The 57671-nt window shown below is 72.4% G+C and carries 44 protein-coding genes (1 of these 44 running past the window's edge); 25 read left to right on the forward strand and 19 right to left on the reverse strand.

Annotation, left to right across the window (positions count from 1 at the left end):
- Positions 1 to 47: 47 nt before the first annotated feature.
- Complete coding sequence (locus ACWDTS_RS21565; RefSeq protein ID WP_450108520.1) at positions 48 to 875, reverse strand: thioesterase family protein; 828 nt, start codon at positions 873 to 875, stop codon at positions 48 to 50.
- Positions 876 to 1070: 195 nt separating this feature from the next.
- Between ACWDTS_RS21565 and ACWDTS_RS21570 the strand changes: the two genes are divergently transcribed.
- A complete protein-coding gene (locus ACWDTS_RS21570) occupies positions 1071 to 1922 on the forward strand; it encodes a tRNA (adenine-N1)-methyltransferase (protein WP_450108521.1) in 852 nt (283 codons plus the stop codon).
- Positions 1923 to 1979: 57 nt separating this feature from the next.
- Here ACWDTS_RS21570 and ACWDTS_RS21575 read toward each other — a convergent pair whose 3' ends face one another.
- Complete coding sequence (locus ACWDTS_RS21575) at positions 1980 to 2468, reverse strand: nuclear transport factor 2 family protein (RefSeq protein WP_450119005.1); 489 nt, start codon at positions 2466 to 2468, stop codon at positions 1980 to 1982.
- 195 nt (positions 2469 to 2663) lie between these two features.
- On the opposite strand from ACWDTS_RS21575, the gene arc reads away from it, so the two are divergent.
- Complete coding sequence (arc, locus tag ACWDTS_RS21580; RefSeq protein WP_450119006.1) at positions 2664 to 4433, forward strand: proteasome ATPase; 1770 nt, start codon at positions 2664 to 2666, stop codon at positions 4431 to 4433.
- 50 nt (positions 4434 to 4483) lie between these two features.
- Here the strand turns inward: arc and ACWDTS_RS21585 are convergent, their stop codons facing one another.
- The gene (locus tag ACWDTS_RS21585) at positions 4484 to 5023 is read right to left on the reverse strand and encodes an NUDIX domain-containing protein (RefSeq protein WP_197256335.1); all 540 of its coding nucleotides are present in this window, start codon (positions 5021 to 5023) and stop codon (positions 4484 to 4486) included.
- Between the two features lie 87 nt (positions 5024 to 5110).
- Here ACWDTS_RS21585 and ACWDTS_RS21590 point away from each other — a divergent pair, with 87 nt between their 5' ends.
- The 5 genes from ACWDTS_RS21590 (at position 5111) to prcA (ending at position 9037) form a co-directional block, all read left to right on the forward strand.
- On the forward strand, positions 5111 to 5494 hold the full coding sequence (locus tag ACWDTS_RS21590) for a nitroreductase family deazaflavin-dependent oxidoreductase (RefSeq protein WP_450108524.1): 384 nt from the start codon (positions 5111 to 5113) through the stop codon (positions 5492 to 5494).
- 50 nt (positions 5495 to 5544) lie between these two features.
- Positions 5545 to 7038: a depupylase/deamidase Dop gene (gene dop / locus ACWDTS_RS21595; protein ID WP_248676276.1), complete on the forward strand. Its 1494-nt coding sequence runs from the start codon at positions 5545 to 5547 to the stop codon at positions 7036 to 7038.
- A gap of 153 nt (positions 7039 to 7191) precedes the next feature.
- A complete protein-coding gene (locus ACWDTS_RS21600) occupies positions 7192 to 7383 on the forward strand; it encodes a ubiquitin-like protein Pup (protein WP_059384481.1) in 192 nt (63 codons plus the stop codon).
- Positions 7380 to 8234, forward strand: coding sequence for a proteasome subunit beta (prcB, locus tag ACWDTS_RS21605; protein ID WP_450108525.1), 855 nt, complete (start codon positions 7380 to 7382; stop codon positions 8232 to 8234). The genes ACWDTS_RS21600 and prcB overlap by 4 nt, the downstream gene beginning before the upstream one ends.
- A complete protein-coding gene (gene prcA, locus ACWDTS_RS21610) occupies positions 8231 to 9037 on the forward strand; it encodes a proteasome subunit alpha (RefSeq protein ID WP_450108526.1) in 807 nt (268 codons plus the stop codon). The genes prcB and prcA overlap by 4 nt, the downstream gene beginning before the upstream one ends.
- Here prcA and ACWDTS_RS21615 read toward each other — a convergent pair.
- Complete coding sequence (locus ACWDTS_RS21615) at positions 9013 to 10512, reverse strand: bifunctional phosphatase PAP2/diacylglycerol kinase family protein (protein ID WP_450119021.1); 1500 nt, start codon at positions 10510 to 10512, stop codon at positions 9013 to 9015. The two genes, prcA and ACWDTS_RS21615, sit on opposite strands and share 25 nt — an antisense overlap.
- A gap of 64 nt (positions 10513 to 10576) precedes the next feature.
- On the opposite strand from ACWDTS_RS21615, the gene pafA reads away from it, so the two are divergent.
- From pafA to ACWDTS_RS21650, 7 genes are all read left to right on the forward strand, one after another.
- Positions 10577 to 11935, forward strand: a complete 1359-nt coding sequence (pafA, locus tag ACWDTS_RS21620; protein WP_197256343.1) for a Pup--protein ligase — start codon at positions 10577 to 10579, stop codon at positions 11933 to 11935.
- A gap of 88 nt (positions 11936 to 12023) precedes the next feature.
- A complete protein-coding gene (locus tag ACWDTS_RS21625; RefSeq protein ID WP_450119007.1) occupies positions 12024 to 13022 on the forward strand; it encodes a helix-turn-helix transcriptional regulator in 999 nt (332 codons plus the stop codon).
- Positions 13019 to 14005: a helix-turn-helix transcriptional regulator gene (locus ACWDTS_RS21630; protein ID WP_450108528.1), complete on the forward strand. Its 987-nt coding sequence runs from the start codon at positions 13019 to 13021 to the stop codon at positions 14003 to 14005. The genes ACWDTS_RS21625 and ACWDTS_RS21630 overlap by 4 nt, the downstream gene beginning before the upstream one ends.
- Positions 14006 to 14100: 95 nt before the next feature.
- Positions 14101 to 14367 (forward strand): Sec-independent protein translocase subunit TatA, encoded by a 267-nt coding sequence (gene tatA, locus ACWDTS_RS21635; RefSeq protein WP_450108529.1) that lies wholly within the window; start codon positions 14101 to 14103, stop codon positions 14365 to 14367.
- Between the two features lie 86 nt (positions 14368 to 14453).
- Positions 14454 to 15383 (forward strand): twin-arginine translocase subunit TatC, encoded by a 930-nt coding sequence (gene tatC / locus ACWDTS_RS21640; protein ID WP_450108530.1) that lies wholly within the window; start codon positions 14454 to 14456, stop codon positions 15381 to 15383.
- Positions 15380 to 18094, forward strand: coding sequence for a DEAD/DEAH box helicase (locus tag ACWDTS_RS21645; RefSeq protein WP_450119008.1), 2715 nt, complete (start codon positions 15380 to 15382; stop codon positions 18092 to 18094). The genes tatC and ACWDTS_RS21645 overlap by 4 nt, the downstream gene beginning before the upstream one ends.
- A gap of 160 nt (positions 18095 to 18254) precedes the next feature.
- Positions 18255 to 19166 carry a DUF4333 domain-containing protein gene (locus ACWDTS_RS21650; protein ID WP_450108532.1) on the forward strand — a complete coding sequence of 304 codons (912 nt, stop codon included), beginning with the start codon at positions 18255 to 18257 and terminating at the stop codon, positions 19164 to 19166.
- 33 nt (positions 19167 to 19199) lie between these two features.
- On the opposite strand, the gene ACWDTS_RS21655 is transcribed toward ACWDTS_RS21650, so the two are convergent.
- Positions 19200 to 20189, reverse strand: coding sequence for a 5'-3' exonuclease (locus ACWDTS_RS21655; protein WP_450119009.1), 990 nt, complete (start codon positions 20187 to 20189; stop codon positions 19200 to 19202).
- A gap of 34 nt (positions 20190 to 20223) precedes the next feature.
- Between ACWDTS_RS21655 and ACWDTS_RS21660 the strand changes: the two genes are divergently transcribed.
- Positions 20224 to 21354: a M24 family metallopeptidase gene (locus tag ACWDTS_RS21660; protein WP_420753715.1), complete on the forward strand. Its 1131-nt coding sequence runs from the start codon at positions 20224 to 20226 to the stop codon at positions 21352 to 21354.
- A gap of 103 nt (positions 21355 to 21457) precedes the next feature.
- Here ACWDTS_RS21660 and ACWDTS_RS21665 read toward each other — a convergent pair whose 3' ends face one another.
- Positions 21458 to 21922 carry a MarR family winged helix-turn-helix transcriptional regulator gene (locus ACWDTS_RS21665; RefSeq protein ID WP_450119010.1) on the reverse strand — a complete coding sequence of 155 codons (465 nt, stop codon included), beginning with the start codon at positions 21920 to 21922 and terminating at the stop codon, positions 21458 to 21460.
- A 62-nt stretch (positions 21923 to 21984) separates the two neighbouring features.
- On the opposite strand from ACWDTS_RS21665, the gene ACWDTS_RS21670 reads away from it, so the two are divergent.
- Complete coding sequence (locus ACWDTS_RS21670; protein ID WP_450108535.1) at positions 21985 to 22443, forward strand: SgcJ/EcaC family oxidoreductase; 459 nt, start codon at positions 21985 to 21987, stop codon at positions 22441 to 22443.
- Between the two features lie 114 nt (positions 22444 to 22557).
- On the opposite strand, the gene ACWDTS_RS21675 is transcribed toward ACWDTS_RS21670, so the two are convergent.
- Positions 22558 to 22953 (reverse strand): TIGR03618 family F420-dependent PPOX class oxidoreductase, encoded by a 396-nt coding sequence (locus ACWDTS_RS21675; RefSeq protein WP_450108536.1) that lies wholly within the window; start codon positions 22951 to 22953, stop codon positions 22558 to 22560.
- An 84-nt stretch (positions 22954 to 23037) separates the two neighbouring features.
- Between ACWDTS_RS21675 and ACWDTS_RS21680 the strand changes: the two genes are divergently transcribed.
- Positions 23038 to 23784: an SDR family NAD(P)-dependent oxidoreductase gene (locus ACWDTS_RS21680; protein ID WP_450119011.1), complete on the forward strand. Its 747-nt coding sequence runs from the start codon at positions 23038 to 23040 to the stop codon at positions 23782 to 23784.
- Positions 23785 to 23791: 7 nt separating this feature from the next.
- Here the strand turns inward: ACWDTS_RS21680 and ACWDTS_RS21685 are convergent, their stop codons facing one another.
- Genes ACWDTS_RS21685 through ACWDTS_RS21695 form a run of 3 tightly spaced genes read right to left on the reverse strand, consistent with a single transcriptional unit; the run spans position 23792 to position 26624 of the window.
- Positions 23792 to 24274, reverse strand: coding sequence for an adenosine-specific kinase (locus ACWDTS_RS21685; protein WP_197255908.1), 483 nt, complete (start codon positions 24272 to 24274; stop codon positions 23792 to 23794).
- A gap of 24 nt (positions 24275 to 24298) precedes the next feature.
- The gene (locus ACWDTS_RS21690; RefSeq protein ID WP_248676588.1) at positions 24299 to 25768 is read right to left on the reverse strand and encodes a dihydrolipoyl dehydrogenase family protein; all 1470 of its coding nucleotides are present in this window, start codon (positions 25766 to 25768) and stop codon (positions 24299 to 24301) included.
- Between the two features lie 49 nt (positions 25769 to 25817).
- Positions 25818 to 26624, reverse strand: coding sequence for a precorrin-3B synthase (locus ACWDTS_RS21695; protein ID WP_450108538.1), 807 nt, complete (start codon positions 26622 to 26624; stop codon positions 25818 to 25820).
- 68 nt (positions 26625 to 26692) lie between these two features.
- On the opposite strand from ACWDTS_RS21695, the gene ACWDTS_RS21700 reads away from it, so the two are divergent.
- Both ACWDTS_RS21700 and ACWDTS_RS21705 read left to right on the forward strand, forming a co-directional pair.
- On the forward strand, positions 26693 to 27097 hold the full coding sequence (locus ACWDTS_RS21700; RefSeq protein ID WP_450119012.1) for a PPOX class F420-dependent oxidoreductase: 405 nt from the start codon (positions 26693 to 26695) through the stop codon (positions 27095 to 27097).
- Positions 27098 to 27177: 80 nt separating this feature from the next.
- Positions 27178 to 27708, forward strand: a complete 531-nt coding sequence (locus ACWDTS_RS21705; RefSeq protein WP_197251236.1) for a glutathione peroxidase — start codon at positions 27178 to 27180, stop codon at positions 27706 to 27708.
- Between the two features lie 43 nt (positions 27709 to 27751).
- Here the strand turns inward: ACWDTS_RS21705 and ACWDTS_RS21710 are convergent, their stop codons facing one another.
- From ACWDTS_RS21710 to ACWDTS_RS21720, 3 genes are read right to left on the reverse strand one after another with little or no spacing between them, the layout of a single operon-like run.
- Complete coding sequence (locus ACWDTS_RS21710) at positions 27752 to 29119, reverse strand: metallopeptidase TldD-related protein (protein ID WP_197251235.1); 1368 nt, start codon at positions 29117 to 29119, stop codon at positions 27752 to 27754.
- Positions 29116 to 30651, reverse strand: coding sequence for a TldD/PmbA family protein (locus ACWDTS_RS21715; protein ID WP_450119013.1), 1536 nt, complete (start codon positions 30649 to 30651; stop codon positions 29116 to 29118). The genes ACWDTS_RS21710 and ACWDTS_RS21715 overlap by 4 nt, the downstream gene beginning before the upstream one ends.
- Positions 30648 to 31415, reverse strand: coding sequence for a sulfite exporter TauE/SafE family protein (locus ACWDTS_RS21720; protein ID WP_248676585.1), 768 nt, complete (start codon positions 31413 to 31415; stop codon positions 30648 to 30650). Before ACWDTS_RS21720 ends, ACWDTS_RS21715 begins: the two co-directional genes overlap by 4 nt.
- 97 nt (positions 31416 to 31512) lie before the next feature.
- Here ACWDTS_RS21720 and ACWDTS_RS21725 point away from each other — a divergent pair, with 97 nt between their 5' ends.
- The 4 genes from ACWDTS_RS21725 to ACWDTS_RS21740 are packed head-to-tail and all read left to right on the forward strand — an operon-like array spanning position 31513 to position 36059.
- Entirely contained in the window at positions 31513 to 32022 is a 510-nt protein-coding gene (locus tag ACWDTS_RS21725) for an FxsA family protein (RefSeq protein WP_197251234.1), read from the forward strand.
- 19 nt (positions 32023 to 32041) lie between these two features.
- Positions 32042 to 33649 (forward strand): amidohydrolase, encoded by a 1608-nt coding sequence (locus ACWDTS_RS21730; protein ID WP_450108543.1) that lies wholly within the window; start codon positions 32042 to 32044, stop codon positions 33647 to 33649.
- Positions 33646 to 35277: an apolipoprotein N-acyltransferase gene (gene lnt / locus ACWDTS_RS21735; protein WP_248676731.1), complete on the forward strand. Its 1632-nt coding sequence runs from the start codon at positions 33646 to 33648 to the stop codon at positions 35275 to 35277. Before ACWDTS_RS21730 ends, lnt begins: the two co-directional genes overlap by 4 nt.
- Positions 35277 to 36059: a polyprenol monophosphomannose synthase gene (locus ACWDTS_RS21740; RefSeq protein WP_197250259.1), complete on the forward strand. Its 783-nt coding sequence runs from the start codon at positions 35277 to 35279 to the stop codon at positions 36057 to 36059. The genes lnt and ACWDTS_RS21740 overlap by 1 nt, the downstream gene beginning before the upstream one ends.
- Before the next feature lie 73 nt (positions 36060 to 36132).
- Here the strand turns inward: ACWDTS_RS21740 and ACWDTS_RS21745 are convergent, their stop codons facing one another.
- The 5 genes from ACWDTS_RS21745 to ACWDTS_RS21765 all read right to left on the reverse strand — a co-directional run bounded on the left by ACWDTS_RS21745 (position 36133) and on the right by ACWDTS_RS21765 (position 41062).
- Positions 36133 to 37116 (reverse strand): diiron oxygenase, encoded by a 984-nt coding sequence (locus tag ACWDTS_RS21745; RefSeq protein ID WP_197250258.1) that lies wholly within the window; start codon positions 37114 to 37116, stop codon positions 36133 to 36135.
- Positions 37116 to 38024 (reverse strand): prephenate dehydrogenase dimerization domain-containing protein, encoded by a 909-nt coding sequence (locus ACWDTS_RS21750; RefSeq protein ID WP_450108546.1) that lies wholly within the window; start codon positions 38022 to 38024, stop codon positions 37116 to 37118. The genes ACWDTS_RS21745 and ACWDTS_RS21750 overlap by 1 nt, the downstream gene beginning before the upstream one ends.
- Positions 38021 to 40114 (reverse strand): aminodeoxychorismate synthase component I, encoded by a 2094-nt coding sequence (gene pabB / locus ACWDTS_RS21755; protein WP_450119014.1) that lies wholly within the window; start codon positions 40112 to 40114, stop codon positions 38021 to 38023. The genes ACWDTS_RS21750 and pabB overlap by 4 nt, the downstream gene beginning before the upstream one ends.
- Positions 40115 to 40121: 7 nt before the next feature.
- Positions 40122 to 40472 (reverse strand): chorismate mutase, encoded by a 351-nt coding sequence (locus ACWDTS_RS21760; protein ID WP_197251852.1) that lies wholly within the window; start codon positions 40470 to 40472, stop codon positions 40122 to 40124.
- Positions 40473 to 40723: 251 nt separating this feature from the next.
- Positions 40724 to 41062, reverse strand: coding sequence for an RNA polymerase-binding protein RbpA (locus ACWDTS_RS21765; protein ID WP_197251851.1), 339 nt, complete (start codon positions 41060 to 41062; stop codon positions 40724 to 40726).
- A 182-nt stretch (positions 41063 to 41244) separates the two neighbouring features.
- Between ACWDTS_RS21765 and ACWDTS_RS21770 the strand changes: the two genes are divergently transcribed.
- Entirely contained in the window at positions 41245 to 41577 is a 333-nt protein-coding gene (locus tag ACWDTS_RS21770; protein WP_197251850.1) for a hypothetical protein, read from the forward strand.
- Positions 41578 to 41648: 71 nt separating this feature from the next.
- On the opposite strand, the gene ACWDTS_RS21775 is transcribed toward ACWDTS_RS21770, so the two are convergent.
- Positions 41649 to 42266 carry a hypothetical protein gene (locus ACWDTS_RS21775; protein WP_450119015.1) on the reverse strand — a complete coding sequence of 206 codons (618 nt, stop codon included), beginning with the start codon at positions 42264 to 42266 and terminating at the stop codon, positions 41649 to 41651.
- A gap of 461 nt (positions 42267 to 42727) precedes the next feature.
- Here ACWDTS_RS21775 and ACWDTS_RS21780 point away from each other — a divergent pair, with 461 nt between their 5' ends.
- Positions 42728 to 57671 carry the 5' portion of a non-ribosomal peptide synthase/polyketide synthase gene (locus ACWDTS_RS21780; RefSeq protein ID WP_450119016.1) on the forward strand. Its footprint extends 7067 nt past the window's final position, so the window shows 14944 of its 22011 coding nt (coding positions 1-14944); the start codon lies at positions 42728 to 42730; the stop codon falls past the right edge of the window.

The raw sequence follows: 57671 nt of genomic DNA on the forward strand, positions 1-57671 counted from the left end.
CCCGTATCGGGGGCGGCGCCGCGGCGTTTCTCGGGGTCGGTCGCGGGTCAGCGGGCGCGGACCTGCACGTTCTGCACGATGCGGCCGAGGGGGCCGTGTTCGTCGTGGAGGGATCCGGCGGTCATGCCGACACCGTCGGGGCCGTAGGAGGTTTCGGCGCGGATGCCGGTCCAGTCGCCGGTGGGGGCGCGGAACAGGTGCACGGTCAGTTCGGTGTTGAGGAACAGCCACTTGCCGGGATGCAGCTTCGAGCCGACCCCGTTGGCGACGTCGGCAACGCTGAACAGTTTCTCGAGCCCGGTGGGTTCCTCGCCTTCGACCAGGGCGGTGTCGGTGCGCAGCCACGCCGAGGCGGGGCCGGGGCGGCCGAGCGGGGTGAGCAGCCGCCAGTCGAGGGTCTCGACGTAGCCGTGGTGCCAGAAGTCGCCGTCCGGTTCGGCGGGGGTGGCCTCGGACACCGGCGGCAGCGGTTCGTCGGCGGCGTTCGCGACCTCGGGCAGTTCGACGGTTTCCAGGCGCCACGCGGAGCCGCGCGCCACCGCCCGGTGGGTGCCGTCGGGGCCGGCGGCCCACAGTTCGGCGACGACGAGTTCGATCTTGCGGCCGGGCCGTTCGATCCAGGAGCGGACCTCGAGGTCGGTGAGCGGGACCGGTCCGAGCAGGTCGACGGTGATGCGGGTCAGGCGGGTGCCGGGGCGGGCGCCGCACCGGTCGAGGGCGCGGGCGAGCAGCGCCGACGGGGGCGCCCCGTGCTGCAGGGTGGTGCCCCAGGTGCTGACGGTGCGGTCGGTGGGGCGGAACCACTCGATGTGGACTGCGCTGTCGGTGGTGCCGGCCGGGCCGGTCGTCGGCACGTAGTAGGCCGCGTCGCTCACTTCGGTTCTCTCCTCGGGACTTCGCGGCGGCCGGGGGTGAACCGCCGTCCGACGATGATGACACCGGGTGCCGGAACGAGGCGGCGGTGGGTGGGGTGTGTGCAGCGACGCTCGGGTGACCTGGCAGGCTGTGGGACGGTCCGGCGCAGTGCCCGGGCCGATTCGACAGGCGAGCAGACGAGGGTGGACACGGCGATGGCAGCAGGCGGACTCGGGCGTAGCGGACCGTTCCAGGTCGGTGATCGCGTGCAGTTGACCGACGCCAAGGGCCGCAAGTACACCGTGGTGCTCGAGCCGGGCAAGGAGTTCCACACCCACCGCGGCGGGATCCTGCACGACGATCTGATCGGCACCGACGAGGGCGTGGTGGTGACCTCCACCAACGGCACCCCGTACCTGGCGTTGCGGCCGCTGCTGGTGGACTACGTGATGTCGATGCCGCGCGGGGCGCAGGTGATCTACCCGAAGGACGCCGCGCAGATCGTGCAGGAGGGCGACATCTTCCCGGGGGCGAGGGTGCTCGAGGCGGGCGCCGGGTCCGGGGCGTTGACGTGTTCGCTGCTGCGGGCGGTCGGGTCCACCGGCCGGGTGATCTCGTACGAGGTGCGCGAGGACCATCTCGAGCACGCCGAGCGGAACGTGGCCACGTTCTTCGGGGAGCGCCCGGAGAACTGGACGACGCAGCTGGCGGATCTGGCGGACTACGACGTGGAGACCCACGGGCGGGTCGATCGGGTGGTGCTGGACATGCTGGCGCCGTGGGATGTGCTCGAGACGGTGAAGAAGGCGCTGGTGCCCGGTGGGGTGCTCATCGTCTACGTGGCGACGACGACGCAGCTGTCGCGGGTGGTGGAGGCGCTGCGGGAGCAGACCTGCTGGACCGAGCCGCGGTCGTGGGAGTCGATGGTGCGCGGCTGGCACGTGGTGGGGTTGGCGGTGCGTCCGGAGCATCGGATGCAGGGGCACACCGCGTTCCTGGTCAGTGCCCGCCGGTTGCAGGACGGGGTGGAGACCCCGAAGCCGCAGCGCCGCCCCAGCAAGGGCTGAGCGTCCCCACCGGGGTGGTGCCGTGGCCCGGTGCGTCCGGGCCCCGGCGTGCCGGTGTCAGCTGCAGGGCAGGTGGCCCATCTCGAAGATCGAGCAGACGCTCTCGTCGGCGATGACCCATTGGCCGTCGACCTGTTCGAAGGTCAGCGGCATGGGGGCGCCCCCGTGCGGGCCGGCGACCTCGGTGGTGGCGGTGACGGTGTCCTCGTCCACGGCGGCGACCTCGCCGACGGTGCCGGTGAGCGGGTAGCCCGCGAGCACCCCGTTGAACTGCTCGAGCACGGCGGTGCGGTCCGCACCGTTCTCGACGACGGCGGCCTTGGCGTCGACCGGGGCGGCCGGGTCGAAGAAGGTGTTCACCTGCTGCTGCAGGACCTCGGCGGTGACCGCGGCGGCCGCGGCCGCGGCGCTCGTGGTGGCACCGGTGGCGGCGCCCGACGTGGTGGCCGAGGCGGTCTCGGTGGAGTCGTCGTCGCTGCTGCACGCGGTGAGGGCGGCGAGGGCGGCGGCGGTGGCCGCGGCGGCGGCGAGCTTGCGGATGGTCACGGAGGACACCTTTCGTGTGAACCGTCGGAACAGAAACCAAAAGATAGGTAAGGCTAACATCGTGGGCGCGGGTGGTTCCGGCCCCGGCGGTGTGAGTGCGGCGACACATGTTCGGAACACGGCTGTTTCGTGTCCCCCCGCACATCGGCCCGACTGCCGGTAGCGTGGAAACACCCACAGTGGAGGGAGTCGCACATGTCAGAGAACCCGGATTCGGTTGCCGCCCGTGAGATCGACGAACTGCGAACCGAGGTCGCCGCGTTGCGACGCCGGCTCGCCGAGCCGTCCGACCAGGTACGCGACCTCGAGGCACGCCTCGACTCCCTGACGGTCCGCAACGGCAAGTTGATGGAAACGCTCAAGGAGGCCCGCCAGCAGCTGATCACCCTCCGGGAGGAGGTGGACCGGCTCGGGCAGCCACCGAGCGGCTACGGGGTGCTGCTGAGCACCTTCGAGGACCAGACCGTGGACGTGTTCACGTCGGGCCGCAAGATGCGGGTGGCGGTGTCGCCGAATCTCGACACCACGGATTTCGAACCCGGACAGTCGGTGCGGCTGAACGAGGCGCTCACCGTCGTCGAGGTCGGCGGTTTCGAACGCGTGGGGGAGATCACCGCGCTGCGGGAACTGCTCGACGACGGCACCCGCGCTCTGGTCGTCGGGCACGCCGACGAGGAACGCGTGGTGTGGCTGGCCGCGCCGCTCGCCGCGGCCGCCGCGCGCACCCTGGACCCGGGGAACGCGGACCTCGCCGACACCGACGACAACTTCAAGCTGCGCCCCGGCGATTCGCTGCTGGTCGACAGCAAGGCCGGGTACGCGTTCGAACGCATCCCGAAGGCGGAGGTCGAGGACCTCGTCCTCGAGGAGGTCCCGGACGTCGACTACGGCGACATCGGTGGCCTGGGCCGGCAGATCGAGCAGATCCGCGACGCGGTGGAGCTGCCGTTCCTGCACAAGGACCTGTTCCGCGAGTACGCGCTGCGTCCCCCCAAGGGCGTGCTGCTGTACGGGCCGCCCGGCTGCGGCAAGACGCTGATCGCCAAGGCGGTCGCCAATTCGCTGGCGAAGAAGATCGCCGAGGCCCGCGGGCAGGATTCGAAGGAAGCCAAGTCGTACTTCCTCAACATCAAGGGCCCGGAGCTGCTGAACAAGTTCGTCGGCGAGACCGAACGGCACATCCGGATGATCTTCCAGCGGGCCCGGGAGAAGGCGTCCGAGGGCACCCCGGTGATCGTGTTCTTCGACGAGATGGACTCGATCTTCCGGACCCGCGGCTCGGGCGTGTCCTCCGACGTGGAAACCACCGTGGTGCCGCAGCTGCTGTCGGAGATCGACGGTGTCGAGGGTCTCGAGAACGTCATCGTCATCGGCGCCTCCAACCGTGAGGACATGATCGATCCGGCGATCCTGCGGCCCGGCCGCCTGGACGTGAAGATCAAGATCGAACGTCCGGATGCGGAAGCGGCGCTGGACATCTTCTCGAAGTACCTGACCGATGCGCTGCCGGTGCACGCCGACGATCTCGCCGAGTTCGGCGGCGACCGCGGCGCGTGTGTGCGGGCGATGATCGAGCGGGTCGTCGACCGGATGTACGCCGAGTCGGAGGAGAACCGGTTCCTGGAGGTGACCTACGCCAACGGCGACAAGGAGGTCCTGTACTTCAAGGACTTCAACTCCGGCGCGATGATCCAGAACATCGTCGACCGCGGCAAGAAGTACGCGATCAAGTCGGTGCTCGAGACCGGCGCCCCGGGTCTGCGGGTGCAGCATCTGCTCGATTCGATCGTCGACGAGTTCGCCGAGAACGAGGACCTGCCCAACACCACCAACCCGGACGACTGGGCCCGGATCTCCGGGAAGAAGGGGGAGCGGATCGTCTACATCCGCACCCTGGTCACCGGCAAGAACGCCAGCACCAGCCGGGCCATCGACACCGAGTCGAACACCGGCCAGTACCTGTAGCGGCGTGAACCGACGGGGTGGGCCGGGAGGGTGTCTTCCGGCCCACCCCGTCACGGCTGCAGCAGGTCCGCCAGCAGCACCCGGCTGTCCGGCACGAACGGCCACGCCGGGTCCCGCACATGCGCGCGCAGCTCGTCGAGGGTCCACCACCAGCCCGCCGCGATCTCGCTGTCCTGGTGCCGCACCTCCCCGCCCCAGCAGGTTTCGAACGCCCACAGGTGACACCGCAGGGGATGGCCGCGCCAGCTGCCGTCCCACGAGGCCTCGGCCAGCGGCGTCAGATCCACTCCGGTCACGCCGAGTTCCTCGGCCAACTCCCGGCGGGCCGCCTCGATCGGGGTTTCCCCGGCGTCGATGACCCCCCCGGCGAGACAGTCGTGGTGCGCCGCGAACACCGTCTTGGTGGTGGAACGGCGGTGCACGTAGACGCGGGTGCGGTCCGGGGAACGCAGCAGCACCCCGGCGCTGCCGTGCCACAGCCCCTGCGCATACACCTGCGAACGCGGGGCCTGCCCGGTGCAGCGGCCGGCGTCGTCGTACACGGCGACGAGTTCGTCGGAGCCGCGCTCGAACCAGGGTGTCGCATCCATTGGGATCATGCTGCCACCCGGGCCCGGACGGCGGCCGGGCGGCGTAGCGTCGAGGCGGTGCGCCCGGCCCACCCGGAGGGAGCCCCGATGCCGCTGCCCGCCACCCTGGCCCGGTTCAACCGGGTCGTCACCAACCGTCTGCTGCGGCCACTGGCGGCGCACCTGCCGTACATGGCGGTCGTCGAGCACCGCGGCCGCCGTTCCGGGCGGCTCTACCGCACCCCGGTCAACGTCTTCGTCGACGGCGACCGGTACCGGTTCGCGCTGACCTACGGCACCGACGTGGACTGGCTGCGCAACGTGCGGGCCGCCGGCGGCTGCACCGTGATCACGCGCGGCCGCGCCGTGCCGGTGGCCGACCCGCGGCTGGGCCACGACCCGCACGCGGCGTGGGCGCCGCCGCCGGTGCGCTGGGTGCTCACCACGATCGGGGCCCACCACTACCTGGACTGCACCGCCGTGGCCGGGTGATCGGGGCCGCCGCACTCCCGCCGCGGCGGTGATCACCTAGTCTCGATGCCATGCAGCGGATCATCGGTATCGAGGTCGAGTACGGGATCTCTTCACCCAACGAACCCACGGCGAACCCGATCCTGACCTCCACCCAGGCGGTGCTGGCCTACGCGGCGGCCGAGGGGGTGCCGCGCGCCAAGCGCACCCGGTGGGACTACGAGGTGGAATCGCCGCTGCGGGACGCCCGCGGCTTCGACCTGGGCCGCTTCAACGGGCCGGCCCCGATCATCGACGCCGACGAGGTCGGCGCCGCCAACATGATCCTCACCAACGGGGCGCGGCTGTACGTCGACCACGCGCATCCGGAGTATTCGGCGCCGGAGGTCGCGGACCCGCTGGACGCGGTGATCTGGGACAAGGCCGGCGAACGCGTGATGGAGGCCGCGGCGCGGCACGCGTCCAGCGTGCCGGGGGCACCGCGGCTGCAGTTGTACAAGAACAACGTCGACGGCAAGGGCGCCTCCTACGGCACCCACGAGAACTACCTGATGTCGCGGGACACCCCGTTCTCGGCGGTGGTGGCGGGCCTGACCCCGTTCTTCGCGTCCCGGCAGGTGATCTGCGGGTCCGGCCGGGTCGGGATCGGGCAGTCCGGGGACGAGGCCGGGTTCCAGCTCTCGCAGCGCGCCGACTACATCGAGGTCGAGGTGGGGCTCGAGACCACCCTCAAGCGCGGCATCATCAACACCCGCGACGAACCGCACGCCGACGCCGACAAGTACCGGCGGCTGCACGTGATCATCGGCGACGCGAACCTGGCGGAGATGGCCACCTACCTGAAGGTGGGCAGCACCGCGCTGGTGCTGGACCTGATCGAGGCCGGTGTCGACCTGTCCGATCTGCAGCTGGCGCGGCCGGTGACCGCGGTGCACCACATCAGCCACGACCCGACGCTGCGCAAGACGGTGGCGCTGGTCGACGGGCGGGAGCTGACCGGGCTGGCGTTGCAGCGGATCTACCACGAGCGGGCCGCCGAGTTCCACGACGGCACCGAGGACAAGCGGGTCCTCGACATCCTCGACAAGTGGGCGATGGTGCTCGACCTGCTCGAACGCGACCCGATGGAATGCGCGGACCTGCTGGACTGGCCGGCGAAGCTGCGGCTGCTGGAGGGTTTCCGCAACCGGGAAGGGCTGGCGTGGTCCGCGCCGCGGCTGCACATGGTGGATCTGCAGTACTCCGACGTGCGCCTGGACAAGGGCCTGTACAACCGGCTGGTGGCCCGCGGGTCGATGCAGCGGCTGGTCACCGAGCAGCAGGTGCTCGACGCGGTGCACACCCCGCCGGCGGACACCCGGGCGTTCTTCCGCGGGGAGTGCCTGCGCCGGTTCGGCGCGGACATCGCCGCGGCCAGCTGGGATTCGGTGATCTTCGATCTCGGCGGGGAGTCGCTGGTGCGGATCCCGACGCTCGAACCGCTGCGCGGCAGCCGCGCGCACGTCGGGGCGTTGCTCGAGTCGGTGGAGTCGGCGGCCGAGCTGGTGGACCAGTTGACGCACTGACCGGGGTGCGTGCGCGCCGACACACGGGCGCGCCGCACCACAAGTCGCACTCGGTACCGGGTCGGCTCGGTAGGGTGGAGTTCTGAGCAGGATGGTGGCCCGTCCGGTCGTCGACCGGAGCCGGACACCCCAGTGATCGAGGAGGTCGCGGCTATGGCGCAGGAGCAGACCACACGCGGCGGTGGTGGCGACGACGACGAGGTCGTCGGCGACGGTGGTGCCGGTCAGGAACGGCGCGAGAAGCTGGCGTCGGAAACCGACGATCTTCTCGACGAGATCGACGACGTGCTCGAGGAGAACGCCGAGGACTTCGTGCGGGCCTATGTGCAGAAGGGCGGCCAGTGACAACGGATCGTTCGTCCCTTCCCTATCGCGAGGTGCAGCCCCGGCTGCACCTCGCGTCTGAGATGTCGTCGTTCACCGAGCATCTGCGGATGCACGCCCCGGAGTTGCTGCCGGAGAACCGGTTCGCCGGTCGGCTCGGGACGCTCGGCGAGATCGCCCCGCACGGCACGACGATCGTGGCGGTGACCTTCGACGGTGGGGTGCTGCTCGCCGGTGACCGGCGCGCCACGATGGGCAGCCTCATCGCGAGCCGCGACGTGGACAAGGTGCACATCACCGACGACTACTCCGCGGCCGGCATCGCCGGGACCGCGGGCCTGGCCGTGGAGATGGTGCGGCTGTTCGCGGTCGAGCTCGAGCACTACGAGAAGATCGAGGGTGTGCCGTTGACGTTCGACGGCAAGGCCAACCGGCTGTCCTCGATGGTGCGCGGCAACCTCGGCGCGGCCATGCAGGGTCTGGCCGTGGTGCCGCTGCTGGTCGGGTTCGATCTCGACGCCATCGATTCGCACCGCGCCGGCCGCATCGTCTCGTACGACGTGGTCGGCGGCCGGTACGAGGAACGCGCCGGCTATCACGCCGTCGGGTCCGGGTCGTTGTTCGCCAAGTCGTCGCTGAAGAAGCTGTTCCGGGCGGACGCGGACGAGCAGTACGCGCTGCGCACCGCGGTGGAGGCGCTGTACGACGCGGCCGACGACGACAGCGGCACCGGCGGCCCCGACACCACCCGCGGCATCTATCCGACCGCCGCGGTGATCACCGCGTCCGGGGCGACGATGGTGCCCGAGGCGACATTGTCCGAACTGGCCCGCGCGATCGTGGCCGACCGCACCGCAGGAGGTGGGCAGTGACGCTGCCGTACTATGCGTCCGCCGAGCAGATCATGCGCGATCGCTCGGAGCTGGCCCGCAAGGGCATCGGCCGCGGCCGCAGCGTGATCGCCCTGATCTACGCGGACGGGGTGCTGTTCGTCGCGGAGAACCCGTCGAAGGCGCTGCACAAGATCAGCGAACTGTACGACCGGGTGGGTTTCGCGGCGGTCGGCAAGTACAACGAGTTCGAGAGCCTGCGCCGCTCCGGGATCATGCACGCGGACATGCGCGGCTACGCGTACGACCGGCGGGACGTGACCGGCCGGTCGCTGGCGAACGCGTTCGCCTCCACCCTCGGGTCGATCTTCACCGACCAGCCCAAGCCGTACGAGGTGGAGATCTGCGTGGCCGAGGTGGGCCGGTCCGACACCGAGGACGCGCCGCAGCTGTACCGGATCACCTACGACGGGTCGATCGTCGACGAACCGCAGTTCGTGGTGATGGGCGGCACCACCGAGCCGATCGCGACCGCGCTGCGCGAGGCCTATCGGCCCGGTCTCGAGCTCGATGCCGCGGTCGCGGTGGCGGTGACGGCGCTGCAGCGCGGCACCGGCTCGGAGGCGACGCCGCGGACCCTGGGCATCGGGGAACTCGAGGTCGCGGTGCTCGAGAAGCCCCGGCCGCGCCGCGCGTTCCGGCGGATCACCGGCGCCGCGTTGGAGGCGATGCTGCCGACCACCGGCGACGGCGCCGCCGCGGCGGACACCCCGGAGACGGCGGAGACGCCGGGCACCGACACCGACACCGGCACCGCCGGTCAGGACGGGTCGGGCAGCCGGTAGAGCGTCAATGCCGCGGGGGCACTGCGGAATTCGAAGACGGTGCCGTCGGTGACGACCTCGCCGTCGGTGGCCAGCGCCACCGGCGGCCCGTCGATCCGCACCGACACCGCGGCCACGTTCTGCTGCGTGTAGGTGGGGGACCGGTCCAGGCTGCCGGTGACCACCGCGGTGAGCAGCCGCAGCCGGGACCAGCGCCGGTCCGCCCGCAGGTACCGCAGATCGAGGGTGCCGCCGGTCAGCGCCGGCCGGGACATCGGGACCCGATCGGTCGGGGTGTACCGACCGTTGCCGACGAACAGCAGCCACAGCGCCATCTCGGTGCCGTCGATCCGCACCGTCAACGGTGACGCGGTCGCCAGCACCCGCGTCATCGCCGCCGCCGCGGCCGGCCACTTGCCGATGCGCGGTTCCCAGCGCTCCCGCAGCCGCACCGAATCGGGGTAACCGCCGAGACTGGCGGTGTTGACGAAGGTGTACTCGGTGCCGCCGTCGCCGGTGGCGGTGCCGGTGCCGGGGGCGTCGGGGACGGTGACCCGCCCGAGGTCGATGCGGACGGCGTGCCCGCCGGCGACGGCGCGGATGGTGTCGCCCGGTTCGGCGGCGCCGGCGTCGCGCGCGAAGTGGTTGAGGGTGCCGCCGGGGAACACCGCCAGCGGCAGACCCGCGGCGACCGCGGCCGCCGCGACCGCGACGACGGTACCGTCGCCGCCGTCGACGCCGAGCGCCACCGGGTGGTGCTCGGTGATCAACCGGTCCAGTTCCGCGGCGAGGTCCTCGCCGGTCGGCAGCGTGACGATGCGCGCCTCCGGCAGCGCCGCCCGCAGGTCCTCGTGGTCGCTCTCGTCGGTCCCGGAGCCGGGATTGACGACGACCAGCAGCCCGCGGCCGGTGGGCAACGCCGGTGCCTCCACCGCGGTCCCGGCGACCGCGGGTTCGTCGACGCGCACCGCCCACCAGCGGCGGGTGCCGAGCGCGACCGCGGCCCCGGCGGCGGCGCCGACGAGCACGTCGGTGGGCCAGTGCACCCCGGTGTGCACCCGCGAATAGGCGACCGCGGCGGCCAGCGGCGCCACCACCGCGGCGGTGGCGGGGGATTCGAGCGCCACCCCGGTGGCGAACGCGGCGGCGGAGGCGGAGTGCCCGGACGGGAACGACGACGAGGTGGGCATGGGCACGGTGCGGCGCCGGAAGTGCGGTTCGACGCGGGCCGGGGGGCGGCGGCGCGGCAGCAGCGGCTTGAGGACCCCGTTGGCGAGGGCGCTGGCGCCGGCCACCGACAGCAGCCCGCGGACCACGGCGCGGCGGGGGGTGCCGCCGACCGCGATGCCCACCGCGGCGCACCCCATCCACAGCACGCTGTGGTCGGCGAGGCGGCTGAGAATCCGCAGCGCCGGGTCCGCGGGGGACGGGCGCAGCGCGCCGCTGCGTTCGAACAGGACACGGTCTGCGCGGCTGTACCGGGCGGCATCGAACATCACAGGTTGACCGTAGATGCCGTTGCAGCCGATGGTCGGTTGTTCGGAGCGGTACTGTCGAAGTGTGCAGCGACGAATCATGGGTATCGAGACGGAGTTCGGCGTCACGTGTACCTTCCACGGGCATCGCCGACTGAGCCCCGACGAGGTGGCGCGCTACCTGTTCCGCCGGGTGGTGTCGTGGGGCCGCAGCTCCAATGTGTTCCTGCGCAACGGGGCGCGGTTGTATCTGGACGTGGGGTCGCACCCGGAGTACGCGACCGCCGAGTGCGACGACCTGTTGCAGCTCGTCGAGCACGACCACGCCGGGGAACGGGTCCTCGAGGATCTGCTCGTCGACGCCGAGCAGCGGCTCGCCGAGGAGGGCATCGGCGGCGACATCTACCTGTTCAAGAACAACACCGACTCGGCCGGCAACTCGTACGGCTGCCACGAGAACTATCTGGTGGCGCGGGTGGGGGAGTTCTCCCGCATCTCCGACGTGCTGCTGCCGTTCCTGGTGACCCGGCAGCTGATCTGCGGCGCCGGGAAGGTGCTGCAGACCCCGAAGGCGGCGACGTTCTGCCTGTCGCAGCGCGCCGAGCACATCTGGGAGGGCGTCTCCTCGGCGACCACCCGGTCCCGGCCCATCATCAACACCCGCGACGAACCGCACGCCGACGCCGAGAAGTACCGGCGGTTGCACGTGATCGTCGGTGACTCGAACATGTCCGAGACCACCACCATGCTCAAGGTGGGGTCGGCGTCGCTGGTGCTCGAGATGATCGAGGCCGGGGTCGCGTTCCGGGACTTCGCGCTGGACAACCCGATCCGCGCGATCCGGGAGGTCAGCCACGACCTGACCGGGCGGCGCCCGGTGCGGCTGGCCGGGGGTCGGCAGGCCAGCGCCCTGGACATCCAGCGCGAATACCACGCGCGGGCGGTGGACTATCTGCGCAGCCGGGAACCGGACCCGCACGTGGCGCAGGTCGTCGACCTGTGGGGCCGGGTGCTCGATGCGGTCGAGTCGCAGGACTTCGCGAAGGTCGACACCGAGGTCGACTGGGTGATCAAGCGCAAGCTGTTCCAGCGCTACCAGGACCGCTACGGCATGGAACTGTCGGACCCGAAGATCGCGCAGCTCGACCTGGCGTACCACGACATCAAACGCGGCCGCGGCGTGTTCGATCTGCTGCAGCGCAAGGGGCTCGCCGCACGCGCCACCGACGACGAGGCCGTCGACGCGGCCGTGAACACCCCGCCGCAGACCACCCGCGCGAAGCTGCGCGGCGACTTCATCGCGGCGGCGCAGGCCGCGGGCCGGGACTTCACCGTCGACTGGGTGCACCTCAAGCTCAACGACCAGGCGCAGCGCACCGTGCTGTGCAAGGACCCGTTCCGGTCCGTCGACGAACGCGTGGAGCGGCTGATCGCCTCGATGTAGAACATCGCGTCACGGAGATCATCGCCGGCAGGCGTGTCGCGCGACCACGCCTGCGGACCGCCGCGGGCGGGACACTAGGCTTGCGGGCGTGGCGATCTCGAAAGTCGAACGGCTGGTCAACCTGGTCATCGCGTTGCTGTCCACACGCCAGTTCCTGACGGCGGAGAAGATCCGGGCGTCCGTCGCCGGCTACGCGGACTCGGCGAGCGACGAAGCGTTCAGCCGCATGTTCGAGCGCGACAAGAACGAACTGCGCGACCTGGGCATCCCGCTGGAGACGGGCATGCCGTCGCGGTACTCCACCGTCGAGGGCTATCGCATCAACCGGGACGCCTACGAGCTGCCCGACATCGAGCTGACCAGCGCGGAAACCGCGGCGGTCGCGGTCGCGGCGGCGCTGTGGTCGTCGCCGGAGCTGACGTCGGCGGCGCAGAGCGCGTTGCTGAAGCTGCGGGCGGCCGGGGTGCAGGTCGACGCCGATCCGACCGGCACCGTGACCTCGCTGCCGGCCCGGGCCCGCGGCTCCGAACCGGCGCTGCACGCGCTGCTCGCCGCGATCGACGCACGCCGCGCCGTGCAGTTCGACCACCGCGCGTCCCCCACGGACCCGTGGACGCGGCGCACCGTCGAACCGTGGGGCATCGTCACCGTGCACGGCCGCTGGTATCTGGTCGGGCACGACCGCGACCGCGACGCCACCCGCACCTTCCGGCTCTCCCGCATCGGCGACGAGGTCACCGCGGTCGGTCCCGCCGGTGCCGTCACCATCCCGGAGGGGGTGGATCTGCGGGCGCGGGTGCTCGAGGCCACCAGCACCGGCGATGTCACCGGCGCCGCCCGGGTGTGGGTGCCGGACGGGCGGGCCGCCGAGCTGCGCCGGCTCGGCACCGAAACCGCACGCCGCCGGATCGGGGACCGCGACGGCACGGTGCTCGAGGTGCCGGTGCGGTCGTGGAGCTGGATCGCGCGGGTGATCGCCGGGCAGGGCGCCGATGCCCTGGTCCTGGCGCCGAGCGAGCTGCGTGAGCAGGTGCGGGCCATCCTGACCCGGGTGGTCGCCGGCACGGCCGTGGAGGGGGAACGGTGAGCACACGACTGTCGGAGCGGCTGACGCGGCTGCTCAATCTGGTGCCGTATTTCACGGCGAACCCGGGGATCAGCGCGGCCGAGGCGGCCCGCGACCTGGGGGTCACGCCGAAACAGATCATGGACGATCTGAACCAGCTGTGGGTGTGCGGTCTGCCCGGGTACGGGCCCGGGGATCTGATCGACCTGTCGCTGTCGGAGGACAGCATCGTGGTCACCTTCACCGCCGGCATCGACCGGCCGCTGCGGCTGACCTCCACGGAGGCGACGGCGCTGCTGGTGGCGTTGCGGTCGCTGCTGGAGATGCCCGGGGTGGTCGATCCGTCGGCGGCGCAGGGCGCCATCGCGAAGATCGAGGCGGCCGCCGGCAGCGCCGCCGCCGACCGCGACACCCCGGTGCCGGTGTCCGACGATCCGGTCGCGGCGACCGTGCGGGCCGCGGTGCACCGCGGCCGGGCCCTGCACCTGACCTACTATTCGGCGTCCCGGGACACCGTCTCGGAGCGGGACGTGGACCCGATCCGGGTGGTGCTCATCGACGAGCACACCTATCTGCAGGCGTGGTGCCGCACCGCGGAGGGGGTGCGGTTGTTCCGGTTCGACCGGATCGATGCGGCCGAGGAACTGCCGGAACCGGCCCGGCCGCCGGTCGCGGTCGACGAGGAGGACAGCTTCGAGTTGTTCGCCGGGGATCCGACGCTGCCGGCCGCGCGGTTGCGGATCGATCCCGGCTACAGCTGGCTGATCGACTACTACCCGCTCACCGAGGTGCAGCTGCAGCCGGACGGGTCGTGCACCGCGGTGCTGCGGTTCGCGTCTCCGGAGTGGATGACGCGGCTGGCGGTCGGGCTCGGCGGCGGGGTGACGGTGCTGGGGCCGCCGGAGCTGGTGGCGGCGGTGCGGGCCCGCGCCGCGGCCGCGTTGGAGGCGTACGACACACTGCCGCTCGACGAACCCGCAGCCGGGCGTGTAACGGAGCTGTGAACCCTGCGCGAACTCCCGGTCAAACGGCTGTGGGCCGGGATCGGGCGTGTTCGGGTCCGGTAGCATCGGCAGCACACCATCTGTGGAGGTAGATAATGGGTGCAATGAGCCCGTGGCACTGGGCCATCGTCGCGATCGTCGTCGTCATCCTGTTCGGCTCGAAGAAGCTTCCGGACGCCGCGCGCGGTCTCGGCCGGTCGCTGCGCATCTTCAAGAGCGAGGTCAAGGAGATGCAGAACGACGACGCCCGTCCGGCGCCGCCGCAGCAGGCTCCGAACTCGCTGCCCGCCGGTCAGCCCCCCGCCCAGTCCGTGGACGCGACCGTCACCGACCCGACGCAGACCCACCCGCGGTCGGCCTGACCATCGACCACCCCACCGGGGCATCCGTGACGGGTGCCCCGGTCCTCCGCTGATCCGGGGGCTTCGACAGGAGCTGAGAACCGCACGTGCGCATCCCGTTCGATCCGCGCCGCAGCCGGCGCAAGACCAATCCCGACGGCACCATGTCGCTGGTCGAACATCTGTACGAACTGCGCACCCGTCTGCTGATCGCGCTCGCCGCGGTGCTGGTCACCACCGTCCTCGGGTTCGTCTGGTACAGCCGCAACCTGTTCGGCCTGCCCAGCCTCGGCTCGATCCTGCTCGACCCCTACTGCTCGCTGCCGGCGTCCTCGCGCGCCGACATCAGCGCCGACGGCGGCTGTCACCTGCTCGCCACCGGCCCGTTCGAACAGTTCATGCTGCGACTGAAGGTCGCCGCGACCGCCGGCGTCGTGATGGCCTGCCCGATCTGGCTGTACCAGCTGTGGGCGTTCATCACCCCCGGCCTGTACGCGAAGGAACGCCGCTACGCCATCGGGTTCGTCGTCTCCGGTGCCGCGCTGTTCGTCACCGGCGCGGTGCTGGCGTACCTGGTCGTCACCCACGCCCTGTCGTTCCTGCTCACCGTCGGCAACGACGTGCAGGTCACCGCCCTGTCCGGATCCGAATACTTCGGATTCATGATCAACCTGCTGGTCATCTTCGGGGTGTCCTTCGAGATCCCGCTGGTGATCGTCGCGCTCAACGCCGTCGGGGTGCTGTCCTACGCCAAGCTCAAGTCCTGGCGGCGGGGCCTGATCATGGCGATGTTCGTGTTCGCGGCCGTCGCGACCCCCGGCCAGGATCCGTTCTCGATGATCGCGCTGGCCGCGGCGCTGACCCTGCTGCTCGAGATCGCCATCCAGATCGCCCGGATCAACGACAAGCGCCGCGCCCGCCGCGACCGCGAGGACGGTTGGGCCGATCTCGACGACGACGAGAGCTCCCCGATCGCCGCGCCCACCCCGGTCGAGCGCCCCACCCCGACGCACCCCGACTACTCCGACACGCTGTGACCGATCAGCCGGCCCCGGCCGCCACGCCCGATCGGCTCACCGCCTTCGCCGCGGCGCTGCCGTTCCCCCTCGACCCGTTCCAGGTGCAGGCCTGCCGCGCCCTCGACGGCGGCCACTCGGTGCTGGTGTGCGCGCCCACCGGCGCCGGGAAGACCGTGGTCGGGGAGTTCGCGGTGTACCTGGCGTTGCACGGCGGCGGCAAGTGCTTCTACACCACCCCGATCAAGGCGCTGAGCAACCAGAAGTACGCGGACCTGTGCGCCCGCCACGGCAAGGACGCGGTCGGGTTGCTCACCGGCGACCAGTCGATCAACCCGAACGCGCCGGTGGTGGTGATGACCACCGAAGTGCTGCGCAACATGATCTACGCGTCCTCGACCAGCCTCATCGGGCTGACCTACGTGGTGATGGACGAGGTGCACTTCCTCGCCGACCGGTTCCGCGGCGCCGTGTGGGAAGAGGTCATCCTGCACCTGCCCGAGGACGTCCGGCTGGTCAGCCTGTCCGCGACCGTGTCCAACGCCGAGGAGTTCGGGGACTGGATCACCACCGTGCGCGGCGACACCACCGTCGTCGTCGACGAGGTGCGGCCGATCCCGCTGCACCAGCACATGATGGTCGGCCCCCGCATCTACGACCTGTTCGACCGGCGCGCCCACCCCGACGACGGCGGCCGCCGCAGCGTCGTGGTCAACCCCGAACTGCTCTCGCAGGTGCGCCGCCGGCTGACGCTCGACCGCGCCGACGCCTGGGACCGGGGCCGCGGCCCCGGCGCCTTCCGGCCGCTTCCACGACCCGAGGTCATCTCCCGCCTGGACCGCGAGGGGCTGCTCCCGGCGATCACCTTCGTCTTCAGCCGCGCCGGCTGCGACGCCGCGGTCGCCCAGTGCCTGCGCGGCGGCATCCGGCTCACCTCCGACGAGGAAGCCGCCCGGATCCGGGCGATCGTCGACGAACACACCCGCGACCTGCCGCGCGCCGACCTCGAGGTGCTCGGCTTCTCGCAGTGGCGCCTCGCCCTCGAACGCGGCATCGCCGCGCACCACGCGGGCATGCTGCCCGCGTTCCGGCACACCGTCGAGGACCTGTTCGTGCGCGGGCTGGTGCGGGCGGTGTTCGCCACCGAAACCCTCGCGCTCGGCATCAACATGCCGGCCCGCACCGTCGTCCTCGAACGCCTGGTCAAGTACAACGGGGAAACCCACGCCGAACTGACCCCCGGCGAGTACACGCAGCTCACCGGCCGGGCCGGGCGGCGCGGCATCGACGTCGAGGGGCATGCGGTGGTGCTGTGGCAGCCCGGGGTGGAACCGGCCGCCGTCGCCGGGCTCGCCTCCACCCGCACCTTCCCGCTGCGCAGCTCGTTCCGCCCGTCCTACAACATGGCCGTCAACCTCATCGACGCGGTCGGGATCACCCGGTCGCGGGCCCTGCTGGAGATGTCGTTCGCCCAGTTCCAGGCCGACAAATCGGTGGTGGGCCTGACCCGCGGCATCGAACGCAACGAGGCGGCCCTGGCGGAGCTGCGGGACCGGCTCGGCGGCGACGACAGCGACATCCTCGACTACCTGCGGCTGCGGGCGCAGCTGACCGACCTGGAGCGGGCCCGGGAACGGCAGGGCCGGCAGGACCGGCGGCGGGCGGCCGTCGAATCGCTGCTGGCGTTGCGGCGCGGCGACATCGTCGCGGTGCCCGGCGGGCGCCGCGCGGGACTGGCCGTGGTGATCGAACCCGACCAGAGCGTGGACGAGCCGCGCCCGCTGGTGGTCACCGCCGACGCCTGGTCCGGCCGGTTGTCGGCCGCGGACTTCCCGGCGCCCGCGCAGGTGGTGGGCCGGTTGCGGTTGCCGCGGCACGTCAACCACCGCACCGGGCGGGGACGGCGCGATCTCGCGTCGTCGCTGCGGTCGACGGGCATCCCGGTGCCGCGCCGCCCGAAGCGCACCAAGACCGGCGGCGACACCCGGGAGATCGACGCGTTGCGGCGCCGGCTGCGGCAGCACCCGGCCCGCAAGGACCCCGAACTGGAGAAGCTCGCCCGGGTCGGGGACCGCTACAACCGGCTGGCGCGGGAACTGGCCCAGCAGCGGCAGAAGGTCGCGGCGACGACGAACTCGCTGGCCCGCACGTTCGAGCGGATCGTCGCGCTGCTCACCGAACGCGGCTACCTGACCGCCGGACCGGACCCGGAGACCACCGAGGCGGGGGAGCGGCTGGCCCGCATCTACGGCGAGGCCGATCTGCTCGTGGCCGAATGCCTGCGCAAGCGGGTGTGGGCGGGGTTGTCCCCGGCGGAGCTCGCCGCGGTGGTGTCGGCGGTGGTGTACGAGTCGCGGATCGAAGGCGGCGGCGAGGTGATGCGCGGCCCGACCGAACCGGTGCGCCGCGCGCTCGCCGAGACCGTGCGGTTGTGCGACGGGCTGCGCGCCGACGAGGTGCGGCACAAGCTGCCGCCGACGCGCGAACCGGATCTCGGGTTCGTCGCGGCGCTGTACACGTGGGTGGACACCCAGTCGCTGGCCGAGGCGCTGCTCGCCGCCGGGGGCGGCAGCCGGGACCTGTCGGCCGGCGATTTCGTGCGCTGGTGCCGGCAGGTGATCGATCTGCTCGATCAGATCCGCACGTGCGCGCAGGACCCGGAGATCGTGAAGACGGCGGGTCGGGCCGTCGCCGCGATCCGGCGCGGGGTCGTCGACGTGGACGCGGTGTGATCGCCCCGGCGGGGTGATTGCCTGGGCGGCAGGGCGTTGCGGTTCGGCTCGGCGGACACCGTCACGGCCGGATGTGGTTTGATTCGCGCTGCGGCACGGCTTCCACGCGGTGGATGGGCGCGAAGTGGATCAACGAAGTGAAGGTGAGTGGGAGGCGACGATGAGCGGGCCGAACGAACCCCAGGACCAGTCCGGAAACGCGGCCGGTCAGGAACCGACCCAGCAGTGGGCGCGCCCCGGCAGCGCCGCCCCGGGTGCGGAGCCGACGCAGGCGTTCGACGCCTCGTCCGCCGGTCACTCGCCCGCCGGGCAGGCCCCGCAGTGGGGCCCGCAGCCCGGTCCGGGTGGGGCCGCCGGTGCGCAGGGCGGTCAGGCTCAGCCGCAGTGGGGCCAGACCGGCCAGGCGTGGGGCCAGCAGCCGGCGCCCGGACAGCAGCCGTGGGGTCAGCCGGCCGCCGCCGCACCCCAGTGGGGTCAGCAGCCCGCCCAGCCCCAGCAGCAGTGGGGGCAACCGCACCCGCAACCGGGTCAGCAGTGGGGGCAGGGCGCTCCCGCCGCCGGCCAGCAGTGGGGACAACCGCAGCAGCAGTGGGGAACGGCGCAGCCGCAGTGGGGACAGCCCCCGCAGCCCGGTCAGCAGCCGCAGTGGGGACAGCCCGCGGCCGGTCAGCAGCCCTGGGGCCAGCCGCAACCGGGCCAACCCCAGCCGGGTCAGCAGCCGCAGTGGGCGCCGGCCCAGGCCGGTCAGCAGCCACCGAAGTCGAAGAAGCCGCTGATCCTCGGTCTCGGGGCGCTGGCCCTGGTGCTGATCCTCGCGATCGTCGGGGTCCTCGTCGCCACCTCCCTCGGGTCGAAGACCCTCGATTCCGCGGCCGCCGAGGCCGGGGTCGCGAAGGTGCTGACCCAGTCCTACGGCGCCACCGCCGTCGACGACGTGTCCTGCCCCGACGGCCAGAAGGTCGAGGCGGGCAACAGCTTCGAATGCACCGTCACCGTCGACGGGCAGCATCGTTCGGTCACCCTGACCTTCACCGACGACGAGGGCACCTACGAGGTCAGCCGCCCCAACTGACCGGCCCCAAACCGATCGGAGCGGACGGTCCGGTCAGCCCGCGGCCGCGGCCAGTGCCGTGGTCAGCGTCGTGACGGACCGTCCGATCCCGAGCGTGTCGGCCAGCGCCGCCAGCGCCGGCGCGTCGACGGGCGCCGCGGGCAGGGTGTCGGCACCGGACAGCTGCACCGGGGCGTCGCGCGCGACCCGCACCACGGGCAGTGCCGCATCCAGATAGTCTGCGGCCGCGGCGAGTTTGGCGCGCATGCCCTTGGCCATGCCCGATTCCGGATCGGCCGCGGACGCCCGCATCCCGTCGAGCGATCCGTACAGCAGCAGCAGGCCCGACGCGGTCTTCTCGCCGATGCCCTTGACGCCGGGCAGCCCGTCGGACGGGTCGCCGCGCAGCAACGCCAGTTCGGCGTAGGCGGCGCCGGCCCGCTCGGCGGGCACCCCGTACCGGTCGGCGACCTCGGTGGGCCCGAACAGTTCGGCCTTCGCCAGTCCGCGCCCGGCGTAGAGCACCCGCACCGGGACCGGGTCGTCGGCGACGACCTGCAGCAGGTCGCGGTCGCCGCTGACCACGACCACCGGGTCGGTGGTTTCCCGGGCGGCGAGGGTGCCGAGCACGTCGTCGGCCTCGAACCCGGCGGCGCCGCCGGTGGCGATTCCGGCGGCGGCCAGCACGTCCAGGATCATCGGTACCTGCGGGGTCAGGGTGTCGGGAACCTCCTCGACGGTGCCGTCCGAGCCGACCGCGACCCGGTGCGCCTTGTAGCTGGGTACCGCCGCGACCCGGAACGCCGGACGCCAGTCCAGATCCAGGCACACCACGAGCCGGTGCGGCCGGTGCCGGGTGATCAGCGAGGCCACCATGTCGGTGAAGCCGCGCACCGCGTTGACGGGACGCCCGTCGGGGGCGGTGATCGAGTCGGGCAGCGCATAGTAGGCGCGGAACCACAGGCTCGCCCCGTCGAGCAGCAGCAGCGGGCGCCGCCCGGCGTCACCGTCCGGGGTCGTCACAGGAGTCGTCACGGTCCACATCCTGCCATCCCCGACTCGCACTACGCTGATGCCCATGAGTGCTGCCGCATCCCGATTTCCCGCCGCCCGTTACGCCGAACGTCTCACCCGCGCAGCCGAGCTCGGTGCCGCCGCCGGTCTCGATGCGCTGCTCGTGACGCCCGGACCGGACCTGCGGTACCTGCTCGGGTCCCGCGCCGAATCCTTCGAACGGCTCACCTGTTTGGTGATCCCCACCGACGGCAGCGCCGCGACGGTGGTGGTGCCGCGTCTGGAGCTGGCGTCGCTGAACGATTCGGCGGTCGAGGAACTGTCGGTGCCGGTGCGGGACTGGGTGGATGGGCAGAACCCGTACGAGCTGGTGGCGGCGCTGCTGCCGGGTGCCGCGCGCACCGCGGTGACCGATGCGATGCCGGCGCTGCACCTGGTGCCGCTGGCCGGGTTGTTCGGGTCGGTGCCGGTGCTGGCCACCGATGTGCTGCGGGAGCTGCGGATGATCAAGGACGACGACGAGATCGAGGCGCTGCGCCGGGCCGGTGCCGCGATCGACCGGGTGCATGCCCGGATGGGTGAGTGGCTGCGGCCCGGCCGCACCGAGGCGGAGGTGGCCGCGGACATCTCCGCGGCGATCCTCGAGGAGGGCCACACCGCGGCGGCGTTCGTCATCGTCGGGTCGGGTCCGCACGGCGCCGACCCGCACCACGAGGTGTCCGACCGGGTGCTCGAGTCCGGGGACATCGTGGTCATCGACATCGGCGGACCGGTCGAACCCGGCTACAACTCCGATTCGACCCGCACCTACAGCCTCGGCGAGCCGGATCCCGATGTGGCGGCGAAGATCGCGTTGCTCGAGGAGGCGCAGCAGGCCGCGGTCGACGCGGTCAAGCCCGGGGTGACCGCCGAGTCGGTGGATGCCGCGGCGCGGGATCTGCTGGCGGCGCAGGGGCTGGGGGAGGTGTTCGTGCACCGCACCGGGCACGGCATCGGCCTGTCGGTGCACGAGGAGCCGTACATCGTGGGCGGGAACACCGACGAACTGCGGCCGGGGATGGCGTTCAGCATCGAGCCGGGCATCTACTTCCGCGGCGAGTGGGGTGCCCGCATCGAGGACATCGTGGTGGTCACCGCCGACGGCTGCGAGCCGGTGAACCGCCGGCCGCACGGGTTGACGGTGCTGCCGGGCTGAGCGGCCACCCGTTTCCGAGCGAATGTACCCTTCGTCTCCTCAGATCGACCGAATGTACCGTTCGCTCGGACTCGGGGTGGGTCGACACCGGTTCCGGGCGCGGTTATCGGCCGTCCGGAGCGGTGACCCGCTCGGTGTGGGCGCGCAGGGTCCGGGTGACATCGGTGAGGAACGCGGTGATCGCCGCCTGCTGGTCGTCGCTGTGGGCGGCGAACAGTTCCGCGACCTCGCGCGCGAACGGCTCGTAGAGGGGCTGCAGTCGCGCCGCCACCCGGTCGGCGGCGACGACCAGGAGGATGCGGCGCCGGTCGGTGGTGTCGGGGACGCGGGTGACGTAGCCGGCGGCGGCCAGTCGGTCCGCGATGCCGGTCACCGCCCCCGGGGTCAGGTGCAGGGCCCGGGCCAGATCCCCGGCGGTGGTCGGCCCGGACCGGGACAGCACGTCCAGGGCCCGATTGTCGGTGGCGGTCAGGCCGAGTCGGTGCGCGACGGCCTCGTGGAACATCACCACGGCCGTCGCGAAATCCCGGCCGAGGAGGTCGCCGGGTGTGATCGGTTCGTTCGTCATGCCTACCCCAAATTATTTCAGTGTTCTAAACTATATACCGCACTGAATCGAAGGAGGGTGAGATGACTGCATCGACCCACGACACCGTCGGTGTGGACCGGGCACTGGCACGCGTCGCGGCTGCCTGGGAAGAAGGAAATCCCGAGTCCTACGCGCAGGCCTTCACCGCCGACGCCGACTACACGGCCTTCGACGGCACCCGCATGAGCGGACGCAGAGCCATCGCCGACGGTCACCGCGCACTGTTCGCGGGCATCATGCGCAATTCCCGCATGGTGACCGAACGTCGCGACGTGCGTTTCCCCGCTCCCGACGTCGCGGTCGCGTGCGAACGCGGCGGAATCGTCATGTCCTGGCAGAAGCGGCGCACCGTCCCGACCGCGAAGCGCCGCTCCTCGGTGACCTTCGTCCTGGTCCGGCGGGACGGCACCTGGCTGGTGGACACCTTCCACAACACCCGCTATCGGCCGTGGTCGAACACCCTGCTCGGGCGCCTCACGCGGCGAGGCAACCCCACCTGACCCGAGCGAATGTACCGTTCGTCTCCTCAGATCGACCGAATGTACCGCTCGCTCGGAACAACCGGGGGCAGGTAGGGGACGGAAACGCCGATGTGGGTCGGTCCAGCACCGGGATCAGTCCAGCACCGACCCCATCACCCGGTCCACGGCGATCTCGACGACCACGCGAGTCGGGTTCTCCCGCGGCGGCCGGTACCGCCGGGTGTAGCGGTCGACCCCCTCGGCGACCGCGGCGACGTCGCTGCACACCCGCGCCGAGCCCTCCAGGGTGAGCCAACGCCCGCCGTCGACCTGCGACACCGCGGCGTAGCCGCCCCGGTCGGCGTTCAGGGCCTTCTGCGAGCCGGCGTTGGTGATCACCCGCACCACCCGGGCCTGCGGATCCCAGGTGAACCCGACCGCCACGACGTGCGGGGTGCCGTCCTTGCGCAGCGTCGTGAGGGTGCCGAGGTGGTATTCGGACAGGAACTGCAGTGCGCGCTCGCCGAGCGCGTCCGGGGTGCGGGCCATACCCGCGAGCCTAGAGCGCCCGCCCTGTCCCGGGCACCGGCCCCGACCACACCCGCGCACGGCGGTCACGGAACACTGGCAGCCATGACCATCGCGCAGGGAAGCATCGTGATCTTCGGGGGCCGCAGCGAGATCGGACTCGAGGTGGCCCGCCGGCTGGCCCCCGGCCGCACCGTGATCCTCGCCGCGCGCCGCGCCGACGACCTGCACGAACCCCGGGACGCGGTGCGGGCGGCGGGCGCGAGCGCGGTGCACACCGTCGAGTTCGACGCCGACGATCTCGACAGCCACGAGCGGGTGCTCGCGCAGATCACCGCGGCGCACGGGCCGATCGACGTGGCGGTGCTCGCCTTCGGGATCCTCGGTGACCAGTCCCGCGCCGAAACCGACGCCGCGCATGCGGTCGCGGTCGTGCACACCGACTATGTCGCGCAGGTCGCGCTGCTGACCCGGCTCGCGACGCGGCTGCGCGCGCAGGGTGCGGGCCGGATCGTGGTGTTCTCGTCGGTAGCCGGGGTGCGGGTGCGCCGCGCCAACTATGTGTACGGGTCGGCGAAGGCCGGGTTGGACGGGTTCGCGTCCGGGCTGGCGGACGCCCTGCACGGCAGCGGGGTGTCGTTGCTGCTGGTGCGGCCCGGTTTCGTGATCGGCCGGATGACCGAGGGGATGAGCCCGGCGCCGTTGTCGAGCACCGCGGATCAGGTGGCCGACGCGACCGTGCGGGCGTTGGGCCGCGGTCGCGGCGAGGTGTGGGTGCCGGGCCTGCTGAGGCCGGTGTTCTTCGGGATGCGGCTGCTGCCGCGGGCGATCTGGCGGCGGCTGCCGCGCTGACCGGCCGTCACAGTTTGTAGCCGATGGTGCGCAACAGCGCCTTGCGGTCCGCGACGTCGGCGTCGGATTCCACCCCGAGCGGCGGGCTGCCGTCGATGACACCGATGATGCCGCGGCCGAGATCGGTTTCGGCGATGACGATCTCGACCGGGTTGGCGGTGGCGCAGTAGATGCCGCACACCTCCGGGACCAGCTTGATCGCGTTGAGGATGTTCACCGGGTAGCCGTTGTCGACGAACACGACGAAGCAGTGTCCGGCGGCGAGCGCGAGGGCGTTGCGGGTGGCCAGGTCCGTGAGCGTGTCGTCGTTGCCGGAGTGCCGCACCAGGCGCACCCCGGACGCTTCGCAGAACGCGATCCCGAACCGCAGGTGCGGGCTGGATCCGGCGAGCGTTTCGTGCAGGTCCTCGACGGTCTTGATGAAGTGGGACTGGCCGACGATCACGTTGGTGTCCTCGGGTTTGTCGATGGCGACGACGCTCAGCTCCACGGGGTTCTCCCTTCGGGTCGCGGGTCAGGGCCGGCGGGTTTCGAGCAGGCGCAACCACACCTCGCTGACCGTCGGATACGACGGGACCGCATGCCAGAGCGTGTCCAACGGCACCTTCCCGACGAGCGCCACCGTCGCCGCGTGCACGAGTTCGGCGACCTCGGTGCCGGCGAAGGTGGCGCCGACGAGGGTGTCGGTGGCGCGGTCGACGACGAGCGCGGCGTGCCCGGCGAAGTCGTCGCGGGCCAGCGCCGAGCCGGCCACCGCCAGCTCCACCTCGAGGGTCTCGACGTCGAGGCCGGCGTCGCGGGCAGAGGCGGCGGTGTGCCCGACGGACGCGATCTCCGGTTCGGTGAAGATCACCTGCGGCACCTGCCCGTGGTCGGCGGTCGCCCGGTAGCGGGGGTGATCGAGGTCGCGGCCCTCGGCGCGGGCGGCGATCACGTCGCCGCACACCCGCGCCTGGTATTTGCCCATGTGCGTCAGCGCGGCCCGGCCGGCGACGTCCCCGACCGCGTACAGCCAGGTGCCGTCCACCCCGGTGACGTTCAGGTGATCGTCGACGGGGGTGGCCGCCCCCGGGTCCAGGCCCAGCACGTCGAGCCCGAGGTCCGTGGTGGCGGGGCGGCGGCCGGCGGCGACCACGATTTCGTCGACCTCGACGGTGGTGCCGTCGTCGAGCTGCACGGTCGCCGGGCCGCCGTGGATGCGCCCGATCCCGGTGTCGCGGGCGTCTTCTCGGGTGACGCGGCTGATCTCGGTGCCGAACCGCACGTCGACGGCGTGGCGGCCGAAGGTGTCGGCGACGGCGGCGGCCGCGAACGGTTCGACGCGCGGCAGCAGCCGTGATCCGCGCACCGCGACGGTGAGTTCCTCGACGCCGAGCTGGCGCAGCCACGTCGCGGCCTCGCACGCGACCACCCCGCCGCCGACGAGCAGCACCCGCCGCGGAATCTCGACGAGGTTGGTGGCGTCGCGCGAGGTCCACGGCAGCGCCGCGCGCAGTCCGGGGATGTCGGGGACGGCCGCGACGGAGCCGGTGGCGAGCACCACCGCGTGCCGGGCGCGGAGGGTGCGGGGGCGGTCCCCGTCGACGGCGACGGTGCATTCCCCGGTGATGCGGGCGTGTCCGCGCAGCACGTCGATGCCGACGGAGTCGGCCCACAACACCTGGGAGCTGTCGTCGCGGCGGTGGGTGAACTCGTCGCGGCGGGCCAGCACCGCGGCGGCGTCGACCCCGTGCGCGTTGATCTTCTGCTCGACGCCGTGCATGTGGCGGGCGGCGGCAAGGATCTGACCGGGACGCAGCAGCGCCTTGCTCGGCATGCACGCCCAATACGAGCATTCGCCGCCGACGAGTTCGTGCTCGATCAGCGCGGCGGTGCGGTCGCTGCCGTTGATCGCGTAGTGTGCGGCGTTCTCTCCGGCCGGGCCGCCGCCGATCACGATCACATCGAAGACGTCGTGGTCGGAGCCGGCGGTATCGGGACTCACCCGTTCTACGGTAGGCGGATCCGGCGCCGTCCGGACCGGTTCGGCCGGTTCACTCCACGTGCGGGGAGTCCGCGTCGAAGATCAACCCCATCGGGGCGAGGACCCGCACGACCTGTTCGGCGGCCCATTCGTCGAGGTCACACAGCAGCAGCGAACGCCACGGGGTGATCACCACCGGGCGTTCGACGGCGGCGAGGAATTCGGCGGTGCGGGCCGGGAGCACCCCGCCGGCGAGGGCGGCGGCGAGCACGACGGTGCCGTCGGCGCGGTCGAGCCAGCCGATGGGGTGCGGGGGTGGGGTCGGCAGCGGCGCCGTGTCGGTGTCCGGTGCCGTAGCGTCGGCGGGTTCGAGCAGCACGTCGACGACGTCGCCGGTCTCGACCCGCACCCCGGTGTCGCGGCCGCCGCGGGTCAGCATCCACGACCCGTCGGGCAGCGCGCACACCGCCACGTCGGGGGACAGGGCCACGATGTCGCCGCTGCCGTCGTCGACGCCGAGGACGGTGTCTGTGCTCGCGGTGACCCCGTGCACGGGGTCGGCGGTCGCGGCGGTGCCGTGCAGCCGCCGGTGCAGTTCGGCGGCGATCGCGCGCACGTCGGCGAGCCCGCCGATCCGCCCGGACAGCGGGGAGGCGACGACACTGCGGCGGTAGGCGCCGTGCACGGTGAGCCCGGCCGCGTGGAGGGACCCGGTCAGGGTGTCGCGGTCGCCGTGCATCCGCAGCCCGGCGTGATCGGTGAGCAGCAGTTCCGCGTCGCCGTGGGCGTGGGCGAGTTCGGCGAGGGCCTGCAGTTGCGCGGCAGTCAGGGCACCGCCCGGCAGGTGCACGTCGACGGCGGATCGGGACTCGGACATGAGGTCCAGGCTAGAACGGTCGCCCGTCGGATGCCGCGGGGGCCCGCGCGCCTGCGTAGGGTGTGGTCATGTCCGATGGGGATCTCACGCGGCCGTCGTTCGCCGACCTCGCCGCCGCCAAGTTCGTGCTGCTCAGCACCTTCCGCAAGAACGGCACCGCGGTGCCCACACCCGTGTGGGCCGCGGCCGACGGGGACCGGTTGCTGGTGTGGACCGAGACCGACTCGTACAAGGTCCGCCGGTTGCGCCGGGACCCGCGCATCACCCTGGCGGTGTGCGACGCGCGGGGCAAGCCGCACAGCGCCGCGGTCGCGGGCACCGCCGTCGTGCTCGACGACGCCGGCACCGACCGTGCCCGCGCCGCGATCACCCGCAAGTACGGGATCCTCGGCCGGCTCTTGGTCAAGGCCAGCCTGCTGCGCCGCGGCCGGTCCGGCACGATCGGTCTCGCCTGCAGCGTCGACGAACCGTAATCTCGCCGGAGGCCGGCGATCTCGAGTCGATCGCCGCGCAAACCCCGTTCCATCCACCCGACCACGAGGAAACGACTTTCATGAGCGTGCACAGCTTCACCGTCGCCACCGCCGACGGCACCACCGAGGACCTGAGCGGCTACGCCGGCAAGTACCTGCTGATCGTCAACGTCGCCAGCAAGTGCGGGCTGACGCCGCAGTACGAGGGACTCGAGGCGCTGCACCGGCAGGCCGGGGACAAGCTGCAGATCATCGGGTTCCCGTGCAACCAGTTCGCCGGTCAGGAACCCGGCACCGACGCCGAGATCCAGGAGTTCTGCCGCCTCAGCTACGACGTGACGTTCCCGGTGTACGGGAAGATCGACGTCAACGGTGACGACGCGCATCCGCTGTACCGGCACCTGCGCGCCGAGGCCCCCGGCGACTTCGGTCCGGACCACGGGTTCCTGTACGAGCACGTCAGCAAGACGATGCCGGAGACGATCGGCACCGACGCGGTGAAGTGGAACTTCACCAAGTTCCTCGTCGATCCGGCCGGCGCGGTGGTGCGCCGCTTCGAGCCGACGGTCACCCCGGAGGAGATCGGCCGGCAGATCGCCGAACTGGCCTGAGACCCGGGGCCCGGGAACCCGCGCGGTTCCCGGGCCCTGCCGGTCAGCGGGCCGCGCTGACCGACGACATGTGGAAGTCGGGGATCCGCATCGGCGGCATCGCGGTGCGCGTGAACCAGTCCTTCCACTCCCGCGGCAGGGTGCGTTCGGTGGCGCCGACCTCGGTGGCGCGCCGCAGCAGGTCCAGCGGGGATTCGTTGAACCGGAAGTTGTTCACCGCCGCGACCACCTCGCCGTCCTCCACCAGGTACACCCCGTCGCGGGTCAGCCCGGTCAGCAGCAGCGTCGCCGGGTCGACCTCCCGCATGTACCAGAGGGTGGTCAGCAGCAGACCCCGCTCGGTGCAGGCCACCAGGTCGTCGATGCTCGCCGCCGATCCGCCGGTGAGCAGCAGGTTGTCGCCGGGCGCGGTGACGGTCGCCCCGAACTCGGCGGCCGCGGCCCGCGGATAGGTCAGCGCGTGCACGGTCCCGTCCCGGATCCAGTCGACCCGGCCGGTGTCGAGTCCGTTGTCGAACACCGACACCGCGTCGGTGGAGGCGGTCGCCGTGACGAACGGCGCGCATTCGAGACCCGGCGCGGCCGGATCCGAGTACAACGTCAGCGGCAGCGGGGTCAGGATCTCGCCGATCCGGGTGCCGCCCGGCCGGGACAGCGCGGTGTGCCCCTCCTCGGCGCCGCGGCCCTCCATCGACCACATCAGGTAGATCATCAGGTCGGCCACCGCGGACGGCGGCAGCAGCGTCTCGTAGCGTCCCGCCGGCAGTTCCACGGACTTGCGGGCCCAGTCCAGGCGCCGGTCCAGCTCCACGAGCAGGGCGGTGCTGTCGACGTCCCGGAAGTCACGGGTCCCGGCGCCCGCCCAGGCGCCGGGACCGGTCGGTCCGCCCCGCTTGCCGTGCACCTCGATCGAGCCCTCCGGCTGGGTGTACCGGCGCCGCAGCCCGGTGGAGGTGCCGAGCCAGGTGGTGCACACCTGGTGGTGCGCGAACCCGTAGAGCAGATCGGAGCCGCCGAATCCCTCGGTCAGCGCGTCGATGACCTCGTCGAACACCGCGATGCCGGTGCCGGTGAACGCGTCCCCCCAGTCCCCGGGGCTGCCGGTGCCGTCGAGCAGCGGCATCGCGTCGGTCGCCGGGGCCGCGTCCTCGGCGGCGGCCTGCGCCGCGGCGACCACCGCGGCGACGTCCCCGGGATCGACGCTGCTCGAGGTGACGATCCCGACGCGGGTCACCGGTTCGCGCCGGATCGCCAGCACCGTCCAGGACCGCGACCGCGACACCCCGTTGGTGGTCATCGAGTTGCCCGCCCACCGCAGCGCCGCCTCCGACACCTCGGTCACCAGCACGATCGTCTCGTCCGCGGTGGACGCGCGCAGCGCCCGCTCCACCAGCTCCTGCGGCTCGATCATCGTCCGCCCTCCGTCCGGGTGTTGAGCACGTTGATGCCGCGCAACAGCACCGACGGGCAGCCGTGGCTCACCGCCGCGACCTGCCCGGGTTGCGCCTTGCCGCAGTTCAGGGCGCCGCCGAGCCGCCAGGTGGACGGCCCCCCGACCGCCTCGAGCGCACCCCAGAAGTCGGTGGTGGTGCCCTGGTAGGCGACGTCGCGCACCTGACCGGCCAGTTCCCCGCCGCGGATGCGGTAGAAGCGCTGGCCGGTGAACTGGAAGTTGTAGCGCTGCATGTCGATCGACCAGGACTTGTCGCCGACGATGTACAGCCCGTCCTCGACGCCGGCGATCAGGTCCGCGGTGGAGCGATCCACGTGCAGATCCGGTTGCAGCGACACGTTCGGCATCCGCTGGATCGGCACGTGGTGCGCCGAGTCGGCGTAGGCGCAGCCGTTCGAGCGCGGCAACCCGAGCCGCGGCGCGAACGCCCGATCCACCTGGAACCCGACGAGCACCCCGTCGCGGACCAGGTCCCAGGACTGCGCGGCGACCCCGTCGTCGTCGAAGCCGACGGTCGCGAGGCCGTGCGGGTCGGTGCGGTCCGCGGTCACGTGCATCACGTCGCTGCCGTAACGCAGCGACCCGAGCAGATCCGGGGTCGCGAACGACGTGCCCGCATACGCCGCCTCGTAGCCGACGGCCCGGTCGTATTCGGTGGCGTGCCCGACCGACTCGTGGATGGTCAGCCACAGGTTCGTCGGATCGATCACCAGATCCGTCGGCCCGGCGACCACCGACGGCGCCGCGGCCTTCTCCGCCAGCCACTGCGGCAGCGCCGCCAGCTCCCCGGTCCAATCCCAGTGATCGTCGGTCGCGAGATACTCCCAGCCCCGCCCGGTCGGGGGAGCGAGGGTGCGCATGGTCTCGAACACCCCCGCCGCCTGATCGACGGTGGTCGCCTCGAACTGCGGCTGGATCCGCACCCGCTGCTGGGTGATCGTCGATCCGGCCAGGTCCGCGTAGAAGGTCTGCTCCTTGACCTGCACACAGTGCGCCGTCACATGGTCGACGCCGTCGGCGGCGAGCAGCCGCTGCGACAGGTCGGTGAGGATCGCGACCTTGTCGGCGGTCGGCACCGCGAACGGATCGAGGTCGTACCGCGAGACCCACACCGCGTCCGGATAGACCGGTTCGTCGGCCCACAACACCGGATCCCGGTTCAGCGGCCGCAACGTCCGCGCCACCTCCAGCGCCTGCCGGGCCGTCGCCGCGGCCGTGTCCGCGGTCAGTTCGGCGTGCGAGGCGAAGCCCCAGGTGCCGTCGACCAGCACCCGCACCGCGAGCCCGGCATCGACGCCGTCCACCGCGGCCTGCACCCCGCCGTCCCGCAGCGCCAGCGACTGGCTGCGCACCCGGTGCACCCGCAGGTCCGCGTGGGTGGCCCCGCCGCTGCGGGCCACCGACAGCGCCGCCTCGGCGAGCGCACGTAACGGCAGATCGAGGAAATCGGAGTCGACGGTGTTCACCCGCTCACCGTAGAACTCGATCATCCGAATTGCTGCCAACCGAGCCGCACCACCATCACCAGCACGACGATCAGCAGCACCGCCCGCACGAACCCGGCGCCGCGCGCCAGCGCGGTCCGCGACCCCAGCACCGCCCCGGCGACGTTGCACACCGCCATCGTCAGCCCCAGCGCCCACCACACGTGCCCGGTCGCGGCGAAGAACACCAGCGCGCCGAGGTTCGAGCCGAGATTGATCACCTTGGCCATCGCCGCCGACCGCACGAACTCGGTACCCAGCAGGGTGGCGAACGAGATGATCAGGAAGGTGCCGGTGCCGGGACCGAGGATGCCGTCGTAGAACCCGATCACCGCGGCCGAACCGAGCACGACGATCAGCGTGCGCCGCAGGCTCGGCCGTTCCCGGGCCAGGGTGGTGCCGACCTGCGGCCGCAGCGTCACCATCATCGCGACGGCGACGAGGGCGACCATCACGATCGGGATGAACAGCGCCTTGTCGATCAGCGCCACCGCGGCCGCCCCGCACGCCGCGGACACCACCGCGACCGCCGCACCCGGGGCCAGCACCTTCCACGGCAGCCGGATGCGCCGCGCGAACGTCACCACCGCGGCGCTGGTGCCGCAGATCGCGGTGAGCTTGTTGGTCGCCAGCGCGGCCTGCGGGGTCAGGTGCGGCGCCACCAGCAGCAGCGCGGGCAGCAGGATCAGCCCGCCGCCCCCGACCACCGCGTCGACCCATCCGGCGGCGGTCGCCGCGGTCAGCAGTAGCGCCCAGTCACCGGCATCCATGCCCGTGATTCGATCATGGAGCCGCGGTGCCGGCCGATCGGGAGCAAATTCACCGGCCCGTTCGTTGCACCGGTGTGGCCGCCCGGAAGGAGCCCTGATGTTGCCCCTGTTGTTCCTCGTCTACGTCGTCGCCGAGATCGCGGTGCTGGCGGTGCTCGGTTCCGCCATCGGGGCCGGGTACACCGTGCTGCTGTTCCTCGGTGTCAGCGTCCTCGGCTATCTGATCCTCGGGGCGCAGGGCCGCCGGGCGCTGCAGAACCTCGGGAAGGTGCGGGCCGGCGGCTCGCCGGATCGGGCGCTGACCGACGGGGCGCTCGTCGGGGTCGGAGCCGGCCTGGTGCTGGTGCCCGGTCTGCTGACCAGCGTGCTGGGCATCCTGCTGCTGCTGCCGCCGACCCGGGCGTTGCTCCGCCCGGCCGTCAAGGTTCTCGCCGCCCGCAAGATGGCGAACCTCGCGGCCCGCGGGAGCTGGCACGGTGAGCGCATCACCGTCGTCGATGGGCAGGTCGTCGAGCACACCGTCGTCGACACCACGCCGCGGCTGACGTCCGCGCCGATCCTCGACGGCGAGATCGTCGAGACCCCGCAGCGCCCGCAGCGGCCCTGACGGGGCACACTGGACGCTCGTGAGTCCAGCACCGCACACCCAGCTTCTCGTCGGCGGCCGTATCTACAGCGCCGGCGCCCCCGATGCCACCGCGATGGCCGTCACCGACGGGCAGGTCGTGTGGGTGGGGGCCGACCGGCCCGGCCGCGCGCTGCACCCGGACGCCGAGATCGTCGACCTGGACGGCGCTTTCGTCGCCCCCGCGTTCGTCGACACCCACGTGCACGTCACCGCCCACGGCCTGGCCCTGACCGGGCTGGACCTGACCGGCGCCACCAGCCGGGAGGACGCGCTGCGGCGGCTGCGTGAGCACGCCGCCGGCTGCGACGACCCGGTGCTGTGGGGGCACGGCTGGGACGAGAGCCGCTGGCCGGACGCGACCGCCCCGACCACCGCCGACCTCGACGCCGCCGCCCCCGGCCGCGCCGTGTACCTGACCCGCATCGACGCGCATTCGGCGGCCGCGTCCACCGCGCTGCGCGCTGCCGCCGACCCGGCCGCACTTGCCGGCTGCCACCCCGAGCAGCCGCTCACCGCCGCCGCGCATCACGCGGTGCGCGCCGCCGCGCGCGCCCGGCTCACCGCGGCGCAGCGGGCCCGGGCGCGGGCCGCCGCCCTCGACGACTACGCCGCGGCGGGCATCGTCGCCGTCCACGAATGCGGCGGCCCCGACATCTCCGGCCGCGACGACTTCACCGAACTGCTCGGCACCGACCACCCGGTGCAGGTGCGCGGCTACTGGGGGGAAGCGGTCGGCACCGCCGAGCAGGCCGCCGAGCTGCTCGCCGCCACCGGCGCGCACGCCCTCGGCGGTGACCTGTTCGTCGACGGCGCGTTCGGCTCCCACACCGCGTGGACGACCGGCCCCTATGCCGATCGCCCCGACTGCTGCGGCACCGCCTACCTGACCGGCGAGGAGATCACCGCGCACGTGCGGGCGTGCACCACCGCCGGTATCCAGGCCGGGTTCCATGTCATCGGGGACGCGGCGGTCGCCGCCGCGGCCGCCGCGTTCGCCGCCGTCGCCGACGAGCTGGGCGGGCCCGCCGTCGCTGCCCGCGGGCACCGGCTCGAACACGCCGAAGCCCTCACCGTCGAGCAGGCCACCCGGTTGGGCCGGTGGGGGGTGATCGCGAGCATGCAGCCGATGTTCGACGCGCTGTGGGGTGGCCCGGGCGGGATGTACGCCACACGGCTCGGCGCCGACCGGGCGGCCGGACTGAACAACTTCGCCGGGATCGCCTCGACCGGGATGTCGCTCGCGTTCGGCTCCGACGCGCCGGTGACCGCGGCGCGGCCGTGGCCGATGCTGCGCGCCGCCGTGCACCATCACACACCGGGCAGCGGCATCTCACCGCGCGCCGCGTTCGCCGCCGCGACCCGCGGCGCGTGGCGGGCCGGTGGGGTCCGCGACGGGCTGGCCGGCACCCTCGATCCGGGGGCGCCGGCCTCGTATGCGGTGTGGGAGGCGGGGGAGTTGGTGATCAGCGCCCCGAAGGACAGCGTGCAGCGGTGGTCGACGGATCCGCGGTCGCGGGTGGCGCCGCTGCCGGATCTCGCACCGGGCACGGACGATCCGGTGCTGGTGCGCAGCGTGCACCGCGGCCGGATCGTGTACGAGCGGTGACCGGGCCGGCCGCGCGGGCGGTGCGGGCGGTGGCGGTGCGGGCCGTGCTGTCGGTGCTCGCCGGGTTGTTGCTGTTCGCGAGTTTCCCGCCGCGCCCGTTGTGGTTCCTCGCCCCGCTCGGCATCGGTTTGCTGATCACTGTATTGATTGCACAACCGCTGCATCGACGTGCCGGGTTCTGCTATGGATACCTCGCCGGCCTGGGCTTTCTGGTACCGCTACTGCCGTGGATCGGGGTGTACGTCGGGCCGTTGCCGTGGCTGGCGCTGGCCGCGGTCGAGGCCCTGTTCGTGGGGTTGTTCGGCGCGCTGGTCGTGCACGTGCGGTCGCTGCCCGCGGCGCCGCTGTGGATCGCGGCGTGCTGGTCGCTGACCGAGTTCCTGCGCGCGAGCGTGCCGTTCGGCGGATTCCCGTGGGGGCGGCTGGCGTTCGGGCAACCCGACGGGCTGCTGGTCGCCCTGGCCGCGGCCGGCGGCGCCCCGCTGGTGTCCTTCGCGGTCGCCCTCACCGGTGCCGGGGTGGCCGCCCTCGTCGTCCGGTCCCGCGCGCCGCGGCGCGGACCGCTGCTGCGGGCCGCCGCGGTGACCGTGGCGGCCCCGCTGTGCGCGGCGGCGGTGTGGCCGTTGCTGCCCGCCCCCGACGCCGGGGACCGCACGATCACGGTCGCCGCGATCCAGGGCAGCGTGCCGCGGCTGGGCCTGGACTTCAACGCGCAACGCAAGGCGGTCCTCGACAACCACGTCGCCCGCACCCTGGAACTGGCCGCCGAGGTGCGCGCCGGGACCACACCGCGCCCGGACGTGGTGATCTGGCCGGAGAACGCCTCGGACATCGATCCGCTGCGCAACCCGGACGCCGCCGCCGACATCACCGCCGCGGCCGCCGCGATCGGTGCGCCCATCTCCGTCGGTGCGGTCCTCGTCAACGGCGACGGCACCACCACCAACTCGGTGATCGTGTGGGACGCGGCGACCGGGCCGGGGGAGCGGCACGACAAGAAGATCATCCAGCCGTTCGGCGAGTACCTGCCGTACCGGTCCTTCTTCCGGTTGTTCTCCGAATACGCGGACCGCGCCGGGCATTTCGTGCCCGGCCACGGCGACGGGGTCGTGCACGCGGCCGGCATCCCCATCGGGGTCGCGACCTGCTACGAGGTGGCGTTCGACCGGGCGCTGCGGGAGGCCGTCGACGCCGGCGCGCAACTGCTGGCGGTACCCACCAACAACGCCACCTTCGGCGACACCGAGATGACCTATCAGCAGCTGGCGATGTCCCGGCTGCGGGCCGTCGAACACGGCCGCACCGTCGTGGTGGCCGCCACCAGCGGGGTCAGCGCGATCGTTGCCGCCGACGGATCGGTCCTGGAACAGACCCCGTTGTTCGAGCCCGCGGTGTTGGTGGCGCAAGTGCCGCTGCGCACGACGACTACGCTGGCTAGTCGGCTCGGCCCGATCCCGGAACTCGTTCTGTGCGTCGGCGCCGTCGCCGCCGCCGGTGCCGCCCTCGTGCGGGCCCGGCGACACAACACCGCGGGGTCGCGTCCACAGCCCGGACACGGCACCGAGCCGGCCGACGCCGGCACCGCAGGATCACCGGCCCAGGCCGGTTTCGACAGGGAGGACCATTGATGGCAGCGGCGACGCCGGCCGGGGATCACAGCGCGCCGAGCGCACGGACCCTGGTCATCATTCCGACGTACAACGAGCGGGAGAACATCCGCCTGATCGTCGGCCGGCTGCATGCGGCGCTGCCGGACGTGCACGTGCTCATCGCCGACGACGGCAGCCCGGACGGCACCGGCGCGGTCGCCGACGAGCTGGCCGCCGCGAGCGAGGGCCGCATCCACGTGCTGCACCGCACCGAGAAGAACGGTCTCGGCGCCGCCTACATCGCCGGCTTCCGGTGGGGTCTCGAACGGGACTACACGGTGCTGGTGGAGATGGACGCCGACGGCAGCCACGCCCCGGAACAGCTGCACCTGCTGCTCGAAAAGGTCGACGCCGGCGCCGATCTGGTCCTCGGCTCCCGGTACGTGCCCGGCGGCACCGTCGTGAACTGGCCGTGGCACCGCGAGGTGCTCTCCCGCGGCGGCAACCTCTACTCGCGGCTCGCCCTCGGAGTGAAGATCGCCGACATCACCGGCGGCTACCGCGCCTACCGGCGCGAGGTGCTCGAGACCCTCGATCTGGACGCGATCGAATCGCACGGCTACTGCTTCCAGGTCGACCTCGCCTGGCGCACCCTGCAGGCCGGGTTCACCGTCGCCGAGGTGCCGATCACCTTCACCGAACGCGTCATCGGCGACTCGAAGATGAGCGGCAACATCGTGCAGGAGGCGCTGCTCAAGGTCACCGTGTGGGGTCTGCGCAACCGGTGGGGCAAGCTGCGCGGCCTCGTCGGCCGCGCCTGACGGTCACCCGCCGGCGCCGGTCGAGCGACTGTCCGTACGCCCGGCCGGCGCCGGCGGACACCCGTCCGGAAGATCACCAGTCGATGTGCAGCTCCTCCGCGACACCGAGTTCCGTGCACAGCGACCGGATCGCGCTGCAGTCCTGGACCACCCGCCCCGACTCGGCGGCGGCGACGGCTTCGGCGATCAGTTCCTTGCCGCCGGGGATGCGTTCGTGCTCGACGATCGCCGCCCAGGTCGCGGCGTCACCGCCGGTGAACGCGACGATGCCGTCGGCCAGCGCGTCGAGCAGCACGCGCCGATCGGTCCGCCCCAGTTCGGCGAAGACGATCTTGAGCAGTTCCGCAGCCAGCGACGAGTGACACAGTTCGTCCCGTCGGTGCAGGGCCACCGTGGCCCGGTTGACCGGTTGCAGCGCGTCGTCCTCGGTGAGCAGCCCGAGGTAGGCGCTGATCGAGGTTTCCGCGACGGTGGTGAACGCGAGACGCACCAGCGCCTCGGCGCGGGGGGAACCGGCGCGGGCGACCGCGTCCCGGTGCGCGCGCACGGTCCGGGACGGGGGCAGCACCGACTCCGGCAGCATCCATCCCCGCCGCCGCCGGGTCAGCGCGCTCGCGTTGTGGTGCATCAGCGTGTGGTACTGCTCGTCGACCATCGCCTGCATCACCCCGAGCACGAGGGTGTCGTGCGGTCCGATGCCCAGGGCGTCGCCGGTGACGGAGGCGAATCCGGGATTCACGACGTACTGCTCGATGTCGACGACGTTCTTGTTGTAGGCGATCCAGGCCCAGGCGCGCAGCCGGGCACGACGCCGCTCGTCGAGCTCGCGGTACCGCCGATGGGTGTGGAACGGGATCAGCACCTCGGGGAAATCGAGGCGGTCCGGATCGAACAGGTCGTCGAGGTCGGGTTCGCGTTTCTTGACGGTGGCCCGGATGCCCCAGGACCGGGTCAGGGCCCGGATCACGCTGCTCTCGACGGGCTCGGTGGGGTCGTGCCGGGGCAACGACGGTGGGCGCAGTTGAGCGCGTAGCGAGGTGATGTCGGGTTCAGCCATCACGGCACCCCTGTCTCCCCGGGCGGCGGACGGTCCGTCGTCTGTGGTAGGTCGGCGAAGATCTGCGCGCAGGTTTCACGGTACCGCTCGAGTCGGTCGCCGAGGGGCCGCCGCGCGTGTTCCATGAGGTCCGCGAACCCGGCCGGGTCGGTGTCGACGGCCGCGTCGAGTTCGTCGAGCCCGGCCCGCAGCGCCCGCCGGGCCGCGTCGGCGTAGGGGTTGCCGGTCTGCACGTCCCGGTACACCTCCGGCACGCCGGTGGACACGCGGGCGAGCAACGAGCGCATCAGCACGTGCGGCGGCGGCGCGGTCGCGGCGGCGATGTCGGGGACCCGCAGCCGATCCAGGGCCAGGCCGAACGCGAGGATCGCGGCGTGGGTGAGGGCCTGGGTGGCGGCGGTGACCCGGTCGTGTTCGTCGGCGGACAGTTCCACCACGTGCGCGCCCCAGCGGGTGAGATCGGCGAGGAACCCGGTCACCGCCGGTCCGCGCTGGTGCGCGACGGCCACGACCGGCCGGCCCGCCGGTTCGAGCGACGGCGCGAACATCGGGTTGATGCCGACCGCCTGCACCTGCGGGGCGTGGGTGTGCAGCACGGCGGGCACCGTGGATTTCACCGACAGGGTTTCGACGAGCAACGTGCCCGGGGCGAGCAACCCGCCCAGGACCGGGATCGCCGCGAGCGCCACCGGTTCGGGGACGGCCAGCACCACGGTGGAGGCCGCGCGCAGCGCGGTGGCGGCGCGGGCGATGGGGGCGGTGATGTCCGTGGCCAGCGCGGTGTCGTCGTCCGGGGGCGGGGTCGGATCGAGGATGAGCACCTCGGCGCCGTCCGCGCGCAGCGCCGTCACCAGCAGTGCCCCGACCGCGCCCGCGCCGCCGGCCACGATCACCGGGCCGCCGGTCATCGCCCGGGATCTTCCGGGAGGGGCGGGGTTTCGGACAGGGTGCGGCGCATCGCGACCGCCTTGACGAGGGTTTCGTCGAGTTCGTCGGCCGCGTCGGACAGAGCGACGATGGCGCCGCCGATGCCGAAGCTCACCTCGTGGTCGGTGGCGACCATGGTGCGGATGACGATCGACAGGTCGGCGGCGCCGGTCGGGGACAGATAGCCCAGGGCGCCGGAGTACACGCCGCGGGGGCCGTCCTCGAGTTTGTCGATGATCTCCATGGTGCGCAGTTTCGGGGCGCCGGTCATCGACCCGCCGGGGAACGCCGCGCGCACGCAGTCCACGGCGGACACGTCCGGTCGCAGGGTGCCGCGCACGGTGGACACCAGCTGGTGCACCGCCGCGTAGGTTTCGACGTCGAACAGCTTGGGCACGTGCACCGAACCCGGGACGCACACCCGGGACAGGTCGTTGCGCACCAGGTCGACGATCATCAGGTTCTCGGAGCGGTCCTTCTCGCTCGAGTGCAGGTCCTGCCACAGCATCTCGTCCTCGGCCTCGGTGGCGCCGCGGGGCCGGGTGCCCTTGATCGGTTTGGATTCGACGACACCGTCCGCGTCGATCCGCAGGAACCGTTCCGGGGACGCGCTGAGCACCGAGATGCCGGGGAACTGCAGCAACGCGCTGTAGGGGGTGGGGCTGATCTCGCGCAGGCATTCGTAGGTGCGCAGCGGATCGATGCTGCGTTCGACGGTGGCCATGTTGGTCAGGCACACCTCGTAGGTTTCGCCGCTGCGGATCTCGGCGACGCACTGGCCGATCAGATCGAGATAGCGCTGCCCGTCGTGCCGCAGCCGCATCGGGTGGTCGCGGTCCAGGCGCAGCAGCGGCGCCGCGTCGGGTGCGGGCACGGTCACGTCGTCGAGTTCGGCCAGGGCGGCGGCGGCGCGGTCGAACCAGTCGGTGGTCGCGCGCTCGCCGGGCTGCGCGCTCAGCGCGAGCAGGTAGCAGTGGCCGGCTTCGTGGTCGAGGACGACGGCCCGGTCGGCGAACACCATCGCCGCGTCCGCGGTGGGCGAGGTGTGCACGAGCTGGGCGCCGGCGTCGGCCTTCAGTTCGTAGCCGAGATAGCCGACGTAGCCGAGGCCGAAGGCGAACGGCAGGTCGTCGCGGCGCGCGACCGGACGTTCGGCGAGGCGCCGGTCGATGTGGTCGAAGAACGTGCTGTGGTGTTCGGTGACGGTGCCGTCGACGGCGTGTTCGCGCACCAGGGTTTCGGCGACGCTGTAGGTGACGAACTCGGAGCGGGGCCCGGAGCCGTCGCCCATCACCGTGAACCGGGATCCGGGTTCGGCCGCGGCGCTGCCGTCGAGCCAGAAACTGTGCGGGCCGTCCGCGAAGAGCCGCTCGAACACCGCCTGCGGGTCGAGATTGCGGTCGAGACGGCGACTTTCGATGAGATAGCGGGGTTTCGGCGGGGGCGGGGGCGGTGGGGCGGCGACGACGACGGGGCCGCGGGTGGGGGTGGCGTCGCGGAAGTTCACGAGCAGGTCGCGGCCGTGTTCGGTGCAGATCGACTCGGGATGGAACTGCACCCCCCACAAGGGTCGGGTGCGGTGGGCCACCCCCATGAGCAGACCGTCCTCGGTCCAGGCGACCGCTTCGAGTGCGTCGGGGACCTGCTCGACGATCAGCGAGTGGTAGCGCACCGCGGCGAAGCGTGGGGGCAGACCGGCGAACAGCCCGGTGCCGGTGTGCACGATCCGGGCCAGGCGTCCGTGCACCGGTTCGGGGGCCCGCACGACCGGCGCGCCGAACAGGTGGCACAAGCCCTGGTGACCGAGGCAGACACCGAGCACGGGCAGTCCGCCGTCGAGCAGTGCCCGCGCGCTGATCCCGAAGTCGCGGGGGCGGTCGGGACGGCCGGGTCCGGGCGAGACGACGATGTTGTCGAACCGGGCCGGATCGATGTGGTCCCACGGGGTGTCGTTGGTGACCACGGTCGGCGGCACGCCGTTGACCTCGGCGAGCAGGCTGTAGAGGTTGTAGGTGAACGAATCGTAGTTGTCGACGAGCAGGGTGCGGGTGGGCCGTGCGTCGATGGGCATGGCGGCCTCAGCTCCGGTTCTCGCCGACATCGGCGAGGCGCTGGCGGGCAGGGGGGTCGCCGTCGACGAGCAGGTCCTCGACCCGGCAGGCCTCGTCGATCAGCAACGCGTAGAGGTCGTGCAGAAATTCGATGGACAGACCGTGGCGGTGGGCGTAGTTCGCGGCGCGCTCGTGGACCTGCTGCATCCGTGCCGGTTGCAGCACGGGGATGGCGTGGCGCTGTTTGAGATCGGCGATCCGCGCGATGATGTTCAGCCGGTCGCGGACGTCGTCGAGCAATCTGCCGTCCACGTGGTCCAATTCGGCGCGCAGCCTGGCGAGTTCCACTTCCGGATCCGGTGCGTGGTTGTCGTTCATGGCCGTCACTCCCTGGTGCAGCAAACACGGAATTCCCTGCGGAATTTCCGATTCGCACGTACGAGTCGTCGCTTTCGAATATCGATCGGAGTGCGCTCATGATTACACGCGAAACGATCATGATGCCTTCGATTGACCGTTTTGTGGCGTGCCCGCGTCGCGGCCTTCACACACCGTCGGGAAAGACGACGAATGCCGCCGCGTGGACGGTGCCACGGGGCGGCATTCGGCGGAGTTTCGGTCGTCCGGGATCAGGCTCCGCGACGCTTGGTCTTGAGCAGTTCGAGGCGCTCCTTGAGCAGCTCGTCGAGTTCCTCGATCGAGCGGCGCTCGAGCAGCATGTCCCAGTGGGTCCGCGGCGGCTTGACCTTCTTCGGCTCCGGTGCGGCGCCTTCGACGAGCGTGCCTTCGAGGCCGTTCTTGCAGATCCAGGTGCCGGGAATCTCGGCGTCGTCGGCGAACGGTACGTCGAATTCCTCGCCGTTGTCGCAGCGGTATCGCGCGATGCGGCGTGGCGCCAGATCGTGGTCCCGATCGGTTTCGTAGCTCACCGCTCCGAGCCGGCTGCCTCGCAGTACACGATCTGCCATGGTGGTGTCCTCTCTTGTGTGCTCCGCCCGGGGGCCGCCGTCGGACGGCGAGCAACGACCGGGCGTCGATGCGTCCTGTATGCACAACGTCGACGCGGGCGAATCCGTTCCCGCAGCCCGCGGCGCAGCGGGGATGCATCATTTTACCGGCCGCGTGCCCGGCCCCGGTAAGGTGTCGGCCCATGACCGGACGTGAGCGCAAACCGGAGACTTGCCTCTGGTGCGGGCGACCGGTCCCCGATGCCGGGGTGGGCCGCCGGCGCCGGTACTGCCGCCGCTCGTGCCGGCAACGCGCCTACGAGCAGCGGTCCCTGACCCGCGAGGCCGGTCTGCCCGACGGCGCGGTGGTGCTCTCGGCGGAGGAAGCGGTCGCGCTCGCCGACCGGGCGTTCGAGGTGCGGTGCGCCGCCGAGGACGTCGCGACCGCGGTCGCCGAAGGCGCGGACACTACAGAGCTGACCGAACTGTGTGCCGAGCTGCTGCGGGTGGCCCGCGCCGCCGAGCGGATCCGCTGACCCGCCCCGTCCTTCTCGGACGCGGAAGCCACCCGCTGTCGCCGTCGGGCGGAGAAGCCGCCCCCTCGCCGTCAGGCGAAGAAGCCGCCCATCGTGTACACGACCTGGCAGAAGGTGCCGTTGACGTATTCCACGGACCCGAACAAGGCGGACAGGACCGGTCCGGTTCCGGTGTTCACGGTTTTCGACAGCTGGGGTACGCCGTTGACTGTGTCGTCGAGCGTTTCGATGCCGCCGCGGAAGTTGTCCATGTTCAGCCACACGAACTTCAGGTCGGCGCGGGCGGGCTGCACCGGGATGGTGGGGGCGACGAAGATCTTCAGCTGCCCGATCGCGACGTCCGGGTTGACGTTCGGGCCGGGTTGCGCCCACCCGGTGGTCATGGCGTAGGGGATGAACCCGCCGCCGCAGCCGATGCCGAAGGTCGGCGCCGGTTCCATGAACGGCTGGGGTGTGTTGCGCGGCGGGTAGAGGAGGTCCTCGATCAGGCCGGCGGGGTTCTTCGCGGCGTCGAGCAGGGCGTCGACGGCCGCGGCGGCGTCGGGGGAGTCGGCGGTGGCGGCGACGCGCAGGTCGTCGGGGGTGAGTCCGGGTGGCGCCGGCTGCGCGCTCGCGTGCGCGGGCAGGGCGACGGCCGCGGTCGCGGCGAACAGGGTGCAGAGCGATCGAACGGTCCAGCGACGCGGCATCTCGTGCTCCTTCGGGTCGCGCGGGCGTGCGTGGGGATTGTCCGGTGCGCCCGAGAATAACGGGGTGGGGACCGGCCACTCGGTGAATTCGCGTTACATCCAGTAACAGAACCGACAATTCGTATCCGGAGATCGTGCAGTGATCGAATCGCTATCGAATGGTGACATCAAACCGCTGACATGACGGTAAATGCACTCGGTATGTCGGATTCGGATATCGGTTTTGTTTCGGGCTCCGTGAGGGTCCGGAATTCCCGTGCCGGTTTTGCGTCGTGTGGTTCGGCAATGGTCTAGCTTGAGGAGCGTCCACGCCGGATTTCCGCCTTGACACGATCACCGGCGAGCGGACGATCGAAACGAGAGAGAGCAACACCACCGTCGATTCGACGAGGTCGGACCTGCCATTGGTCGGGGGACGAGCAGGCCCGTACCGGAATCGCTTTCTTGAGGGGAGATTTCTGTTGCGAGACGCTCAGCAGACGCCGTCGGAAGCCTTCCCCCTATCTTCCGCGCAACGCTCGATCTGGTTCGCTCAGCAACTGGAACCCGACGTCCCGATCTGCATCGCCCAATACGTCGATCTGCACGGCGACCTCGACATCGATCTGCTGCGGCGTGCCGGCCGCACCGCCGGCGCCGAATTCCAGTCCGCCTTCCTGCGGGTGATCGACGTCGACGGCGAACCCCACCAGTTCGTCGACCCCGCCCTGGAAAACCAGGACATCCCGGTGCTCGACTTCCGCGACGAACCCGATCCGCTCGCCGCGGCCCGGACCTGGATGGACGCCGACTACGCCACCCCGGTGGATCTGGCCCGCGACACGCTCGTGAACATGACCATCCTGCAGGTCGCCGACCGGCACTACCTGTGGTACAGCAGGATTCACCACGTCGCCCTCGACGGCTACGCGGCCATGACGGTGGTCAACCGCATCGCCGAGTTGTACACCGCGGCGTTCGAAGGCCGAGATCCCGAACCCGCCCGCGCCGCGGACCTGCGCACCCTCTACGACTGGGACCGCGACTACCGCGAGTCCAGCCGCTTCGTCGCCGACCGCGACTACTGGGTGGGCCGGGTCGCCGGCATGGACGCCGGTACCACCCTGGCCCGGCGCACCGGACCGGTCGCGGCGCACAGCGCCCTGACCGGCACCGCGCTGCCCGAGGAGCTGGTGCGGGATCTGACCGCCACCGAAACCAGCACCGTGTCCTCCTCCAGCGCGGTGCTGGTCGCCGCGTTCGCCACCTACCTGACCCGTCTGACGGGCCACGACGACGTGGTCGTCAACCTGCCGGTGTCGGCGCGCACCACCGCGCTGGTGCGGCGGTCCGGCGGCATGCTCGTCAATACGGTGCCGTTGCACATCCGCGTCGACCCCGACGACACCCGCGAAGCCCTCGTCGGCCGGGTGCAGCTCGAGCTGACCGGGGCGCTGCGGCACCAGCGGTGCAGCCTCGAGGACGTGCGCCGCGAAACCGGGGCGGCGGGGGACAGCAGCCGGTACGCCGGGCCGCAGATCAACATCATGCTGTTCGATCAGCGGATCCAGCTCGGCCCGCTGCGCGGCGACTTCCACATCATGACCTCCGGTCCCGTCGAGGACCTGCTGGTGAACATCTACCAGTCCGGCACTCCGGCCCGCACGTTCGTCGATTTCCGCGGCAACCCGAACCGGTACGACGAGGACGAGCTGCGGATCCACCACGAGCGGTTCGTGACGCTGCTCGACGACTTCGTGCGGGCCGCCGCCGGCACCGCGGTGGACCGGATCCACCCGGAGTCCGCCGCGATCGGCCGGCGGGTCCGCCGCGCCGCCGCCACCGCCGCGTTCTGGGAACGCACCCTCGCCGGCGCCCCGGAACGGCTGGAACTGCCCGCGTTGCGGCGCCGTCCCGCCCAGCCGTCCGGCACCGCCGAACTCGACGTGACGATCCCCGCCGACCTGCCCGCCCTCACCGACCTCGCCGGGGGCGGCGCGCACCTGTCCCGGGTGCTGCACGCCGCGCTGGCGGTGCTCGTCGCCCGCCTGACCGGCAGCGAGGACACCGTCGTCGGGATGCCTTCCGGCGCCACGGTGCTGCCGCTGCGGATCCCGGTCTTCGGCGCCGAGTCGTTCGGCACCGTCCTCGCCCGGGTGCACGACGTCGTCGCCGGCGCCCTCGCTCACGCCGACGTGAGCGCGGAAACCCTGGAGCGGGCCGCCGATCTCGTGCTGCCGGTGGTGCTGAGCGTCGACGACCCCGACCCCGCCATCAACACCACCGCCACCGACGCCGCGCCCGGCCGTCCGCCGGCCCCGGTCGACGTCGCGTTGCACGTCACCCCCGGCGACACCGAACTGCGGGTGCACTGCACCTACGCCGACGAGGTGTTCGACGCCGCCGCGATCCGCGAACTCGTCGACCGCTGGGCCCGGATCCTCGCCGCCGTCACCACCGACCCGGAGGTCCCGGTCGGGGACATCGACTTCGTCGCACCCGCCGACCTGGCCGGACTCGTCCCGGCGCGGGGACGACCGACGATGTCGCCGCAGCTGTGGCACGAGCTGCTCTCCTCGGTCGCGGCGATCGTGCCCGACACCGTGGCACTGTCCTGCCTGGACCGCACCGTGACGTACCGCGAACTCGACGAATGGTCCAACCGTGCCGCCCGGGTCCTCGTCGACGCCGGTCTGGGCCCGGAGAAGTTCGTGGCGCTGGGCATCGCCCGCTCCATCGAGTCGGTCGCCGCGATCTGGGCGGTCGCCAAGTCCGGCGCGGCGTTCGTGCCCGTCGACCCCTCCTACCCGCGCGACCGCGTCGAGCACATGCTCACCGACTCCGGTGCCGTGCTCGGGCTGACCACGGCCCGGCATCACGGAACCCTGCCCGACACGGTGCCGTGGCTGGTGCTCGACGGCCCCGACTTCAAGGAGCGGGTGGACGCGGCGTCCCCGCTGCCGCTGACCGACCTCGATCGCCGCGCGGACCTGCACGTCGACCATCCCGCCTACCTGATCTACACCTCCGGTTCCACCGGCCGCCCGAAGGGTGTCGTCGTCCCGCACCGGGGCCTGTCGAACCTGGCCGCGTCGCTGCACAACCGGCTGGCGCCGCTGCCGACCGCCAGGGTGTCGCACTTCTCGTCGCCGAGCTTCGACGCGTCGATCTTCGAGTACATGACCGCGTTCGGTGTCGGCGCGACCCTCGTGATCGTGCCCGACACCGTCTACGGTGGCGACGAGCTCGCGCGGATCTGGCGCGAGCAGGGCGTCACCCACGCGTTCGCGACCCCGGCCGCGCTGGCCTCGGTCGACCCCGCCCAGGTCGACCTGGAGGTCGTGATCGTCGCCGGGGAGGCGTGCCCCCCGGAGCTGGCGGCCCGCTGGGCGCCCCGCTGCCGCATGTACAACGGGTACGGGCCGACCGAGACGACGGTGGTCGTGAACATCGCCGCGCTGCGAGCGGGCAATCCGATCACCCTCGGCACCCCGGTGTGCGGAGTCAACGAGGTCCTGCTCGATCAACGGTTGCACCCGTTGCCTCCCGTGCTCGCCGGCGAGCTGTACATCGGGGGACCCGACGTCACCCGCGGCTACCACAACCAGCCGGGGCTGACCGCCACCCGGTTCGTCGCCGACCCCTACGGCCCCCCGGGCTCCCGCATGTACCGCACCGGCGACGTGGTGCGCTGGCGTTCCAACGGTGAGCGGGCGAACGCCGAGTACCTGGGCCGCTCCGACTTCCAGGTCAAGATCCGCGGGTTCCGCATCGAACTCGGCGAGATCGACGCGGTGCTCACCGACCACGAGGACGTCGCGTTCGCGGTCACCCTGGGCCGCACCGCACCGTCCGGCGACACCCTGCTCGCCTCCTATGTGCTGCCCGAGACCGGGCACACCGTCGACGTCGCCGCGCTGCTCGCGCACGTCGGCCGCCGGCTGCCGGGGTACATGGTGCCCGCCGCGGTTACCGTGCTCGACCGGATCCCGCTGACCCCCGTCGGCAAGCTCGACCGCCGCGCGCTGCCCGACCCGGTGTTCACGTCCGCGACCGAGTTCACCGCCCCCACCACCGACATCGAACGCACCGTCGCCGAGGTGTTCACCGACCAGCTCGGCCTCGACCGGGTCGGGATCGACGACAGCTTCTTCGATCTGGGCGGCAACTCGCTGATCGCCACCCGGGTGCTGGCCCGCATCAACGCCGCGCTCGGCACCGACCTGGGGGTGCGCGCGCTGTTCGAGTCGCCCACGGTCCGGGCCCTGTCCGCGGCCCTGCACGCCGCCGGCGCCGTGGACCGGCCGCCGCTGGTCGCCGGGCCCCGCCCGGACCCGGTGCCGGTGTCCGCGGCGCAGCAGCGCCTGTGGTTCGTCAACCAGCTCGACACCGCGTCGGCGGCCTACAACATCCCGATGGCGATCCGGCTGACCGGCCGGCTCGACGTCGAGGCGCTGTCGGCCGCGGTCCGCGACGTGGTGACCCGCCACGAGGCGCTGCGCACGGTGTTTCCCGCCACCGCCGACGGCCCGGTCCAGCGGGTGCTGTCCCCGGACACCGTGCCCGCCCTCGACCCGGTCCCGGTCCCCGCCGACCGCCTCGACGACGCCCTCGCCGCCTGCGCGGCCACCGGATTCGACGTCGCCACCGACCTGCCGCTGCGGGTCACGCTGTTCGAACTCGGCGACGACGAGCACGTCCTGGCGGTGATCGCCCACCACATCGCCGCCGACGGTGCGTCCCTGGCGCCGCTGGCCCGCGACGTGATGACCGCCTACCTGGCCCGCAGCAGCGGCAGCGCCCCCGCGTGGGAACCGCTGCCGGTGCAGTACGCCGACTTCGCGCTGTGGCAGCGCGGCTGGCTCGGCGACCCCGCCGATCCCGAGTCGGTCGCCGGCCGCCAGCTCGCGTTCTGGCGCGACCGCCTCGCCGGCGCCCCCGAACTGTTGTCCCTGCCCACCGACCGGCCGCGGCCGCCGCAGCAGTCCTTCCGCGGCGACACCGTCCGGTTCGACATCGCCCCGGAGCTGTACCGGCGCATCGGGGCGATCGCGCAGGCCCACGCCGCGACCCCGTTCATGACGGTGCACGCCGCGCTGGCGGCGCTGCTCGCGCGGCTGTCCGGCAGCGACGACATCAGCATCGGCAGCCCGGTCTCCGGCCGCGGCGACCGCGCCCTCGACGAGCTGGTCGGCATGTTCGTCGGCACCGTCGTGCTGCGCACCCCGGTGTCCGGCGGGCGCTCCTTCGCCGAGCACCTGCAGGCGGTCCGCGCGATCGATCTCGACAGCTTCGAGCACACCGACGTGCCGTTCGAACTGGTCGTCGACACCGTCGCCGCCGGCCGCTCCGCCGCCTACTCGCCGCTGTTCCAGGTGATGCTCGCCTTCCAGAACAACGAGGCCGCCCACCTCGAGCTGCCCGGGCTGACCGTCGACGCCGGCGAGATCGCCACCGACACCACCAAATTCGACCTGCACCTGCTGCTGTCCGAGGTGCCCGGCGACGACGGCGGCCCGGTCGCGCTCAGCGGGGCGCTGTCCTACGCCACCGACCTGTTCGACCGCGCCACCGCCGCCGCGTTCGCGGACCGGTTCGTGCGGCTGCTCACCGCCGCCGTCGACACCCCCGACGTCCCGATCGGCGACCTGGATCTGCTCACCCCCACCGAACGCACCCGGATCCTCGCCGAGTGGAACGCCACCGACGTCCCCCGCGTCGACGGCACCCTCGTCGACCTGTTCGACGCGCAGGTCCGGCGCAGCCCCGACGCCCCGGCCGTGGTGTTCGGCGACACCACCCTCGGCTATGCCGAGTTCGACGCCCGCGCCAACCGCCTCGCCCGCCACCTCATCGGCCTCGGCGTCGGCCCCGGCACCATCGTGGCGCTGGCCATGCACCGCTCGATCGACCTGCTCGTCGGCATGTACGCCGCCGGCAAGACCGGCGCCGCGCACCTGCCGCTCGACCCCGACCATCCCGCCGACCGGCTCGGCTACGTGCTGGCCGACGCGGCCCCGGCCTGCGTGCTGACCACCACCGCCGACCACGCCGACCTGCCCGCCGGCTCCGCCGTCGTGTATCTGGACCGGCTCGACACCGGCGGCTACCCGGACACCCCGGTCACCGACGCCGAACGCACCGCGCCGCTGCGCCCCGACGACCTCGCCTACGTCCTGTACACCTCCGGTTCGACCGGCCGCCCCAAGGGCGTGGCGGTCTCCCACGCCGCCATCGTCAACCGGCTGCGCTGGATGCAGCACGCCTACCCGCTGACCGCCGACGACACCGTGCTGCAGAAGACCCCCGCCACCTTCGACGTGTCGGTGTGGGAGTTCTTCTGGCCCCTGCAGACCGGGGCGCGGCTGGTCGTCGCCGCCCCCGACGGACACCGCGACCCCGCCTACCTGACCCGGCTGATCGAGGACACCGGCGTCACCGTCGTGCACTTCGTGCCGTCGATGCTCGCGGTGTTCGTCGAGGCCATCGACCCGCACCGCTGCCGCTCGCTGCGGCTGGTGTTCTGCAGCGGCGAGGCGCTGCCCGCCGACACCGCCCGCGCCGCCCGCGCCGCGCTGCCCACCACGGCGCTGCACAACCTGTACGGGCCCACCGAGGCGGCCGTCGACGTCACCGCCTGGCAGGTCACCGACGCCGACACCGGCGACGTGCCCATCGGCACCCCGGTGTGGAACACCCGCGTGCACGTGCTGGACGCGCGGCTGCAGCCGGTGCCGGTCGGCGGCGTCGGCGAACTGTATCTGTCCGGCATCCAGCTGGCCCGCGGCTATCCGTTCCGCCCCGATCTGACCGCCGACCGGTTCGTCGCGAACCCCTACGGCACCGGCGAACGCATGTACCGCACCGGCGATCTGGTGTCCTGGCGCGCCGACGGGGCGCTGCGCTATCTCGGCCGCAGCGACTTCCAGGTCAAACTCCGCGGCCAGCGCATCGAACTCGGCGAGATCGAACACGCGCTGCGCGCCCACGAGCACGTCGCGCAGGCCGCGGTGCTCGTGCACCACGGCGCCGACGACCGGCTCGTCGGCTACGTCGTGCCCGCCGCCGGCGGCTCCGTCGACCCCGCCGCGGTGCTCACGTTCGCCGCCGGGCGCCTGCCCGACTACATGGTGCCCGCCCAGCTCACGGTGCTGGACCGGATGCCGGTGGGCCCCACCGGGAAACTGGACCGGCGCGCCCTGCCCGCCCCGGAACCGGTCACCCCCGCCGACCACACCGCCCCGCGCAGCACCGTCGAGGAACTGCTCGCCTCGATCTTCGCGGACCTGCTCGGCGTCGACCGGGTCGGGGTGCACGACAACTTCCTCGATCTCGGCGGCAATTCGCTGCTCGCGATGCGCCTGGCCGCGCGGATCTCCGCGGCACTTGGCACCGACATCGGGGTGCGCGACCTGTTCGACAGCCCCACCGTCGCGGCGCTGGCCGCCCGCCTCGAACTCGGCGACGACACCGCGCTGCGCCCGACCCGGCCGCCGCTGCAGCCGGTGGAACTGCCGGAGAGGATCCCGCTGTCCCCGGCGCAGCAGCGCATGTGGTTCATCAACCAGTTCGACACCGCCTCCCCGGCCTACAACATCGCCGTCGCGCTGCGGCTGACCGGCACCCTCGACGTGGCCGCGCTGCGGCACGCGCTCGCCGACGTGGCGCTGCGCCACGATTCGCTGCGCACCCGCTACCCGCTCACCGACGACGGGCCGACCCAGGTGGTGGTGCCGGCGACCGCGGCGCTGCCCGAGCTGACCGTCGCCGCCGTCACCGACCCGACCGACCCGATCCCCGACATCACCGCCGTGGTGTCCGCCGGTTTCGACGTGGCCGCCGAGGTCCCGGTGCGGCTGCGGCTGCTCACCGTCGACGAGCACGAACACATCCTGGTGCTCGTGGTGCACCACATCGCCGCGGACGGGTTCTCGATGCTGCCGCTGACCCGCGACGTCATCGCCGCCTACACGGCCCGCAGCGTCGGCGAGGCCCCGCAGTGGACGCCGCTGCCGGTGCAGTATCCCGACTACACGATGTGGCAGCACGCGGTGCTCGGCGACGACACCGACCCCGACTCGACCGCCGGGCGGCAGCTGGCGTTCTGGCGCGACACCCTCGACGAGGTACCCGAACTGCTGGAACTGCCGCTGGATCGGCCGCGGCCGGTGCAGCAGAGCCAGCGCGGCGCCCGCATCCCGTTCACCGTCGACGCCGACACCCACCGCGCGCTGACCACCCTGGCCCGCACCCACGACGCGTCGCTGTTCATGGTGGTGCACGCGGCGCTGTCGGTGCTGCTGGCGCGGCTGTCGTCGTCCACCGACATCGTGGTCGGCACGCCGGTGGCCGGCCGCGGCGACCGCGCCCTCGACGACATGGTCGGCATGTTCGTCAACACCGTGGTGCTGCGCACCGGCGTCGACGACCGGGAGTCGTTCACCGCGTTGCTCGAGCGGGTGCGCACCACCGACCTGTCCGCGTTCACGCACGCCGACATCCCGTTCGAGCGGCTCGTGGAGGTGCTCGATCCGCCCCGCTCGACCGCCTACTCGCCGCTGTTCCAGGTGCTGCTCGAGTTCCAGGACATCGAACGCCCCGAGGTGACCCTGCCCGGCCTGACCGCCACGGTGCTCGACCTCGAACCGGCCCTGTCGCACTTCGATCTGCAGCTGGCGATCGCCGAATCCACCGACGAGCACGGGCCGGCCGGGCTGCGGGCGGCGTTCACCTACGCCACCGACCTGTTCGATCCGGACACCGTCGTCTCCTTCGCCGACCGGTTCCGGCGGATCCTCACCGCGATCGTCACCGCCCCGGACCGGCCGGTCGGCGACATCGAGATCGTCACCCCCACCGAGCTGGCGACCCTCGCCCCGGCGCGGGGCCTGCCGCCGGTGTCCCCGCAGCTGTGGCCGGAACTGCTGTCCTCGGTCGCCGCGATCGTCCCGGAGTCGGTGGCGTTGTCCTTCGAGGGCCGCACCGTCACCTACGGCGAACTCGACGCCTGGTCCAACCGCGTCGCGCGGGTGCTGATCGACGCCGGCGCCGGCCCGGAAACATTTGTCGCCCTGGGTATCTCCCGGTCCATCGAGTCGGTCGCCGCGGTGTGGGCGGTCACCAAGTCCGGGGCCGCGTTCGTGCCCGTCGACCCGACCTATCCGGCCGAGCGGATCGGCTACATGCTCACCGACTGCCGCGCCACCATCGGGTTGACCACCGCCGCGCACCGCGCCGCGCTGCCGGAGACGGTGCCGTGGCTGGTGCTCGACGACCCGCAGGTCCGCGCCCGCCTGGCCACCGTCTCCGCGGACCCGGTCACCGACGCCGACCGCCGCACCCCGCTGCACTTCGACCACCCCGCCTACCTGATCTACACCTCCGGCTCCACCGGCCGACCCAAGGGCGTCGTCGTCGCGCACCGCGGCCTGACCAACCTCAACGCCGAAGTGCGGCAACACTTCTCCATCACGCACGGGGCGCGGGTGTCGCATCTGGCCTCGCCCAGTTTCGACGCGTCGATCTTCGAGCTGACCAAGGCGTTCTGCGCCGGCGCGACGCTGGTGATCGTCCCGCCCACCGTGTACGGCGGCGACGAACTGGCCCGCATCCTGCGCGACGAACACGTCACCCACGCGTTCATCACCCCGACCGCGCTCGCCTCGCTCGACCCGGCCGGGCTCGACCACCTGGACGTGCTCGTCGTCGCGGGGGAGGCGTGCCCACCGGAACTGGTGGCACGCTGGGCCCCGAACCGGCACATGTACAACGGCTACGGGCCGTCCGAGGCGACCATCGAAACCAGCGTCAGCCCCGACATGCACCCCGGGGAAACCGTCACCGTCGGCCGCCCGGCCATCGGCTTCCACGAGGTGATCCTCGACGACCGGCTGCGTCCGGTCCCGGTCGGGGTGGCCGGCGAACTCTACATCGCCGGCCCCGGGGTGGCCCGCGGCTACCACCGCCGCCCGGACCTGACCGCCGCCCGGTTCGTCGCCGACCCCTACGGCCGCCCCGGGGAACGGATGTACCGCACCGGCGACGTGGTGCGCTGGCGCGCCGACGGCACCGTCGAATACCTCGGCCGCACCGACTTCCAGGTCAAGGTCCGCGGCTTCCGCATCGAACTCGGCGAGATCGACGCCGCGCTCGCCGCCCACCCGGACGTGACCTTCGCGGTCACCCTCGGCCACACCGCCCCCTCCGGCGACACCGCGCTGGTGTCCTACGTGCTGCCCGACATCGGCCGCACCGTCGACACCGCCGCCCTGCGCGTCCACGCCGCCGGCCGGCTGCCCGCCCACATGGTGCCCGCCGCGATCGTGGTGCTCGACGAGATCCCGCTGACCCCGGTCGGCAAACTCGACCGGCGCGCCCTACCGATACCGGACCTGACCGTCGGGGGCGGCGACTACCACCCGCCGAGCTCCGAGCTCGAGGCGACCATCGCCGAACTCGTCGCCGAGGTGCTCGGCCACGAGCGGGTCTCCGTCGACGACAGCTTCTTCGACATCGGCGGCAACTCGCTGCTCGCCACCCGGGTGCTGGCCCGCATCAACACCGCGCTCGGCACCGACGCCGGGGTCCGCGCACTGTTCGAGGCCCCGACCGTGCGGGCGCTGGCCGCCCGCATCCTCGACGACCACGGCGGCAGCACCCGCATCCCGCTCACCGCGGGGCAGCGGCCGGAGCAGCTCCCGCTGTCCCCGGCGCAGCAGCGCATGTGGTTCGTCAACCAGTTCGACCCCACCTCCGCGGCCTACAACATTCCCCTCGCCATCCGGCTGACCGGGCGGCTGGACACCGCGGCGCTGACCACCGCCGTGCACGACGTGCTGACCCGCCACGAAAGCCTGCGCACCTGGTATCCGGCCGACGCCGGCGGCCCGGTGCAGCGGATCGCGCCGCCGGAGCGGGCCATGCCGGACCTGCAGCCGATCCCCATCGCCGCGGCCGACCTGCCGGACCGGATCTTCGCCACCATCACCGCCGGTTTCGACGTCGCCACCGAGGTCCCGCTGCGCGCCGCCCTGTTCACCCCCGGCCCGGACGAGCACGTGCTCGTGCTGGTCGTGCACCACATCGCCGCCGACGGCGCCTCCATGGCGCCGCTGGCCCGCGACGTGATGACCGCCTACCTGGCCCGCAGCAGCGGCAGCGCCCCCGCGTGGGAACCGCTGCCGGTGCAGTACGCCGACTACGCCCTGTGGCAGCGGGAGCTGCTCGGCGACCTCGACGACCCGGACTCGCTGGCCGCCCGGCACCTCGAGCACTGGCGCCGCACCCTCGCCGGCGTCCCGGAGGTGCTGGCGCTGCCCACCGACCGGCCGCGGCCCGCGCAGCAGTCCTTCCACGGCGACACCGTGCACTTCACCGTCCCCGCCGAGGTGCACCGCCGCCTGCAGGACCTGGCCGCCCGGCACGGCGCGACCCTGTTCATGACCGTGCACGCCGCCCTGTCGGTGCTGCTCGCCCGCGTCTCCGGCAGCGACGACATCACGATCGGCACCCCCATCGCCGGCCGCGGCCACCGCGCCCTCGACGACCTGGTCGGCATGTTCGTCAACACCCTGGTGCTGCGCACCCCGGTCACCGGCGCCCTGTCCTTCGCCGACCACCTCGAACGCACCCGCGAGGTCGACCTCGCCGCGTTCGGGCACACCGAGCTGCCGTTCGAGAAGCTCGTCGACGCGCTGGCCCCGGCCCGCGCCCTCGACCACACCCCGCTGTTCCAGGTGGTCCTGGAATTCCAGAACAACGAACGCCCCCACCTGGACCTGCCCGGCCTGACCGTCGAGGCCCTCGACGCCGACCCGCACGTCGCCAAGTTCGACCTGCAGCTGACGATCGGGGAGCAACCCACCACCGGGGTCGCCGAACCCGCGGGCCTGGACGCCGCGTTCACCTACGCCACCGCCCTGTTCGACGCCGACACCGTCACCGCGCTGGCGCAGCGGTTCCTGCGGCTGCTCGACGCGGTCACCACCGACCCGACCGTGCCCGTCGGCGACATCGACCTGCTCGAACCCGCCGAACACGAACCGGTCGTGCCCCCCGTCCCCGGCTCCGGGCCGACCCTGATGGGCCTGTTCGACCGGGCCGCCGCCACCACCCCCGACGCGGTCGCCGTCACCGGCGTCGACGGGCAGCTCACCTACCGGCAGCTGTCGAGCCACGTGCACCGGCTGGCCCGCGCGTTCGCCGCGCGCGGCGCCGCGCCGGGCACGCTCGTCGCGGTGGCGCTGCCGCGCACCACCCATCTGGTCGCGGTGCTGCTGGCCGTCCTCGACACCGGCGCCGCGTATCTGCCGGTCGACGTGGCGTATCCGCCGGAGCGGCTGGCGTTCATGTTCGACGACGCCCGGCCGGTGTGCGTGGTCACCACCAACGGATACCGGGAGTCGCTGCCGCGCACCGACATTCCCACGATCCTGCTGGACGACGCGATCATCGCCGCGGAGATCGCGGCGTTGCCGGACACCGCGCTGAGCGAGCGGGAACGCCGCGGCCCGCGCCGCCCCGACCACACCGCCTACGTCATCTACACCTCCGGCTCCACCGGCCGCCCCAAGGGCGTGATGGTGCCGCACCGCACCGTCGTGGCGCTGCTCGACGCCACCGCCCCGCGCTACCGGTTCGACCGGCACGACGTGTGGACGATGTTCCACTCCTACGCGTTCGACTTCTCGGTGTGGGAGATGTGGGGGGCACTGGCCTACGGCGGCCGGCTCGTCGTCGTCGACCACGACACCGCCCGCTCCCCGGACGCGTTCCTGGCGTTGCTGCGCCGCGAACACGTCACCGTGCTCAACCAGACCCCGACCGCGTTCTACCAGCTGGTCGAGGCGGATCGGGCCGCCGCCGACAGCGGCCTGTCGCTGCGCTGGGTGATCTTCGGCGGGGAGGCCCTGGATCTGGCGCAGCTCGAACGCTGGTACCGGCGGCACCCGGACACCGCGCCGACGCTGGTGAACATGTACGGCATCACCGAGACCACGGTGCACGTGACCGCGCTGCCGCTGGACCGGCGGTCCGCGGCCGCCGCCACCGCCAGCGTCATCGGCGACGCCGTGCCGGGGCTGCGGCTGCGCATCCTCGACGCCCGGCTGCATCCGGTGCCCGTCGGCGTGACCGGCGACCTGTACGTCGCCGGGGACCAGCTCGCCCACGGCTACCTGGGCCGCCCGGACCTGACCGCGGCCCGGTTCGTCGCCGACCCGTACGGCGCCCCCGGCACCCGCCTGTACCGCACCGGCGACCTGGCCCGCCGCACCCGCTCCGGCGACGTGGAGTACCTGGGCCGCAGCGACTTCCAGGTGCAGTGGCGCGGCTTCCGCATCGAACTCGGGGAGGTCGAGGCGGCGCTCATGCGGTGCCCGGGCATCGCCCGCGCGGTCGCGGTCGTGCACCACGACGACCGGGCCGGCACCGACACCACCACCGACCGGCTGGTCGGCTACGTGGTCCCGGAAACCGGCGTGGACGTCGACGTCGCGGCGACACTGGCGACGGTCGCGGCGGATCTGGCCGCGTACATGGTGCCCGCGACGCTGGTGGTGCTGGACGCGCTGCCGACCACCGCGACCGGCAAGCTGGATCGCCGCGCGCTGCCGGCCCCGGACTTCGCGGCGCTGTCGACCAGCACCCGCGCCCCGGCCGGGGAGATCGAAACCCGCCTCGTGGAGCTGTTCGCGCAGGTGCTCGGCGTGGACACCGTCGGCGTCGACGATTCGTTCTTCGCGCTCGGCGGCGACAGCATCATGTCGATCCAGCTGGTGTCCCGCGCCCGCGCCGCCGGCCTGGACTTCACCCCCCGCGACGTGTTCGAACACAAGACCCCGGCGGCGCTGGCGGCGGTGACCGCGCTCGGCGCCACCGCCGGCACCGCGCTGCCGGAGCTGCCCGGCGGCGGTCTCGGCGACGTCCCGGCCACCCCGATCGTGCGGTGGCTGCTCGACCGCGGCGGCAACCTGGACCGGTACGCGCAGGCGGCGCTGCTGCGGCTGCCGGCCGGTCTCGACCCGGACACCGTCACCACGGTGCTGCAGGCCGTGCTGGACAAGCACGACATGCTGCGCGCCCGCCTCGTGCCCGCCGTGGACGGCGACCCGGCCGGGGTGACGCTGCAGGTGCGGGCGCCCGGCAGCGTCGACGCCGCCGACCTGGTGCATCGGGTGCCGGTGACCTCCGCCGCCGACAGCGACGACTTCTTCGCGCTCGCCGGCGCCGAACTCGACGCCGCCGCGGACCGGCTCGATCCGGCCGGCGGGGTGCTGGTGCAGGCGGTGTGGTTCGACGCCACCGTCGGCGCCGGGCGGCTGCTGCTGGTGCTGCACCATCTGACCGTCGACGGGGTGTCCTGGCGGATCCTGGTGCCCGACCTGGCCGCGGCCTGGGTGGCGGCGCTGGATCCGGCGGCCCCGCCCCTGGAACCGGCCGCCGGCACCTCGATGCGGCGGTGGGCGCACGCCCTGGTGGAGGAGGCGCAGCGGCCCGAGCGCGTCGCCGAACTCGACTTCTGGCGCGGGGTGCTCGCCGGCGGCGACCCGCTGCTGGGGGAGCGGCCGCTGGATCCGGAACTCGACACCGCCGCGACCGTCACCACGCTGAGCACGGATCTGCCGACGTCGGTGACCGAGGCGCTGCTCACCACGGTGCCGCAGGCCTTCCACGGCACCGTCAACGACGCGCTGCTCACCGCGCTGGCGCTGGCGGTCACCGGGTGGCGGCAGGCCCGCACCGGGCCCGCGCCGGTGCTGGTGTCCGTCGAGGGGCACGGCCGCGACACCGCCGCGGTGCCCGGCGCCGACCTGTCCGGCACCGTCGGCTGGTTCACCACCATCCACCCGGTGCGCCTGGACGTCACCGGCCTGGACCTCGACGACGCGCTGCGCGGCGGGCCGGCCGCCGGCCGCGCCGTCAAGACCGTCAAGGAACAGCTCGCCGCGGTGCCCGGGCAGGGCCTCGGGTTCGGGCTGCTGCGCTACCTGAACCCGGACACCGCGCCCGCCCTGGCCGCGTACCCGGCGCCGCAGCTGAGTTTCAACTACCTGGGCCGGGTCACCGCCGGCGTCGACACCGGCGGCGACGCCCCGTGGCTGCCGGTCACCGGCTTCGATCGTGCCGGGGCGCAGAGCCCGGACATGCCCGCCCCCGCCGTCGTGGACATCAACGCGGTCACCGTCGACACCCCCGACGGCCCGGTGCTGCGCGCCCACTGGTCGTTCCCGGCCGGGCTGCTCGACACCGCGACCGTCACCGCCCTGACCGCGGCGTGGACCCGGGCGGCGACCGCGCTGGCCGATCACGTGCGCGACCCGCACGCCGGCGGGCTGACCCCGTCGGATCTGCCGCTGGTGCGGCTGGACCAGGACACCGTCGAACGGCTCGAGCAGCGCTACGGCCCGCTCGAGACGGTGTGGCCGC

This window comes from Rhodococcus sp. NPDC003383, from assembly GCF_053589115.1.

Coding starts and splice junctions, on each gene's coding strand:
- ACWDTS_RS21570 (WP_450108521.1), top strand. CDS start 1,071: ATGGCAGCAGGCGGACTCGGGCGTAGCGGACCGTTCCAGGTCGGTGAT.
- arc (WP_450119006.1), top strand. CDS start 2,664: ATGTCAGAGAACCCGGATTCGGTTGCCGCCCGTGAGATCGACGAACTG.
- ACWDTS_RS21585 (WP_197256335.1), bottom strand. CDS start 5,023: ATGGATGCGACACCCTGGTTCGAGCGCGGCTCCGACGAACTCGTCGCC.
- ACWDTS_RS21590 (WP_450108524.1), top strand. CDS start 5,111: ATGCCGCTGCCCGCCACCCTGGCCCGGTTCAACCGGGTCGTCACCAAC.
- dop (WP_248676276.1), top strand. CDS start 5,545: ATGCAGCGGATCATCGGTATCGAGGTCGAGTACGGGATCTCTTCACCC.
- ACWDTS_RS21600 (WP_059384481.1), top strand. CDS start 7,192: ATGGCGCAGGAGCAGACCACACGCGGCGGTGGTGGCGACGACGACGAG.
- ACWDTS_RS21615 (WP_450119021.1), bottom strand. CDS start 10,512: ATGTTCGATGCCGCCCGGTACAGCCGCGCAGACCGTGTCCTGTTCGAA.
- tatA (WP_450108529.1), top strand. CDS start 14,101: ATGGGTGCAATGAGCCCGTGGCACTGGGCCATCGTCGCGATCGTCGTC.
- ACWDTS_RS21650 (WP_450108532.1), top strand. CDS start 18,255: ATGAGCGGGCCGAACGAACCCCAGGACCAGTCCGGAAACGCGGCCGGT.
- ACWDTS_RS21655 (WP_450119009.1), bottom strand. CDS start 20,189: ATGTGGACCGTGACGACTCCTGTGACGACCCCGGACGGTGACGCCGGG.
- ACWDTS_RS21660 (WP_420753715.1), top strand. CDS start 20,224: ATGAGTGCTGCCGCATCCCGATTTCCCGCCGCCCGTTACGCCGAACGT.
- ACWDTS_RS21665 (WP_450119010.1), bottom strand. CDS start 21,922: ATGACGAACGAACCGATCACACCCGGCGACCTCCTCGGCCGGGATTTC.
- ACWDTS_RS21670 (WP_450108535.1), top strand. CDS start 21,985: ATGACTGCATCGACCCACGACACCGTCGGTGTGGACCGGGCACTGGCA.
- ACWDTS_RS21675 (WP_450108536.1), bottom strand. CDS start 22,953: ATGGCCCGCACCCCGGACGCGCTCGGCGAGCGCGCACTGCAGTTCCTG.
- ACWDTS_RS21680 (WP_450119011.1), top strand. CDS start 23,038: ATGACCATCGCGCAGGGAAGCATCGTGATCTTCGGGGGCCGCAGCGAG.
- ACWDTS_RS21695 (WP_450108538.1), bottom strand. CDS start 26,624: ATGTCCGAGTCCCGATCCGCCGTCGACGTGCACCTGCCGGGCGGTGCC.
- ACWDTS_RS21700 (WP_450119012.1), top strand. CDS start 26,693: ATGTCCGATGGGGATCTCACGCGGCCGTCGTTCGCCGACCTCGCCGCC.
- ACWDTS_RS21705 (WP_197251236.1), top strand. CDS start 27,178: ATGAGCGTGCACAGCTTCACCGTCGCCACCGCCGACGGCACCACCGAG.
- ACWDTS_RS21710 (WP_197251235.1), bottom strand. CDS start 29,119: ATGATCGAGCCGCAGGAGCTGGTGGAGCGGGCGCTGCGCGCGTCCACC.
- ACWDTS_RS21715 (WP_450119013.1), bottom strand. CDS start 30,651: ATGATCGAGTTCTACGGTGAGCGGGTGAACACCGTCGACTCCGATTTC.
- ACWDTS_RS21720 (WP_248676585.1), bottom strand. CDS start 31,415: ATGGATGCCGGTGACTGGGCGCTACTGCTGACCGCGGCGACCGCCGCC.
- ACWDTS_RS21725 (WP_197251234.1), top strand. CDS start 31,513: ATGTTGCCCCTGTTGTTCCTCGTCTACGTCGTCGCCGAGATCGCGGTG.
- ACWDTS_RS21740 (WP_197250259.1), top strand. CDS start 35,277: ATGGCAGCGGCGACGCCGGCCGGGGATCACAGCGCGCCGAGCGCACGG.
- ACWDTS_RS21745 (WP_197250258.1), bottom strand. CDS start 37,116: ATGGCTGAACCCGACATCACCTCGCTACGCGCTCAACTGCGCCCACCG.
- ACWDTS_RS21750 (WP_450108546.1), bottom strand. CDS start 38,024: ATGACCGGCGGCCCGGTGATCGTGGCCGGCGGCGCGGGCGCGGTCGGG.
- pabB (WP_450119014.1), bottom strand. CDS start 40,114: ATGCCCATCGACGCACGGCCCACCCGCACCCTGCTCGTCGACAACTAC.
- ACWDTS_RS21760 (WP_197251852.1), bottom strand. CDS start 40,472: ATGAACGACAACCACGCACCGGATCCGGAAGTGGAACTCGCCAGGCTG.
- ACWDTS_RS21765 (WP_197251851.1), bottom strand. CDS start 41,062: ATGGCAGATCGTGTACTGCGAGGCAGCCGGCTCGGAGCGGTGAGCTAC.
- ACWDTS_RS21770 (WP_197251850.1), top strand. CDS start 41,245: ATGACCGGACGTGAGCGCAAACCGGAGACTTGCCTCTGGTGCGGGCGA.
- ACWDTS_RS21775 (WP_450119015.1), bottom strand. CDS start 42,266: ATGCCGCGTCGCTGGACCGTTCGATCGCTCTGCACCCTGTTCGCCGCG.